The sequence below is a fragment of the Novosphingobium sp. BL-S-20 genome (genome assembly GCF_055521635.1).
In genome coordinates this window covers 1,093,937-1,151,607 of the sequence record NZ_CM145493.1, presented here as the reverse complement: position 1 = coordinate 1,151,607, position 57,671 = coordinate 1,093,937, and the positions used below count along the sequence as shown (strand labels likewise).

Here is a 57,671-nt window from a genome sequence, read left to right as displayed (position 1 = left end):
CAGGCCATGGCCTCCATGATGACGACCGGCAGCCCTTCCGCAAAACTCGGCACGACCAGCGCGCGGGCCTGCTGCAGGGCCGCGCGGATCGCTTCCGGCGTGGCCCAGCCTCGCAGCCTTATCACGTCGCCCAAATTCGCCTGCGCTATCTGCCGTTCGATCGCCAAGCGATCCTCTCCGTCGCCGATGACGTCGAGAGTAATCGCGCGGCGCGCCGCTACCTTGGCCACGGCTTCGATCAGGAGGGGAAGCCCTTTCTGCGCACTCAGCCGGGCAACGCAAAGTAAGCGCGGCGCATCGGGGACCTTCGCTGCACGCACATCCGCCTCCAGAAACACAGGCGAGGCGGCACAGGGCACGACCTCGATGCGGCTCCAGTCGGGCAGCGCCGCCCAGCGCATCAACTGGCCTCGCCCGAAACGCGAGATGCCGACCACGAAGGCCGCCTCGGCAATCTTGCCCGGCAAGTCGAGTCCCCGCGGATCATCGAACTCGTCCGGCCCATGCACGGTGAAGCTGTAGGTGACCGGCGCCAGCCTGCTCGCGAGCCGGGCTACGGTCGCGGGATTGGTGCCGAAATGAACATGGACATGCCGGATGCCGTCCCGCCGCAGCCGCCGCGCCAGCAAGGCCGCTTCGGCAAAGTAGGCGCCGGCCCTCATCATGCGCCTGCCGCTCAAACGCCAGGCCAGGCTCAGAGCACCCAGCGTCCGCCCCGGCCGGATAACGGCGGAGACCAGCACCGCCCCCGCCAGGCCGAAGCGATCCTCCAGCAAGGCTGCGGTTCGCCCGGCTTCCTTTCGATCGTCAGGGTCCTCGAAGCGCTCCCGCGCGCGGCGCACGGTGAAGCGGCTGACCGCATAGCCCCGGCGCTCCAGCGCGGCGATCTCGGTGCGGATGAAGCTATGGCTGATCTTGGGATAAACGTTGGTGAGATAGGCGACCTTTGGCGCCGTTCCTTCCCGATCCCTGTCCATCCTCGCATCATGCCTCAAGAGCGGCGCGCCAGGCATTGCGACTTTTCCCTATGGGATTTGACCTGTGATCCATGGGGTCCCGATCCCCCGGATGCGCTCCGGCGCGGCGGCGTGCGAACGTGATGCCAGTTTGCGGGAGACATGCCTTGCCGAGATCGCCACGCCTCCTGTCCCGGAGTACGGAAGGAAGGCGCTTCTCCGGACCCATGCGGCCATGAGCTTCGATCTCACCCGGTCGCGGGTAGCGATACCGGCCGGTTCGCCTCAGCGCCGTGCCTTTTCATGGCGGCCTGCCGCCACGATGACGGCTGGATTGCGGCAGCTTTCGATGCCGGATCTTGCCGCGGCCGCCACCGAGCAATGGCAGATCGCGCCGCCCGACATGCTGGAAGTCCGCCCCGCGAAAATCCTGCCCGGACAAGTCGAACGCATCGCCGGAGCCGAGTTCGCATCGATCGGCGAAGTGGTGCGGCATTTCAGGGGCGGCTTCGGTTCCCGGCAATCGGCGACCATCGGCTACCGCCTCAAGGACGTGCTCCTTCATGACGGCGTGCTCCATGCCGCCGGGGCCGCGCGGCATTTGCACCGGCGCTCGCGCTATCTGCCGTTCGCGCTCGCCCCGCGCGAGGAGGCGGACATGGCGCTCTACGAATCCTGGCTCGGTAATCGCTGGTTCGGCAACTGGCTGAGCGACGATTGCCTAGCTTATCGCCTCGCCGAAATCTCGGGCATTCCTTTCACCACGCGGCGACCCGATGGACATATACCGCAGTACGAACGCGCGCTCGACATGCTCCCGGCGCGGGGCACCTCAGCCCTGTTCCGCGAACTCGTGGTCTTCGACGATGGCAGCCACAACGCACACAAACGCCAGCGCGCGGAAGCGATGCGGCGCAGGCTCGTGCGTACGGCCTTGCCGCCCCATCCCGGCACTTTCCTGCTGCGCGGAAACAGCGGCGATGCCCGTGTACTGGCAGGCGAGCGCCGCATCGCCGAGCACCTCGCAGTCCGGCGCGGCTTCAAGATACTCGATCCCAGCCACGCCGACCTCGCCGAGATCGTCAGCACCTGCAGCAACGCCCGTGTCGTCGCCGGAGTCGAAGGCAGCCACCTCGTGCACGGACTGGTGGCGATGCCGCCCAGCGCCTGCGCCTTCGTCATTCAGCCGCCGCTCCGCGCGGTATCGGCACTCAAGCTGCTCACCGACCGACAGGGACAGGACTACGCGCTGGTCGTCGGAGAAGGAAACAACGATGCTTTCACAGCAGACATCGGCGAAATCGAGCGCACGCTCGATCTCCTCTGAAGCTACATCGATGGGGTTTCGCCCGAACGCATGGTCGACCCTCCGGGACGATTACCGTCGCCATGGCCGCACGGTGCTGAGCGGAGCCTTCCTCTCGCTCCGCCTCTATCGCTACGGGCGGTGGGGACGCGGCCTGCGCCATCCGCTGGCCCGTGCTCTGGTCTCGCGGAGCTACGGCTTCGCCAACGTCTTCCTGGCCAACCTGACCAAGATCTGGATTCCGCCCGCCGCCACGCTCGGCCGAGACTTCCACATCGTCAACAACGAAGGATCGCTCTCGATCCATCCCGATGCCGTGATCGGAGATCGGCTCGGGGTGATGCACAATGTCACCATCGGTTCCAACATGCGCGAAGGCGCTCCTGTGATCGGGGACGATGTCTTCATCGGCGTGAACTCGACCGTGCTCGGCGCGATCCGGGTGGGAGACCGGGTGCGGATCGCCGCCAATACCGCCGTCACCACCGATGTCCCCTCGGACTCGATCGTCGTCGGCTCCCCGGCCCGGATCTATCCGCGACTGGGACCGCTGCGATGAGCGCCAAAACCCTTCACGAGCTTTTTGCCGCCAACCTGCCCGAGCGTGCCGGAAAGGTCTTCCTCATCGATCCCACCCGCGAGGTGACTTATGCCGAGGTCAATGCGCGGGCGGACGCCGTCGCGGCCCATCTCGCCGCGCGCGGTATCCGTCCGGGCGACCGGGTGCTCGTGCAGCTGCGCAAGGGCATTGCCGAAGTGGAAGCCCTGCTCGGCGTCACGCGAGCCGGCGGGGTTCTGGTCGATATCAGCACGGCCTGGACCGCCGAACAGGTCCGCTTCGTCGCCGAGGATTGCGAGGCTTCGCTGCTGGTGGTCGAGCCAGCCATGGCCCGCACGCTTGCCACCACCGGCCTCGATCCCGCGCGCATCCTGAGCATACTCGCAGACTTTCCCGACCAGGCCTTCGAGGCACCTCCACGATATTCCGACGATCTTGCCGCGATCGTCTACACTTCCGGATCTACCGGCAAGCCCAAGGGCGTGATGCTCAGCCACGCCAATCTGCTGCAAGGCGCACGCTCGGTGGCGGAATACCTCCATCTGACCGAAGCCGACCGGCTTCTGAGCGTCCTGCCCTACAGCTTCGACTACGGCTTCAACCAGCTCACGACGATGATGCTGGTGGGCGGCAGCGTGGTGCACCAGCCCGTGCCGATGGCCAGCGAGATCGTCCGCTCGCTCGAACGCCACGCCGTGACCGGCCTTGCCGCCGTCCCGCCGCTGTGGATTCAGCTGGTGCGTTTGCTCGCCGCCGCGCCGACGCCGCTGCCGGCCTTGCGATACGTGACAAATTCAGGCGGAAAGATACCGCTCAACATACTCGAACGCATGCCAGATATATTATCTAACACACAGATTTTCCTTATGTATGGCCTCACGGAAGCGTTCCGCTCGACATATCTCGCACCGGAGCGTTTCGCAGCGAAAATGGGATCAATCGGCAGGGCCATTCCGGGTGCGGAAGTCTTCGTGGTCCGGCACGGAATGGGCATTGCCGGTCCCGGCGAACAGGGCGAACTCGTCCACCGCGGCCCCCTTGTCAGCCAGGGTTACTGGAATCGTCCGGAGGCGACGGCGGCGAAGATTCGCCCCTGCCCCGAACTCTCCGGCCTGATCGGTGACGAACCCGTCGTCTACAGCGGCGATATCGTGCGCATCGACGAGGACGGCGACATGTGGTTCGTCGGCCGCAACGATGCCCTCATCAAGACCAGCGGCTACCGCATCAGCCCGGACGAAGTGGAAGACCTCGTTCATCGCAGCGGCCTTGCCGCCGATGTCGTCGCCTTCGGGGTTCAGGACGAAATGCTGGGCCAGTCGGTGCACATCGCCGTGACCCTGCTCGGCGGGGCGACACGCGAGGCGCTCATCGCGCACTGCCGCGCGGTAATGCCTGCCTACATGGTCCCCCAGCGCATCCACGTCTGGCCGCAGGACATGCCCCGCACCGCCAGCGGCAAGCTCGCGCGGCCAGAAGTCATCCGCGCCTGCCAGCCTCCCGCGCCGCCCCTTCCCGCTCCTTGAGGACCCCTCGACCATGGCCCTGACCGAAGAGACCCTGATCCGCAGCATCACCGAGTTCGCCGCACTCGACGGCGGATTGGATGCGGAAACGCCGCTGTTTTCAAGCGGTGCGCTGGACTCCGTGGCGATGCTCAATCTCATCATGTTCGTCGAACGCGAGACCGGCAGCGAAATCCGCGCCGAGGACGTGACGCTGGAACACTTCGACACCGCCACGAGAATACTCGATTTCGCGCGGAAGCTTGCAGCATGACGCCAGCGGAGGAAGACGATCTACTGGAAAAGGCTGCCGAGCGGTTCGGCACGCCCTGCTTCGTCTACTTCACCCAGCGGATCGAGGAACGCCTCGCTCTGCTGCGGGAAAACTTCGGCGAGAGGCTGGAACTGAGCTATGCCGTCAAGGCCAACCCCAATCCGACTGTCCTCGCATCGCTTTCCGGCGCGATAGAGCAACTCGACATTTCCTCGGTCGGGGAACTACGTCTGGCGCAGGAGGCTGGATGGAACCCCGCTTTCCTGAGCTTCACCGGCCCCGCCAAGCGCGAGACCGAAATCCGCGAGGCAATCCGGGTCGGCGTCGGCCATCTCGTGGTGGAGTCGCTGCGCGAGGCCCGTCTTGCCGACCGGATCGCCCGGCAGGCGGCACGGGTTCAGCCGGTTCTGCTACGGATTTCCCCAGACAGCCTGCCCAAGGGCTTCGGAGACCAGATGGCCGGACGGCCAACTCCCTTCGGCATAGATATCGAAGATGCTGACGAAGCCATTGCCGAAATCCAGTCGCTACCCGGCCTTCATCTTGCCGGTTTCCATATCTATGCCGGCACCCAGTGCCTGAAAGCAGAGGCGATCGCGGAGACCTACCGCCATCTTCTCGCGATCTTCGGGAAACTCTGTTCGGTCCATGGCGTGGTGCCGGACATGCTGGTCATGGGTTCGGGCCTCGGCGTGCCCTATCACGATGGCGACACCGCGCTCGACCTGCCCACCATTGCCACTTCCTTGCGCCGGGAGCTGGCGGTTCTGCGGAAAAATCCCCGCTTCGCCCGCACCCGGATAGTGCTGGAACTTGGGCGCTATCTCGTCTCCGAGGCAGGCTATCTCGTCACACGGGTGATTTCGACCAAGGCCTCGCGCGGCAGGCGCATTGCGATCTGCGATAGCGGAATGAACAATCACCTTCCCGCCTCGGGCCATTTCGGCATGGTCGTCCGGCGCAACTATCGCATGCACCGGATCGGCGGGGCACAGAACGGCACTTTGGAACCTATCGACGTCGTCGGTCCGCTCTGCACCTCGATCGATCGGCTGGCGAGCGGGATCGAACTGCCCCGGATCGATGAGGGAGATCTGCTCGCCGTGCACAACAGCGGCGCCTACGGCCTCACCGCAAGCCCGGTTCATTTCATCAGCCATCCCCTGCCCGAGGAAATCGTCGTCATCGCCGGTACCCTGCTGCGCGCCAGTCGCGCGCTGGGACGCACATTGTCTCCGGATGACCCGGCCCGCGTGATCGACGCCGCGCATCCCGCCGCAGCAAACCAAAACGTATGAGCACGCTGCCGCTTCGATGATACGCTACGGCGCCCTGTTGCTCCTCTCGGCTTTCACTCTGGCGCCTGCCGAGCGGGTTCCCGGCGATGGCGTGCCTGCACAAGGGAGCCGCTCGGCGCGACCTGCGGCCGATCTGCCAGAACCTTCCGGTCCGGTCGCCGAACGCGCGCAAAGCCATGGCGCCTCGACAGCCCTCGCTACCGCCGCGCTGGTGCCCGCCCGTCCCTTCATTCTCGCAGCCTCGGCCGAGAACCGCTTGCGAGCGATCGATTGCCTCGCGGCTGCGGCATATTACGAGGCCGGCCGCGACGCGCGCGATCAGCAAGCAGTCGCACAGGTCGTGCTCAACCGGGTACGTCATGCCGCTTTCCCGGCGACGGTCTGCGGCGTCGTCTTTGCCGGGGCTGAACGCAGGACCGGCTGCCAGTTTACATTTACCTGCGACGGTTCGCTGGAACGTCGCCATCCTTCGTCACGCGATTGGCAGGATGCGCGCGAAACCGCTGTAAAAATGCTACTTGGCCGTGTCGAACCCGCCGTAGGCCAGGCAACGCACTACCATACCGATTGGGTCAGCCCGCCATGGGACCGGACGATGAACAAGCTGGCGGTCGTCGGCCCTCACCTCTTCTTCCATTGGCGTGGGATTGCCGGTTCGCAAGCCGCTTTCGTGCAGCGCCATGCCGGAGCGGAGCCGCAGATCATACAGCTTGCCGGTCTCTCCGCAGCCCATGGGATCGACGCGCGCAGCTTGCAGGCCCCATCGACAAAGCCGGCCCGACCGGGAGAAAAGCCTCCTGCCCCACCACAGGCCGGCGTGTTTCTTGTGGTGATCCCCGCCGATGCTCCCGCAACCTTCCAGCGGCTTGCCGAGGAACGCTGTGCCGGTCTGGCGGAATGCCGCTTCATCGGCTGGACCGATCCCGGCAGACGCGGGCGAGCGATGCCCATATCCGGAACGGCGGTGGATGCAATTTCCTTCACTTTCGTGCGCCGCCCCGGCGCACCGGACCATGCCCTCTGGAACTGTGCGGAATTTGCGCGTAATATCCGTGAGGAATGCCTCTTGCGCGGAATCTGAAATCCGCCCTTCGCGCATTTCTGAATGTTTTCCAAAATGTTTCCAAATACTTCTGTCTGGAAACATTTCGTAACAATTCCGCACAAACCAAGACATGCTGCATGGCCAAGTTCCCGTCCAGGAAAAAGGCACGCCGAAGGCATGACATCCCGCTTCCTGCCAGAGCCAACGGCACCGTCCTCTTGGGCCGCTCTTAGCGTGTGACCTTGGGCAGCCGCCGGGAAATCTCAGGTCGGGTTTGCCAAGCTGCGCCAAGAAAACTACATTTGTGCAAGAAGAGACGATGAGCAACACGACAGCCCCTATCTATCGCCATCTGGACGACGGCCCGATGCCCACCCCGACGATCCTGCTGGTGGAGGACGACGGTCCACTGCGCACGCTGACCGCCCGCGCCTTGCGCCAGACCGGCTTCAACGTGCTCACCGCTGCAACCGGCGCGGAAATGTGGGTGACCTTGCGCGAAGGTCCGGTCAGCCTTGTCGTGCTGGACATCATGCTTCCGGGCACCAGCGGCTTCGACCTGTTCCGCCGCCTGCGCCGCGAATGCGACATTCCGGTGATCTTCATCAGCGCCCGTGGCAGCGAGGAAGACCGCGTTCTCGGCCTGGAACTGGGTGCGGACGACTATCTCGCCAAGCCCTTCAGCACCCGCGAACTGGCCGCCCGCGTCAGCGCAGTGCTGCGCCGCGGCGGCAACAATCCGACCTCGACCGATTTCACCGGCAGCGACGCGGTTGCCGATGGCCGCACCCCTGAATCGATCCATTTCGAAGGCTGGAACCTGTCGATGGCACGGCGCGAACTGCGCTCGCCGACCGGCGCCATGGTCGACCTGACCGGCGCCGAGTTCGACCTGCTCGCCACGTTCCTTGCCTATCCGCAGCGCGTACTTGGCCGCGAACGCCTGATCGAGCTTTCGCGCTCGCGCCTGGGTGACAGTTCCGATCGCAGCGTCGACGTTCTCGTCAGCCGCCTGCGCCGCAAGCTCCAGGCCGAAGGCGCGGAATCGCCGATCGTGACCGTCCGCGGCGTCGGCTACATGTTCAAGGCCGAGGTCTCGCGCGCCTGATGTCCTTGCGCCGGTTCCGCCTGTTCCGGCGCTTCGGCTTGCCCGAGCGGTTGATTGCGATCCTCCTGCTGGTCTTCGTCATCGACGTGGTCTGCAATACGGTGATGTTCGAACGCGCCAATACGTTCGAGCTGCGCCGCGACGATGCCCAGCGCATTGCCGAGAACCTCGTGCTTGCCCGGCGCGCCATCGAGCATTCCGCGACAGGCGAACGGCAGGCGGTCACATCCGCGCTCAGCACCGCCAAGTTCTCGCTGAAGCTGACGGATCAGAGCAAGCGTTATCGCGGTTCACTCAGCCTGGCCAACTTGCGGGCGCAAGTGATCGAGATGGAACCGGAACTCGCGCACAGCGATCTGGAACTCCACCTCGAGTCGATCCCGCGTGAGGGCAATATCGGCGGGTCGCTGCGTCTCGCGGACGGCGGCGTGCTCGATTTCCGGACCCATGCGCGCTCGGCCTGGAAGCTCAGCATCGGCCGCTTCGCCAGCCTCGTACTGCCGACGGTACTGCTGATATCACTGGCCTGGCTGCTCCTGCGCGCCGCGCTCAACCCGCTGCGCTCACTGGTGCGCGCCACCCGCCATTTCGATGCAGGACCGCCGCGCCCGGTTCCCGAACACGGGCCGGACGAAATGCGCGAACTGATCCGCGCGATGAACGAGATGCAGGAGCGCATCCATCAGTCTATGGTCGACCGCACCCATACGATGCTGGCCATCGGCCACGACCTGAAGACCCCGCTTTCGCGCATTCGCCTGCGGCTCGACGACGGCGAAGTCGATCCCGTCGTGCGCGACGGCATCAATCACGACATCGACGAGATGCGGATGCTGCTCGATTCGATCCAGGCCTATGTCGATACCGGCGGCACCCAGATCCCGGCCGAGCGTATCGATCTTGCCATCATGGCCGAGACGCTCGTCGATACCGCCGCCGATCGCGGCGCGGACGCATCCTATTCGGGCCTTCCCAGCCTTGAAATCATGGCCCGCCCGGTCTCGATTCGCCGTGCTCTCTCTAATCTGATCGAAAACGCGCTTCATTATGGCGGCAACGTCCGCGTCGGCCTGCGCAAGGACGGCGGCGCCGCCGAGATCACCGTGGACGACGACGGCCCCGGCATCCCCGAAGAACGCATCACCGATGCACTGCAACCGTTCGTCCGCCTCGATACCGCACGTGCGCGCGATACTGCCGGGATGGGCCTGGGCCTGCCGATCGTGCGCAAGGCCGTGCGCCTGGAAGGCGGCACGCTGGACCTGAGAAATCGGCCAGAAGGCGGATTACGCGCGACAATTCGCCTGCCGATTGCAGTGCAATAATTTTCCTGCTGCACGGCAGCAAGGATGACACTTTCGCTTAAGCACCTGTTATGGTTCCGCAATAGCCGGAAACAAAATCATCTACCTATGAAAATCCCCGCAGGACCTCGCATTTCGATGAATTTCCATTCATCCACGCTGCGTCGCAGCAACATTTCCTGACAAAGGCGCACGACAAACGAAAATCGCGACCCGTACCTTCCATGACAAGCTCCGCGCCTCGCTTTCCACCCCCTTCGGAGCGCGCGGGGCACCTGAAACAAGGAAAGGTTACGAGAGTGAACGAACTGATCGGCCGCGTCTTCCACTTCGAGAAGACCATCTTCCCCGCCAGCAGCGAACTGTTCGGCAAGCTGGCCAACGAGGGCCAGGAACCCAAGGCGCTGATGATCTCCTGCGCCGACTCGCGCATCGTGCCCGAGCAGATCATGCAGGCCCAGCCCGGCGACCTCTTCGTTTGCCGCAACGCCGGCAACATGGTGCCGCCTTACGCCACCCAGAACGGCGGCGTGACCTCCACGGTCGAATACGCCGTGGCCGCCCTCGGCGTGCGCGACATCATCATCAGCGGTCACTCAGGCTGCGGTGCGATGAAGGCGCTTAGCGACCCGACCGGCCTCGAAGCGATGCCGAACGTGGCGGCCTGGCTCAAGCACGGCGCCGCTGCCGAGCACATCGTCAGCACCTGCCACGGCGAACTCGAAGGCAATGACCGCGTTCGCGCGATCACCCTCGAAAACATCATCGCCCAGATCAGCCATCTGCGCACGCACCCGGCCGTCGCGGCCGCCATCGCCCGCGGCGAAATGACGCTGCACGGCTGGTTCGTCGACATTCACGCCGGCCAGGTCCTCGGTCTCGACGGCGACACCGGCCAGTTCGTGCCGCTGCGCGAAGACGCCCCGCTGCCGGTCGCGCTTGCCGCCAAGGCCCGCGTCGCCACCGAATTCGCAGAAGCGGCAGAATGACGACCGCCGCCTCCCCCGCATCAGCTTCTCCGGCTTCGGCCGGGGAAGTTGGCCGGAGCGGGCCATTCGCCCACTTCGGAAGGGATTTCACGGCTTCGATCGTGGTATTCCTCGTGGCGATGCCGCTCTGCATGGGCATTGCCATCGCCTCGGGCGTGCCCCCTGAAAAGGGTCTCGTCACCGGCATCATCGGCGGCCTCGTGGTCGGCCTTCTGGCAGGCTCACCCCTTCAGGTGAGCGGCCCGGCGGCCGGCCTTGCCGTTATCGTCTTCGAATTCGTCCGCGAGCATGGTCTCGAAGCCCTCGGCCCGGTCCTGCTGCTCGCGGGCGTATTCCAGCTTGTCGCCGGTGCACTTCGCCTCGGTGGCCTGTTCCGTGCAATCAGCCCCGCAGTCGTCCATGGCATGCTCGCCGGTATCGGCGCGTTGATCGTGATCGGCCAGTTCCACATCCTCTTCGACCAGAAGCCGATGTCGAACGGACTCGCAAACATGGCGATGATGCCCGCGCGCGTCCTCGGCCTCGATCCCACCAATATCGCTTCCACCGAAATGGCGCTGATGCTCGGCGTTCTGACGATGGCGGTGATGCTCGGCTGGGAAAAGGTTCGCCCCAAGAGCATGGGCCTCGTTCCCGGCGCGCTTCTCGGCGTCGTTGCCGCGACTGCCGTTGCCTGGACCATGGGTCTCAACGTCGCGCGCATCGCCGTGCCGGAATCGATCGGTGCCGCATTCGCGCTGCCAACCAGCACCGCATGGTTCGCTCCGCTCGCCAATCCGGCGCTGATCGTCGCTGCACTCGCCATCGCCTTCATCGCCAGCGCCGAAACGCTGCTCTCGGCCGCCGCAGTGGACCGTATGCATGACGGCGTACGCACCAAGTACGACAAGGAACTGCGCGCCCAGGGCATCGGCAATCTGCTCTGCGGGGTGTTCGGCGCCCTGCCGATGACCGGGGTAATCGTGCGCAGCTCGGCCAACGTCCAGGCTGGTGCCAGGACCCGGCTCTCGACGATCCTGCACGGCGTCTGGATTCTCGGCTTCATCGCGCTACTGCCCTGGCTGCTGCGCGAAGTGCCGATGGCAGCACTGGGCGGCGTTCTGGTCGTCACCGGATGGCGCCTCGTGAGCCTCAGCCATGTGCGCCACCTGTTCCACAACTACGGCGCCTTCCCGGCAGTGATCTGGGCGGTGACTTTCGCCCTCGTCGTCACCACCGACCTGCTGACCGGCGTGCTGGTCGGCCTGGCGCTGACGGTGTTGGAACTGGCTCCGCACTTCCGGAACCTGAAGCTCCAGGTCGAGGAACACGAGGCCGGCGAAGCGACCCGCCTCGCCCTTGGCGGCGGTGCCACCTTCCTGGGTCTCACCCGTCTCAACAAGGTGCTGGAAAAGCTGCCGCACGGCCGTCCGGTCCATCTCGACCTCGGCCAGCTCAAGGTCATGGACCACACCACGGCCGAGACGATCAGCGAATGGCTCAACCGCCGCCGTCAGAGCGGCCATTCGGACCGCGTGACCGGCCCCGCGCCGATCCTGCGTCCGCTGCCGGTCGCCGCCTGAAGCCGCGGCCAACAGAACCTCACTTCTCGTATCGTGCGGATGCGTTGTCGTCCGCACTCTCCTTTATCGGGCGGCTCCCAGGAGCCGCCCTTTTTTTTTGGCTCGTTTCCTTTTCGGACAATCAGCGCCGATCCGGCGGCATTTTATTATAAATTCCACTGGCTGAAGAGCATAAATTGCGGTAAACCCTACATGCCTGTCTGAAACGGAGCCGCCACGCATGTAGGTTCCGGCAAACAGGCCGCAGGATGGAACGTGACAACAGTCAACATGAGGGCGTTCCATATGAAAATCCGTCTTGCTGCAGGCCTGCTCGGCCTTGCTGCTTCCGGCCTGGCATTCTCCGCTCCGGCGATGGCCCAGGAAGAGGCTCCGAGCGAGATCACCGTGTCCGGCTCCGTCGGGCTCGTGTCCGATTACCGCTTCCGCGGTGTCTCCCAGACCGACAAGGAAATGGCCGTACAGGGCGGCATCACCGTCTCGCATGAGAGCGGCCTTTATGTCGCCACCTGGGGTTCGAACCTCGCCGGATGGGGTACCTTCGGCGGCTCCAACATGGAACTCGACCTCGTGGGAGGCTACGCCACCGAGATCACCAGCGGCGTCAAGCTCGATGTCGGCCTGACCTGGTACATGTATCCGGGCGGCGCTTCCGACACCGACTTCGCCGAACCTTACGTCAAGCTCTCCGGCGCGGTCGGCCCGGCCAACCTGCTCGCCGGTGTGGCCTATGCCCCCAAGCAGCAGGCACTCGGCAAAGTCTACGCAAGCGGCGCGGATTATGCCGACGGCATCGGCAACTTCGGCGCCAAGACCGACAACATCTATCTCTGGCTTGACGGCAACACCGCCATCCCCAACACGCCGCTGACCCTCAAGGGCCACTTCGGCTACTCGAACGGCAACTCGGGCCTTGGTCCGAACGGCACCAGCGTCGCCCCGACCGGCGAGTATCTCGACTGGATGCTTGGCGCCGATCTCGCGCTCGGCCCGGTGACGCTGGGCGTCGCTTATGTCGATACCGACATCTCGAAGTCGCAGAGCGCCTATCTGCAGCCGAACTTCTCCTCGACCAAGAACGGTTCGCAGATCGCGGGTTCAACCGTGCTCTTCTCGGTCGGCGCCAGCTTCTAAAGCCGCGCCGAACCAATGGATTGCTGGCGCCCGACCTTCCGGTCGGGCGCCAGCAATTGTCATAGGCCATTCCGCAAACCGGAGATCAGCAGGCCCAGTTCGTCCATACTGGCATGAATTTCTGCCTCCGGCCTTCCGATCAGGGCGCGTCGCTGCCCCGTGACCAGGCTGGAATAGAGCGCCGCGTCCAGCGGCGAGATCGGAGCGTCCCCGCCCAGCTCTCCGGTCAGTTGGAATACGCTGCTCCGGCCTCGCAGATAACGCAGTTGCGGCGCGAAATCGCGCAAGTTCGGGTCCTGCGCCACCGCCAGCATCAATTCCTCCGCCGCGACAAAAGACTTCGGTTGCGATCCGAAATCCCGCCATGCCGCGATGCATTCGGCGCGATCGATCGGTGCCGCCGGTTTGTCCTGCAAAGGTTGGGTCAGTCGCCGATAGATGGCGTTGAAAGCCGCACTCGCGAGGTCGGCGCTCGTTCGAAAATTGTAGGACACCACCCCCAACGTAACCTGCGCCCTCGCCGCCACGGCGCGGTGGGTAAGGCCCGCACTGCCGCTTTCCTCGACGATATCGGCAGCCGCGTTCGAGATCGCTGCCGCCACCCCGTTCTGGGCCGCGACTTCCGGCGTTGATGCCAGAGCGCATTCGCGGGCGTGTTGCCGCCAGGGACCTTCCTCGGCCAATTCTCCTGCCAGCCAGCGGCCCCACCCCATGCAGAACTCATCGAGAGCGGCGCGATCGATGACGCGATTCCAGCGGATCAGATGGAACTGCACCGTTGCCTCGAAAACGTGAGCGGTCAGTGCAGCAAATCCGCCCAGACCGGCCCGCCCGCACACTTCCCTCCAGAATGCGCCCCAGTGCGCGCGCCAGGAATCGATCGCAGCAATATAGCCCCCATCCCGTTGGACCAGCAGATGGCATTGGCTCCATGCGAACGCAGCGTCACGGCAATCCATCGTCCAATCGTCGATGAGAACGGCCATCGCCCGCCCGAGCGAATCGGTGCCCCCGGTTTGCGGCCAGCCGCTCATTTCCTCCAGCTTGCGGTCGCACCAGACCCGGGCGGCATCGTGCGCATAGGCCTGAGCGGAATAGAACAACTGTTCCATCGATCCAAAATGATGATAGATACTCGATGTCGGCAAGCCGGTTATGCGCGACAATGCGCGTGCAGACATGGCGGAATGGCCCTGATTCGCCCATACCTCCAATACCGCTCGAACGAGCTTCTCCTGAGATGAAAATTCAGCGTTATCAGGATTTTTCACGTCTTACCGAAAGTCCTTGTTAACCCAAACAGCCAAGGCATCGGGCAAGTTCCGTCACTTTGCCACAGGCTGAAATGCCGCGACAAGCGATCCGTTCCAGCGTCTGCGCCTCGACACTACAAACGTAACACAGATGACATACATACGTTCTAGCCGACGCCTCGCAATCACAACGAGGGTCGTTCCATGTCTGCCCACAAGTCCCTGTCGTTTCGTTCCATCGCCTTGGCCGGAAGCGCACTCGGCGCGCTTCTCACGGTCGCCACGGCCCATGCTGCGGAGCTGTTCCCCGAAACCGCAAACGCAGCCGCCGACAGCACCGCAGCGGATGCTGGAGCGGAGACGGGGCCCGGCCTGACCGACATCGTCGTGAGCGCGCAGAAGCGTGAAACCAGTCTCCAGACGACACCGATCTCGATCGCCGTGGTCAGCAGTCAGGACCTGCGGAACCGCCATGTCGTTTCGCTGGAATCGCTGGCGGACGGCTCCATCCCGTCTTTGCGCATTGCTCCCATGTTTTCCCGCAGTTCAGCCCTGACCGTCGGCATGCGCGGCATCGGCACGCTGGGAGATGCCAACCAGCCCGCCCGCGACCAGGGCGTGGGCGTCTATATCGACGGCGTGTTCATGGGCCGCGCACAAGGCCTCGGCTCAGCGCTCTACGATGTCGAGCGGATCGAAGTGCTCAAAGGCCCGCAAGGCACCCTGTTCGGCCGCAATACCGAGGGCGGCGCGATCAGCATCGTCACCAAACGGCCCAGCGGCGAACTGGCCGCCCGCGCCACGGTCGGCGCCGGCAATTACGATTCCCGCGAAGCCGGACTTCACCTCGACCTGCCAAGCTTTGCCAACATCTCGATCAAGCTGGACGGCCTCGTCACCACCCGCGGCGGCACGGTGAACAACCCGCTGGCCGGAGAGCACGACTTCAACGCCTACAACAAGAAGGGCGCACATGCTGCCGTGCTCTGGGAGCCGGGCAGCAATTTCAACGCGCTCTATTCGTTCGACATCTCGCGCGACGAAACCACACCCTACTATCTCCAGCTCCTGACCAGGACCACCGGCCCGCTGCTCCAGATGCAGCCCGGCCGCGCCGAAACGGCCAATATCGGCGTGCCCCAGCCCTGGGCGCTCGGCAAGACCCACGGCCACCTGCTGACGCTCGACTGGACGGTCTCGCCCGAACTGGAGATCAAGTCGATCAGTTCCTATCGCCAGCTGACCCAGACCCAGAACGACAACGGTTCCAGCAATCTCGGAGTCTTCATCAAGGGCTACAGCGACAACACCAATTTCAGCCGCTTCAGCCTCGCTGATGTGTGGCAGAAGCAGTACAGCCAGGAAGTACAGCTGATTGGCACGCTGAAGGACGTCAACTTCGTGGCGGGCGGCTTCTATTATCACGAGAAGGTGCGCGACAACGCCTGGACGCCCTACACCAACAAGTGGAACGCCGATGGCACCGACTATACCGTTCTCGACACCCCGACATCCTCGATCCCCTTCCCGGATCGCGCCAGTCACGCGGTAACCGAAAGCATTGGCGTCTTCGGTCAGGCGACCTGGAGCCCCGCCATGCTCAAGGACATCGTCCATCTTACAGCCGGGGGTCGTTTCACGCATGACGGGAAGACCGGCAAGCTCGACAAAGTGAACGGCGTCGACACCGATTACGTGCTGGATGCTTCGTGGAACCGTTTCGATCCGATGGTGAACCTTGCCGTAGATGTGACGCAGGACATCCACGTCTACGGAAAGTGGAGCACCGGCTACAAGGCGGGCGGCGCCAACAGCCGGTCGAAGGAATACCACAGCTTCGATCCGGAATCGGTCTCTACCTTCGAAATCGGCGCGAAGACCGAGTTCTTCGACCGCCATGCCCGTTTCAACATCGCCGCCTATACTTCCGCCTACAAGGACATGCAGATCGACTTCAACGCGCCGGTGCTGAACTCCACACGCACGACGACCGAAACCCGCAACGCCGAAGGTCAGGGTCGCATCAGGGGCATCGAGGCCGACCTCACCGTCACGCCGTTCCAGGGCCTGACGCTTTCGGGTTCCTACGCCTATACCCAGGTCCACCTGCCGCCCGCCGCGAACCCGTTCGACGGGAATAAACTGGTGCAGGTCTATACCGTCTACACGCCCGAACATGCCGCCAGCGCCGCGATCGACTACGAAATGCCGGTCTCCGACGCCGTGCTGCGCTTCCATATCGACGGCAACTACGCCGGCAGCCAATATTCGATGGCCAGCGATCCGACGAAGACCGGCTCCTCCTTCATCGTCAACGGACGTATCGCCCTGACCGACATCCGCATGGCGCGCGGGCCGGATCTGGAACTGTCGGTCTGGGGACGCAACTTGTTCAACGAGGCCTATACTTTCGTGAAGGCCAATGGCGGATCGTCGCTCGGCTATTACGGCATCTTCAACGATCCGCGCACCTTCGGCATCTCCGCGACCGTCAACTACTGAACTCCCGACAAGGAAGACAAGACATCATGAACTGGCGTATCCCCGCCGGCGCCCTGCTTGCGCTCGGCCTGCTCGCACAGCCTGCGATTTCTTCGCTGGCGCAAGTGTCCGCCCCTTCCGGTCAGGCCGCCCATCAGCGGCTGCTGGCACTTGAGGGCGGGCGCAATTTCCGCGACCTCGGCGGCTATCGCACTGCCGACGGACACAGGGTGAAATGGGGCCTCCTGTTCCGCTCGGGATCGATGGTGGACCTGACAGCGCGGGATCTCGGCACCCTGAACAAGCTGGGCATCCGGACGATCTGCGACTACCGCGACAGCAACGAGCGCAAGGCCGAGCCGATGCCCTGGGCGGCAGGCACCGGGCCTACGATCTTCGCAGAGGATTACGACAACGTCGCGATCGGCCTCGTTCCCGGGGACATGGGCAAGATCACGCCGGAAGCAGCCTCCGCCATGATGGCTAAAAGCTATCCGTCGATGCTCCGGACATTCGCCCCCCAGTTCAAGCGCATGTTCGGCCAGCTACTGGAAGGTCATGCCCCGCTGGCGTTCAACTGCTCGGCAGGCAAGGACCGGACCGGCGTGTCGTCTGCGCTCCTGCTCACGGCGCTGGGCGTGCCGCGCGAGACGGTAATCCAGGACTATCTGCTGACGAACCAGTACCTTCCTGCAGCGCTTGCCAAAGCCAGAACCGGCCCGAGCGATGCTACCGGAAAGGCCTTCCAGTCGCTGCCGCCGGCGGTGCAGGCCGCCTTCATGAAAGCCGACCGGACCTATATCGAGGCAGCCTTCAAGGCGCTCGACGCCCATCGCGGCGGCGCCATGGGCTATCTCAAGGACGAGATGGGCCTTGGCAAGCCGGAGATCGCAAAACTGCGGATGCTCTACCTCGATTGAACATGACGGTCGGTGCGTTCACGCGATCGCGCCGACCCTTGCTCCGGCCGCCGAAGCCGCGCGGTGCCGGGTCTCCACCGCTTCGCCGATCAGCAGCAGGGTTGGATCGTCGTCGCTGATCGTGGCGACGAGGAAGGACAGCGCCGAGAGCTTGCCCCGGATCAATCGCTCATCGGGCAGCGATACGTTGACGGCGATCAGTACCGGCGTGTCCGGATCACGCCCGGCGGCAATCAGAGAGCGCGCAATCTCGCCCGCCGCGGCGCGGCCCATGTAAACGCCCAGGGTTCCGCCTGGCCGAGCCAGCACGTCCCACTCCAGCCTGAGCGGCTCGCCTGCCTTGAGGTGCGCGGTCACGAACGTCACGCCGCGCGCGACCCCGCGCAATGTGAGCGAGGCCAGTCCGCTCGCCGCCGCCGCGCTGGCAGTGGTGACGCCGGGACAGATCCGCACCGGGACGCCTGCCGCCGCAAGATGGTCCATCTCTTCCGCCGACCGTCCGAAGATCGAAGGGTCGCCGCCTTTCAGGCGCACCACCCGCTTGCCCGACTGCGCCGCCTCCAGCAACAGGTCGTTGATCGATCCCTGCGCCTTGCTGTGGCGGCCCGAGCGCTTGCCGACGCAGACCCTTTCGGTTGCAGGCGGGATCAGGTCGAGTACGCCGGGGCCGACAAGGGCGTCGTAAAACACCACGTCCGCCGCCGCGATCAGCCGCTCGGCCTTGCGGGTGAGCAGGTCCGGATCTCCCGGCCCTGCCCCGACCAGCCAGACTTCACCTGCCTGGATGAGATCGGGCGCGCTCAAGCGGCCACCTGGAAGCTCTGAGGGTGAGCGATCAGGATGCGCTCGCCCTCCTGCTTCACCGCGATGGTCGGGGTGCAGCCCTTGTCCTCGCCCTGCGCTTCTCCGCTGGCGAGCGCGATGTTCCAGTTGTGCAGCGGACAGGCCACCGAATGGCCATGGACGATGCCCTGGCTCAGCGGCCCCTTCTTGTGCGGGCATTCGTTGACGAGCGCGAACACCTTGTCGTCGCCGGTACGGAAGACGGCGATTTCCTTCTCCCCCTCCAACTGCACGGTGCGCGCACCGCGCAGGGGAATGTCGGAGAGGGCGCCGATGTCGATCCAGTCGTTCATGTCATTCACTCCGCTGCAAGTGCAAGGGGTTCGAGGTGCTGGTGCAGTTCGGCCTGGTGCCCTGCCGCGCGCTCGGCCCAGGGGTCTTCCTGACTGAAGCTCTGCGAATGGAGGAAGCGACTGCGCAAGGCCTCGCGGCCGGTCTCGTCCTCGACGATACGCTGCTTCACGTATTCGACGCCGACACGCTCGATCCACGGCGCGGTGCGTTCGAGATAGCGTGCTTCCTCCCGGTAGAGCTGGGTGAAGGCCGCGCAGTAATCGAGCGCCTCCTGCTCGGTCGCCACCTTGCAGAGGAAGTCGGTAGCGCGGACGTGAATGCCGCCGTTGCCACCGACATGGAGTTCGTAACCGGAGTCCACGCACACGATCCCGAAGTCCTTGATCGTCGCCTCGGCGCAATTGCGCGGGCAGCCGGAGACCGCGATCTTGAACTTGTGCGGCATCCACGAGCCCCAGGTCATCCGCTCGGTCTTGACGCCGAGGCCGGTGGAGTCCTGCGTGCCAAAGCGGCACCATTCGCTGCCCACGCACGTCTTCACCGTGCGCAGCGACTTGCCGTAGGCATGGCCCGAGACCATCCCGGCGGCATTGAGATCAGCCCAGACGGCGGGCAGGTTTTCCTTCTTGATCCCGAAGATGTCGAGCCGCTGCCCGCCCGTCACTTTGACCATCGGCGCGTCGTACTTCTCGACGACATCGGCGATCGCCCGCAGTTCGCGCGGGTTGGTAAGGCCGCCCCACATGCGCGGAACCACGGAATAGGTGCCGTCCTTCTGGATATTGGCGTGCATGCGCTCGTTGACGAAGCGGCTCTGCTGGTCGTCCTCGTACTCACCGGGGAGCGCGCAAAGCAGATAGTAGTTGAGCGCCGGCCGGCACGAAGAGCAGCCGTCAGGCGTGGACCAGTGCAGCTTCTGCATGACTTCGGGGATCGACTTCATACCCTGCGCCACGATCTCGCGGCGCACATCGTCATGGGTAAAGCTGGTGCACTTGCATAGGGTCTTGGGGCCGGACTTGACCTCCTCGCCGAGGGTCAGCGCCAATAGGCTTTCGACGAGGCCGGTGCAGGAACCGCAGCTTGCCGAAGCCTTGCAGGTCGCGCGCACCGCGTCGAGGCTGCATGCGCCGTCCGAGATCGAAGCGACCACCTGCCCCTTGGAAACGCCATTACAGCCGCAGACTTCGGCATCGTCAGGCAGCGCTGCAACAGTCGCCAGCGGATCGCTGGTGCCGCCCGAGGCGAAAGCCTGTCCGAGGATCAGAAAGTCTCGAATTTCCGAGACATCCTCGCCCTTCTTCAGCAAGTCGAAGTACCAGTTGCCGTCCGCCGTATCGCCGTAGAGCACCGCGCCGACGACCTTGTTCTCCTTCACCACGACGCGCTTGTAGACGCCGCGCGATGCATCGCGCAGGACGATATCCTCGCAGCCCTCCCCGCCCGAGAAGTCGCCCGCCGAGAACACGTCGAGACCGGCGACCTTGAGCTTGGTGGACGTGACCGAGCCGCGATAGCCGCTGTGCCGGTCGGTCAACCCGTCGGCGAGACTGCGGCACATGTCCCAGAGCGGCGCGACGAGGCCGTAGACGTTGCCGTCATGCTCCACGCATTCGCCCACCGCGAGTACGGCGAGGTCGCTCGTCACCATGTGATCGTCGACCTTGATGCCGCGGCCCACGTCCAGCCCGGCCTCGCGCGCCAGTGCAGTGGACGGGCGGATGCCCACCGCCATGACGACGAGGCTGGCCACGATCTCGCGCCCATCCTTCAGGCGCACGCCCTCGACCTTGCCGTCGCCGTAGATTTCAGCGGTGTCCGCGCCGGTCAGGATCGTCTGGCCGCGTCCTTCGAGGGCGGTCTTGAGCAGCCAGCCCGCCGCTTCGTCGAGTTGCCGCTCCATCAGTGTCGGCATCAGGTGGATCACCGTGACCTTCATGCCCCGCAAACTGAGACCATGCGCCGCTTCAAGACCGAGCAGCCCCCCGCCGATCACCACCGCATCGCCGCCCTTCCCGGCCGCTTCCAGCATCAGGTCCACATCTTTCATGTCGCGGAACGAGATGACGCCGGGCAGGTCCTTGCCGGGGACGGGGATGATGAACGGATCGGAGCCGGTGGCGATCAGCAGGCGGTCGTACGAGACCTTGCGGCCCGACTGCGAGGTCACGGTCCTGTTCGTCCGGTCTATGGCGATCACGGGATCGGAAGTAACCAGTTCGATCCCGTTTTCGTCATACCATTCGCGGGGATTGATGACGATCTGTTCGAACGTCTTCTCGCCCGCGAGCACCGGCGAGAGCATGATCCGGTTGTAGTTCACATGCGGCTCGGCACCGAAGATGGTGACGCGGTAGCGCCCGGCATCGCGGGCCAGCAGTTCCTCCACCGCGCGACATCCCGCCATGCCATTGCCGACGACCACCAGATGCTCGCGCGGGTCCTGCGAAGGCACGATCAGCGTGTCCTCATAATCCGCAGAGGGTTCGATCCCGTCCTGAAATTCCATCCCCGTGACTCCAGAAAAACGAAGGGAGAAAAAGAAAAAGGCCGCCATCCGGACCCTCGGTTCGAAAACCGAAAGTCTGGATGGCGGCCTTGCCATCATTTGCGCTTCTACGGCCCGTCAGTGGATCGCATCGGCTATGGTTTGGAAGGACAGCGTCGTCCTTTGCACTGCACCATAAGCGGAATCGCCCGAGGGCTCAAGCGATTCCGTGATGGTCCTGCTCAATAGGTCCAGTCGAACTGAATCCAGTACTTATCCGTATCCGTTGCGAAGCTGCGGGCATCGTAATGGGCATAGCGCAGCGAAACGAGCGTCTTGCGCAGCTTCGCAGATGCGAGAAGATCGACTTCGTTGCCATAGTGCTGGTCGAGCCGGTCGCTGCCGAGACGGTGCCAGACCGCCTGAAGCGAAACGCCCGAGAGCGGCCCCACCTGCTTCAGCCCGTAACCACCACCAAAATAGAGATCCCGGATGCCGTTCGCAGGGGTGGTCAGGAACTTGTCGGTCCAGCCCTGGAACTTGAAGTTGCTGCCCAGCGGCGTCTGGAAGCTGGTAAACGGCGTGCCGTCGCCTGCACCCAGCACTTCATAGCCGGCGTTGAGCTTCCAGCCCCTGACATCCAGCGTGGCGTCAGCCAGCCAATAGTCGGCATGGTAATCGTTCGGATTGCGGTGATGATCCCACTGCCGCGCGTAGCTCGCCACATAGTCGAGCTTCACCGATGGCGTAAAGGCGCGGCTGCCGCTCAGCCGCGCGCCATACGTGCGGCTCGACAGCCGGTAGCCCTGCACGGCGGCCTCGTCCTGATCGACCAGATAGCCGAACCCGGTCAACGTCCCGATCGGCGTCGCGTAGGAAAGGTTGGCGAAGACATTATTTCCACCGATCGCCTGCTGGCGAGCGCCGCGGCCGTCGATGCCCCAGATCGTGCGGACGCTCCAGGCATAGGAGACATCCAGCTTGAGACCGCGGATTGGCGAAAGCTGCGCGCGCAGGGCATCGTAAGTCTGCGCATTGTCGCGGATCGGCGCATTGCCGACAAAGCGCTCGTCATCCAGCGTGATCTTCTGGCGTCCCGCCGTCAGCACCGCGCCTTTCGCCCGGTACTGAAGCTGGGCCACGTAGAGACCGATGTTCTGCGGATCGGAAATCTGCGGACGATCGGCGGGACCGTGAAGGCCGTCGTCGTAATGATCGACCAATGCCAGCGTGCCCTGCCCCTGGACCGTGGCGCTCCACCGGCCGGAAGCGATCTCCACGCCCGTTCGCACGCGCGCGGTCACGGCATCGGCTTCGCGCGGCAGACCGTCCTGATCGACATGCTCGTTACGCAGGCGCACTTCCGCCAACGGCCTGATGTCGAAATCCTGGGCGCAGGCGGGTCCCGCGACGGCCAACGCGGCCGCCGTACCAAGCAAGTATCGCATTTTTCGTGAAATCTCCTGGGGGGCACATCGATAGCGGCGGCCGATCCGATGGGATCGACCGCCGCCGTACTCTCCCATTATATGCGAGCCGCGGTCTTCCAGGTCGCCCGCCAGCGAGTCTTGACCATCGCCAGCGAGGCGAGCGCCATCACCGCAAGGCCCGCGAAGATCAGGAAACCGGGTGCGAAGCTGCCGGTGAACTGCTTGGCCAGCCCCAGCGAACTGGCGAGATAGAACCCGCCGATGCCGCCCGCCATGCCGACCAGCCCGGTCATCACCCCGATCTCGGCCTGGAAGCGCTGCGGCACGAGTTGGAACACCGCGCCGTTGCCTGTGCCCAGCGCCAGCATCGCCAGCACGAACAGGCCGAGCGCTCCGGGCAGGCTTGCGGCATTGGCTACACCGGCCAGCGCCACCGCCGCGACAAGATAGACGACCATCAGTGCCTTCACGCCGCCGATCCGGTCTGCCAGCGCGCCGCCCATCGGTCGCACCAGCGATCCGGCGAAGACGCAGCCCGCCGTGCAATAGCCTGCCACGATCGGGGTCAGGCCGAACTGGTCGGTGAAATAGATCGGCAGCGAGGCGGCAAGGCCCACGAAACCGCCGAACGTCACGGCATAGAAAGCCATCAGCCACCAGGCGTCGGCCTGCCTGAGCGGCTCGAAATAGTCGACCAGCTTGCGCGGCGCGGGCTGGTTCGGTGCGTCCTTCGCCATCAGCATGTAGACCACGAAGACCAGCGAAAGCGGAATGCAGGCCAGCCCGAGCACGGTGTTCCAGCCGAACATCTTGGCCAGCAGCGGCGCGAAGAGCGAGGCGAGCACGGTGCCGGAATTGCCCATGCCGGCCAGTCCCATGGCCTTGCCCTGATGCTCGGGCGGATACCAGCGGCTGGCGAGCGGCAAGGCGATCGCGAAACTCGCGCCTGCAAAGCCGAGCACCAAGCCCAGCGCCAAAGTGCCCGCAAAGCTGTTCACGCCCATGAACCAGGCAAGGAACAGCCCGGCGATAACGACGACCTGGCTGATCGCGCCCGATCGCTTGGGTCCGATACGGTCTACCAGCAGGCCGTTGACGACCCGCAGCAAGGCGCCTGCAAGCGTGGGCGTCGCCACCATCAGGCCTTTCTCGGCCGAAGTCAGCCCCAGCGTCTTCGCAATTTCCGGCGCCAGCGGGCCGAGCAGGACCCACACCATGAAGGCGAGGTCGAAATAGAGAAAGGCGGCGATCAGGGTCGGCGCATGGCCGGCCTTCCAGAAGCTGGTCGTTTCCGTTGGAGCGGTGGCCGTTTCAGCCTCTCCGTCACGTTCCCAGTAAGCGGTTGCCATCGTAGGTCCCTCATATAACGGACACGAAAAAAGCCGCAGGCCGGACGTCACCCTCTGGTGAGCCCGGTCAGCGGCTTTGCTGCGAATGTCGGTGAGGATGGCGCCCCGCCCTTGGAGCAGCGCATCCGAATATGGTCACGCACCTTCGCGTGAGGCCCCTATCATCAATCGATTCGCGTCATGTTGCAAGGCACAAATTTCGTGCTGACATCTACATGGCCTCAACGCGCCTGCACAAACTCCGCCAAATAGTCCTCGATCCTTTCGGGATCGAAGACCCGGCCATCGAAGAAGCGGTCCGGGCCGAGCGTCAGGTCGCCCTTGCGCGATCCCACCGCAAGCGGCGAGGCAAGCGCACCTTCCAGCTTCATGCTGGCCCCCGGCATCGGCATGTCGCTGCCTGCCAGAGCACGCCGGAACACGTCGGGCCGGAATACTCCGCCCGCCTTGGCTGCATTCTCCGGCAAATGCTCGGCCATCCCCCAGCGCACGAGCTGCGAGTAGATCCACAGCGCCTGACTGCGCCAGGGGAACGGCGTCGCCTCGCGCGAGAACAGCATGAAGTCGGGATGGGAAATCGGCGCCTCACCCGCGCGGGCGACGATCTGCCCGCTCAACCCGCGCCGGATGAGATCGCTCGGCTGATCGAGGTAGCGCGGATCGGCGAGCAGCTGCGCCAATGCCTCGTGGTTCTCCGGATCGTCGCACCAGACTGCCGCCCGCGCCAGAGCGCGCAGCAGCCGGTCGACCGTCTCGGGATTTTCCTCAAGCCAGTTCTCGCGGAAAGCCAGGACTTTTTCGACGCCGCGCTGCCAGATGCGCTCGCCCACGGCGACAGTTTCGGCAAGGCCCGCCTCAACGGCGGCGCTACCCCAAGGCTCTCCGGCGATGAACCCGTCGATCTCGCCCGCATGGAGCGCCTCCACCGTCAGCGACGGCGGCAGCACGCGCAGCACCACGTCGCGGTCGGGATCGATACCAGCGCTGGCCAGCCAATAGCGCAGCATCAACGCATGGCTGGAGAAGCGGTGCACCACGCCGATCACAGGCTTGCGGCGCCAAAGTCCGATGGCAGCGGCAAAGTCGTGCGCGGCGGCCAGCGGATCGACGATGCGGCTCACCGGATCGGGATCGAGCGCGGCGGCAAAGTCCTTCGCCATGACCAGCATGTTGCCGTTGACGCCCAGCTTGTAGGGCGCAGCCAGAGCGGCGGGCTGCTGGCTGAGGCCCAGCGTCACCGCAACCGCCAGCGGGGCCAGCATATGCGCGGCCTGCACTTGCCCGTAGACGAGCCGGTCGCGCAGGGTCGCCCAGCTCGTGGTGCGCAGCAGGTCGAGCGACAGCCCTTCCTCTTCCGCAAATCCGCGCTCGCGGGCGGCGGCGAGCACCGCCACGTCGTTGAGCGGCAGGAAGGCGATGCGCAAGTTCGTCGTCATAATCCGCCTCCCAGAAGGTCGCTGGCGGTGATGAGCGCCTGCGCCACGTCCACGATCTTCTTGCCCTGGTTCATCGCGCTCGACCGCAGCAGGGCATAAGCCTCCTGCTCCGAGAGACTGCGCTGCGCCATCAGGATAGACTTGGCGCGGTCGATCACCTTGCGGTCGGACAGGGCACTACGCGCCTCTTCCAGCTCCGCCTGTATCCGCGCGAAAGCATTGAAACGCCGCACCGCCAGTTCGAGCACCGGCTTCACCCGCTCCTTGCGCAGTCCATCCACGACATAGGCCGAAACCCCGGCATCGATGGCCGCGCCAATCATCGCCTCGTCGGACTGGTCCACGAACATCGCGATGGGACGCGCCAGCGCGCGGCTGACGGTGAGCATTTCCTCCAGCGTGTCGCGGCTCGGACTGCCAAGGTCCATCAGCACGACATCGGGCGCCATGCGCTCAAGCCGCGCGACGAAAGCCCCTCGCGGCGGCACGATATGAATGTCGTCATAGCCGGCCTCGCGCAGCCCCTCTTCGAGAACCGTCGCGCGTAGTCCGCTGTCGTCGATGATGACGATTCTCATGGATGATCCGATTCCGCTGAATCCGTGCCCGTATTTTCGCCGCACATCGCCGACCCGCCGGTTCGCGTCAACGACGGCCTTGGAAGAAAGCTGCGTTTCAATATGTAAAAACATTTGTCTTTTTACCGGAAGCCGTGTTTCTTCACAGCATAAGGGCCTGAGAGGCAATGGAGGGACGGGGATGACGAAACAGATGAGGATTTCTGCGCGCACAGCTCTGGGGACGGTTCTGGCAGCATCCCTGCTAGCCCCCACTTCAGGGATCGCGCAAGTTTCCGGACCATTCGATCTCCGGGTCATTCCTGCCGCGCCGACATGGTCGAGCGACATTGTCCTTCCTGCCGGAACCTGGACGCTGTCGTTCTGGGCAGCGCTCGCGCAAGGCAGCGACGGGCCTGTCGTGACCCTTGCGGACGGTGCGCAAGTGCCGGTGCTTTCGCTGATCGTCGCACAGGGCAAGCCGGGCATTGCGGCGAACGAGCGGCAAGCCGTCGGCCCTGCCCTGTCCCGCCCGAACGACTGGCACCATTACGCCGTCGTCACCGAGACAAGCGGCCAGCGGCTCTATGTTGACGGACGTCCTGTCGCCAGCCTGTCGCAGCCCCTCGCCGAAGTGCCGAGCAAGGTGCTGATCGCGCCGTCCAAACGTCCTTCCGGCGAAATGTCGGCAAGCCTGATCGGCCTGCGCATCGATAGCGTTGCAAAATCACCGGCGGAACTGCGCAAGATCGCCGCCAATGCGCCCGATCCCAAACTCATCCAATTCACCGAGACAAGCGCCCGCTGGCCGCTTCAGGTGCGGCAGATGCAGGGCCAACTGACGCCGCAGCCACCCGCCACCCTGCCCCGCACCGCCGCCGCGCCGGACAAGCCGGTCGCCAAGCCGGTCCCACAGGTAGCGCCGCTCGCCGCACAGGGTGATGCCCGCTGGACCTTGCAGAAATGGACCCTGGCCGAAGCGCCCGAAGTGTCCGGTGACGGCAGCGCGATTTCCCGCGCCGGTTTCACGGGCGGCAAGTGGTACGCCGCGACCGTCCCCGGCACCGTGCTCACCACGCTGGTCGATCGCGGCGTCTACCCCGACCCGGCGCATGGCCTGAACAATCTCGTCATCCCCGAGAAGCTGGCGCGGCAGGATTACTGGTATCGCACCGAGTTCGATCTTCCCGCAGGAGTGTCCGGCAAGAGACTGGAATTACTGCTTAATGGCGTGAACTTCAGCTCGCAGGTCTGGGTCAATGGCACTCAGGTCGGCACTACCAAGGGCGCCTTCGTGCGTGGCCGTTTCGACGTTTCACCCTACCTGAAACCCGGCAGCAATGCCGTCGCCATCCGCGTCTCGCCGCCGCCGCATCCCGGCCTCGCCCATGAGGAATCGCTGACTGCCGGGGTCGGCGAGAACGGCGGCGCGATGATGCTTGATGGCCCCACTTTCGGTGCCTCGGAAGGCTGGGACTGGATTCCCACGATCCGCGACCGCCAAACCGGCCTCTGGCAGGACGTGCAGCTCCTCGCCTCGGGCGACGTGCAGATCGGGGACCCGCAAGTCGTCACCACCCTGCCCAATCCCGACAATTCCGTCGCCCATATCGAGATCACGGTTCCGGTCAGCAATCTATCGAACCAGCCCCGCACCGCGACCGTCCGCACCGCCTTCGATGACGTGACGGTCGAGCGTTCGATCACCGTTCCCGCAGGCCAATCGGCCACCGTGCGCTTCTCGCCCGAGAGTGATGCCGCGCTGGCGGTGCGCAATCCGAAGCTCTGGTGGCCCAACGGCTACGGCGATCCGGCGCTGCACACGCTGCACCTCACCGCCTCGGTCGACGGCGCGAAGTCCGACGAGAAGGACTTGCGCTTCGGCATGCGACAGGTGACGTACGAAATGTCGCTGGTGGACGAGGACGGCAGCCTCGACCGCGTCACCATCGACTTCGAGAAGGCCCGCGCGCTCGGCCAGCAGATCGTCGACGAGCGGCATCAGGCGATCCGCCAGGTTCGCGGCGGCTGGGCCTATTCCTTCGCGCCGGGCGCCGCGAAATCCCCCGCCGTCACCCCGATCGCCGGGGACGAGGGGCTGTCACCCTTCCTCGTCCTGCGCGTCAACGGCGTGCGGATCGCTGCGCGCGGCGGCTCGATCGGCATGGACGACTTCATGAAACGCGTCGACCGCGCGCGGCTGGAGCCGTTCTTCAAGCTCCACAAGGACGCCCACGTCAACGTCATCCGCAACTGGGTGGGCCAGAACACGCAGGCCAGCTTCTTCGACCTCGCGGACGAATACGGCCTGATGGTCATGAGCGATTTCTGGGAATCGACGCAGGACTACAATATCGAGGCGGAGGACGCGCAGCTGTTCCTCGGCAATGCGAAAGACGTGGTCCAGCGCTTCCGCAACCATCCCTCGATCATCCTGTGGTTCGGCCGCAACGAAGGTGTGCCACAGCCGATCCTCAACGAGGGACTGGATGAAATGCTGCGCAAGGAGGACGGCACCCGGCTCTACATGGCCTCGTCCAACCGCATCAACCTCCACGATTCCGGCCCCTACAACTGGCGCGCGCCGGAGAAATACTTCACCGAATATTCGAAGGGCTTTGCTGTCGAAGTCGGCACCCCCTCCTTCCCGACGCTGGAATCCTGGGAACGCGCAATCCCGGCAAGCGAGCGCTGGCCGGTCAGCGACACCTGGGCCTATCACGACTGGCACCAGACCGGGAACGGCGCGGTCAAGAGCTTCACCGATGCCATGGACCGCGAATTCGGCAAGCCCACCAGCCTGCCCGACTTCGAACGCAAGGCGCAGATGCTCGAATACGAGAGCTATCGCGCGATCTTCGAAGGCATGAACGCCGGGCTATGGACCGAGAATTCGGGCCGCATGCTGTGGATGACCCAGCCCGCCTGGCCGAGTTCGGCGTGGCAGATACTCTCCTCCGACTACGACACCCACGGCGCCTTCTACGGCATGAAGAAGGCCTCCGAGCCGGTTCACGTCCAGATGAACCTGCCCGACCACAAGGTGATCCTCGTCAACAACCGGATGACCGCGCTTTCGGGCGTGACCGTGCGCGCGGTGGTGCAGGCGCTCGACGGCCGCCAGCTTGCGGTGCAGGAGCAGAAGCTCGATCTCACCGGCGGCAAGGTGGGCGAGGTTTTCACGCTCGATCTCGCGCCGCTGATGGCCTCCGGGCCGGTACTGGTTCGGCTTGAGGCGCTCGACACTTCGGGAACCCGGCTTTCCGACAACTTCTACTGGCAGGCCGCCGCCGACGAAGCGCTTCAGGCGCTCGCCGCGATGGCGCAAGTACCGCTCAACGCGCAGGCACGGGCCTCGCAGGACGGCGAGGAAACCCGGATCGACGTCACCCTGACCAACCCCGGCAAAACCGCCGCGATCCAGACCAAGCTCACCCTGTTCGATGCCAGGGGGAAGCAGGTCCTGCCCGCCTATTTCTCGGACAACTACGTCTCGCTTCTCCCTGGCGAGACGCGTAGCGTGACCATAACCGCGCCGAAGGATGCCGCCGGAAGTTCACCTTCCGTCAAGCTGCGCGGCTGGAACGTCGTACCCCGGACCATCGCCACAGGAAAATGACCTTGCACCTCAAACTTCTGCCCGTTCTCGCTCTCCCCGCCATCACTCTTTCTGGCCCGGCTTTCGCCCAGAACGCGCCCGTCCCGCCCACTGCGAATGCCCCCAACGCGGCGGAGCAGCGCCTGCGCACGGATTGGGCCTGGACCGCGCGGTACCGCGACGCCAACCTTGCGGATGTCGCCGCGACGGCGCGCCCGCGCATCGTGCTCATGGGCGATTCCATAACCCAGGGCTGGTACGATCTCGACCGCCCGTTCTTCACGCCGGGCCGGATCGGGCGCGGGATCGGCGGGCAGACGACTTCGCAGATGCTGCTGCGATTCCGTCAGGATGTGGTCGATCTGAGGCCGCAAGTCGTGCAGATCATGGCGGGCACAAATGACATCGCCGGCAATACCGGGCCGATGACCGACGAGCAGATCCAGGGCAACTTCCGCTCCATGGTGGAGATGGCACAGGCGAACGGCATCCGCGTGGTGATCGCCTCGATCCCGCCTGCCGACTTGTTCCCCTGGCGTCCCGGTCTCGAAACCGGACAGCGCATCCAGCGCCTCAATGCCTGGCTCAAGAGCTATGCCGCAAAGACCGGCTCGGTCTATGCGGACTACTGGACGGCGATGAAGGGTGCCGGCCTCGGCGCGCGCGAAGGGCTGACATCCGATCACGTACACCCGACTCCGGCCGGATACGAAGTGATGAACAAGGTCGCCGAAGCCGCGTTCAAGCAGGCACTCGCCCTGCCCGCGCCGAGGCTGCTCGCCGCTGCCCGCGTGCCATGATCGCGGCACTGGCGGCGCTCCTCCTGACGGCAGCAGGCGGAAGCGCCGCCAGGCCGGTTGTCCAGACGGAACGCGGCGCGGTCCGAGGGGAAACGACCGAAGACGGGCGCAGCCTGTTTCGCGGCATTCCGTTCGCCGCGCCGCCCATCGGCGATCTGCGCTGGCGGCCTCCTCAGCCGGTAACGCCTTGGCAGGGTGTGCGCGAGACCACGGTTTCCGGCCCAGCCTGTATGCAGGTCGACTATGGCTGGAACCACGATGCCGCGGCCAACCAGTCGGAGGACTGCCTCTATCTGGAAGTCGCCACCCCCGCGCTGAAGCCGGAAAAGCCGCTGCCGGTCATGGTCTGGATCCACGGCGGCGGCAATCGCGGCGGCAGCGGCGCAGGCACGATAACCTCGCCGATCGTCAGGCGCGGAGTAGTGCTGGTCAGCCTGCAATACCGCCTTTCCGCGCTCGGCTTCCTGTCGCATCCGGCACTCGCCCCCCACTCCGGCAATTACGGCCTGATGGACCAGCAGGCGGCACTGCGCTGGGTCCGCGCCAATATCGCGCGGTTCGGCGGCGATCCTGCCCGGGTGACGATCTTCGGGGAATCCGCCGGAGCGCAGGATGTCGGTCTGCAAATGCTTTCGCCCGGCAGCAAAGGACTGTTCGCCCAGGCCATTGCCGAAAGCGGGACGCCGGGCTTCGGCCTTCCCCCGCGATCGCTAGCGGAAAACGAAGCCCTGGGCGAGAGCATCGCCATTGCCGCCGGAGCGCCGCCCCATGCCTCGGCCAAGCGGCTCAGGGCCATCCCGGCCAAGGCGCTCATCGCGGCGAGCGAGGCCGCAGACGTGCCCGCGCTGGACGACGACAGCTTCATCTGGCTTCAGGCCGTGGTCGACGGCGAAGTACTGACGGAAACACCGCAAGCCTCACTCACACGCGGCGTGGGTAGCGACATTCCGCTGATACTGGGCAACAACCTGTACGAACTCGGTCTTTACGGCCCGCCGGAACGGGCGATCGCGCAAGGGTTCAGTGCGAATGCACCGGAAGCGCTGAAAGCCTATGGCCTCGTGCCCGGCAGCACACCGCCCGCCGATCTCGCCCTGCGCCTTGCAAACGACCTGACTTTCCGCTGCCCTGCCCTCCACGTCGCGGCGGAGCGGACACGCAGCGGTGGCCAGACCTGGCACTATCAGTTCAGTATCGAGGGACCGGGCGGTGCGCCGGTCACGCACGGGTCTGAAATCCGTTACGTTTTGGGCAAAGAAGGCAGCGAAACGGGGGCGCTTGCCCCGCTCGCCGCATACTGGGCGGCGTTTGCGACTACCGGAAAGCCGGAAAGCACCGGCCTCGCCCCTTGGCCACGCTTCGGGAAGGACGGCATCACGCTGGAGTTCACCGCAACCGGCTCCCGCTTGGTGGAAGGCCTGTCCCGCGAGACCTGCGCCTTGCGCTCCGCTCCCTGATCAGAGCGCCGGCACGACTTCCTCGAGGTCCCAGAGCAGAGCAGCTCCGCGAACGCCCGAACTGTCGCCCCAGCGCGCGCGCACGACTTCGCCGGTCCAGGCGCCGGAGAACGTCCGCGCCCGGATCGCCTCGGCCAACCCTTCGTAGATCGCCTCCACGTTCGACATGCCGCCGCCGAGCACGATGGCGTCGGGGTCGAGCAGATTGGCGACCACGGCCAACCCTCGCGCCAGCCTGTCGCGATAGCGCTCCAGTGCTTCGCACCCATGCGGGTCACCGGCCGCCGCCGCCGCGACGATGGCAGGGGCATCGAGATCGCGCCCGGTCGCCGCCTCGAACGAGCGGCGGAAGCCGGTCCCCGAAACCCAGGATTCGAAACATCCGCTGAGGCCGCACCAGCAGGCCGGAGCGGGCAGTTCATCGGGCTGCGGATCGGGCAGCGGCATATGCCCGAGTTCCCCTGCCAGACCGTGCGCGCCGCCGACGACATGCTGGTCGAGCACGATCCCGCCGCCGCAGCCGGTGCCGATGATAAGCCCGAATACGGCTGCCTTGCCCGCTGCCGCACCGTCAATCGCTTCCGACAGGGCGAAGCAGTTGGCATCGTTGGCCAACCGGATCGGCCGACCGAGCGCCGCTTCGAGGTCCCGCTGGAAAGGACGGCCATTGAGATAAGCCGAATTGGCATTGCGCATCAGGCCCGAACCGCGCGCGGCGGAACCCGGCGTGCCGATCCCGATCGTGCCCCGCAGGCCGAGTTCGCCTTCGACCCCGGCAACTAGCTCGCACAGCGTCGTCAATGCCGCGTCATAAGTGCCCGGCGTCGGGGTACGGCGGCGATGCAGCACCGTGCCGTCGGCAGCCAGCGCCGCCGCCTCGATCTTGGTGCCACCGAAATCGATTCCAATCCGCATGGTCATGCAGCCACTTGCCGCATCGGCGCGAAACCCGCCATTGCCCTCTCCGGTAAGACTGCGCCTTCATCGGGCATGTACGTGCCCGCGACGCCTCAAGATGTCGGCGCATTTTGGCAGGTCCTACGAATAAGACAATTTCTTTTTTTAATTTGGTTCGGAGCGACCCGCCTGCATGAGGATCGCATCGGAAGGCAGCAATTGGTCGAGGAACGGCAGGATTGCCGCGCCGATCGCCGGAGCCTCCGCCGCCATCTGCGCCGGATGGACAGGAACGCGGTTGGGCATCGAGACTTCCGCCAGCGCCGCATCGAGCCGGGCACAGAGGCGCTCGATCAGCGGCGCGGGCAATCGGCCGCCGACAACGATGGCATCGGGGTCGAGCAGACAGGATACCGCCACCAGCGGCCCCGTCAGTGCGCGGGTAGCATCGGCAATCCACTGATCCACCGCCGTCGCCATCACCGGATCGAGCGCGAGCAGATCCTCCAGCACGTCGAGCTTGCGCCCGACTTGCGCAAGCCTTTCCTCGATCGCCGAAAGCGAAACCGTGTCCTGCACCACGGCGCCGGGATCGACCGCGCCGACATCCGGCATCAGGCCGATTTCGCCGCTGCGCATCCGGGCGCCGCGATAGTAGCTGCCGTCGATCACCGGCCCTCCGCCGAGGCCCGCGCTGATCAGCAGGTAGAAGAAGCTCGGCCTTTCGTGACCGCCCACCCCCTGCGCCTCGCCCAGGGCAGCTGCCGCCGCATCATTGTCGACATGCACGGGCCAGGGCAGGATTTCCTTGAGAAGGCTGGCGAAATCGACGTTGGACCAGCTTTCGTAGCCTTCCGGCATATTGGGAAGCGCGATTCCGCCAAGATCGTCGGGACGAGCGAGGCCAATGCCCAAAATCCGCGCGCGATCCACCCCGCCAGCGGCCAGCAGCCCATCGACCTCCTCGGCCACGATCGCCACGACATCGGAAGGCAAGGCGAAGCGGACCTCGCGGGTTACGCGGCTGCGGACTTCGCCGGAGAGATCGAGCGCGACCAGCGTGATGTGATCGCGGTCGACGTTGAGACCGATCGCAAAGGCGCCGTCCGGGTTCACCGCCAGACGCAGCGCCGGTTGGCCTCTTCCGCCATGCTTGCGACCGAGGTGCGCGATCAGCCCCATCTCGTCGAGCCGCGAGGTGATGTTGGCGATCGTCGGCGCGGTCAGCCCGGTCTGCCGTGCCAGTTCGATGCGGGTGGTCTCGCCGCTGAGACGGATGGCCTGGAGCACGATACGCTGGTTGTAGTCGCTGGCGCGCGCCAGGTTTGTGCCGGAAAGCGAGATGGCCAGCCGCTTGCCGCGGACTTCCAAAGAATCCGGTACCGGCGAATCGGTGGCTACCACGTTGCGATCCTCTCTTTTCATGTCTCGAACGATTACATCCGCTTTGGGCGCCGAACTAACAAAAAAGAAAAAATTTAAGTTGACGCTCCTCGTCATAGGGCGGATGTGTAGCGCAACACGAGTCACAAAGAATACTCGGACCAGGAGAGGAAAAGCGGCAAGATGACCGCGGGTTGATCACCTCTCCGACAAAGTGAGGCACGCGTTTCGCGTGAAGAGAGGAGTTGAGGGAATGAGGCAGCATAATTGCGTGCGTCGTGGTGTTCTGATGGCCGCCACCTCGATAGTTGCACTGGGATCGTCGCATGGTGTCTGGGCACAGGAATCGGTGCCTTCGGCCGATCCGAGTGCTGAGGAAATCATCGTAACCGGCATTCGCGCCTCGCAGGAGCGCGCGGTCAACATCAAGCGCAATGCGACTTCGGTGGTCGATTCCATCTCGGCCGAGGACATCGGCAAGCTGCCCGACGTCACCATTTCGGACTCGCTCCAGCGCATTCCCGGCGTGCAGATCCTGCGCAGCGCCGGTGAAGGCTCGACGATCAACATTCGCGGCCTCCCGCAAGTGACGACCCTGCTCAACGGCGAAGCGTACCTCGGCGCGCAGTCGATCACGACGATCCAGCCGAACTTCAACGACATCCCCTCGCAGCTCTTCGCGGGCGCCGACGTCATCAAGTCCGCAACGGCGGATTCGCTCAACGCGGGCATCACCGGCACCGTCAACTTGCGCACCCGCCGCCCCTTCGACCTGAAGGAAGGCGTGACGGTCGCCGTCGCGGCGGAAGGCACGTACGGTGACAAGACCAAGAACAAGTTCGACCCGAACTTCAACGGCCTGCTATCCTGGCATAACGATCGCTTCGGGGTGATGGTCTCGGCGGCCTACTCCGACGTGCGCCTGTCGAACTCGCACAACGGCATCCAAGAAGGCTACGGCGCGGCGCTCCACAACGAAGGCACGCTCGACGCGACGTCGACGAACGGCTTCTCGCCCGCCAACCGTCCGCGCGGCACGCCGGTCGCCGGAGGGGTGGACGTCAACGGCAACGGCAATTCCAACGATGCCTTTATCGTGCCGCAGGGCTTCACCGGTTGGAACAAGATCAATCAGCGCCAGCGCCTCGGCATCAACGGCTCTGCCCAATGGATGATCAGCGACGCTCTGACCCTGACCGGCGATGCCTTCTTCACCCGCCAGAACGAGCACGCCCGTACCGCCGGCTTCCAGATGCAGGACGTAAACTGGCAGGCGGCGGAGTTCGTACCGGGCCAGTCGCGCGATAACGGCGCCACTTACGTCGGCAACGACGGGCGCACCTACAACATCAACTCCACGCAAATCTACAACTACGATCTCGGCAACTTCGATTCGTATTCGCAGACGGATCGCTACAAGTCGCAGTCCCAGAACTACAACCTCGAACTGAAGTTCGACAACGGTGGCCCGTTCAAGGGCAGCCTGCGCGGCATCTACGGCAAGGCGCACCAGTATTACGACCAGAGCTACCTCCAGTTCAGCATGTCCGACGGCCAACAGTGGCAGCCGGGCGGCATCGGCCACTATCCCGGCGGCGACCGCGTGTTCAATCCGAACGGCTACACGGTCAACACCATTGCCGGCCTGAACTCGCTGCCCGCCGTGGTCGACTATACCGGCAGCAAGCCGGTCTTCACCCTGCCCTCGCAGTTGTTCGAAAATCTAGGCGACATCAGCAATTACGCGCTCAAGACGATGTCCTCGGAAGGCAACTATCGCCGCAAGGGCGACCTCAAGGTCCTGCGCGCCGACGGTTCCTACGAGTTCTCGCCCGAGCTGACGGTGAGCTTCGGCGGCCGTTATTCCGAACGCTCGATCAACGATTACGAATTCGACCGCGCCGCCCCGCTTTATGCCGGTATGGCCAGCGATCCGAACGGCTGCCTCGTTAAGTGGAAGGCCTTCGACGTGCCCATGAGCGACAGCTCGTGCAGCGCCGGTGACGCCTCGGGCTTCTATACCGCAGGTCTTACCCGCCTTGCCAACGATCCCACCCTGGGCGGCCGGGTCAAGCTGTTCAACCCCGGCGTCGCGGGCGTGCCCAACATGTACGTGCTCGATCCCAAGGCCATGGACAACGCGCTGGCTTTCCAGAACGAGTTCTATCCCGGCAATGTCGAGGTCATGAACCCCGGCGCCTCGTTCAACGTCGGCGTCAAGCAGATCTCGGGCTATGTCCAGACCGACTTCCACGGCGACCTGTTCGGCGTGCCCTTCGCGGGCAACGCGGGCGTCAAGGTCATCAACACCAAGCTGGACATCACCCAGTACGTGACCGGCAGTCCGCAACCTTACGGCCTCGCCAACGAACTGGCCGGTTCGGTCAACACCCGGCGTGACTTCACCGACATCCTGCCCGCGTTCAACGTCGCCTTCGACCTCGCGCAGAATCTGAAGTTCCGCTTCGCGTTCTCGAAGACAATGACCCTGCTCGACCTCAACCAGTGGGGCGGCGGCCTGAACCCGACTTACGCTATCGACACCAGCATTCCCGGAACCCCGGTCTTCCGCGTCACCGGCGGCAGCCAGAACGGCAATCCGGATCTCGATCCCTGGCGCGCCACCAATGTCGAGGCTTCGCTCGAATATTACCTCGGGCGCGGCAGCCTGCTGAGCCTCGGCGCTTTCAACATCTCGGTGGACAGCTTCATCCAGAGCGGCAACGTGGTCCGCACCGACCTGCCCGACAACGACGGGGTTGTGCGTAACCGCACCGTCTCGATCAGCACGCCGGTCCAAGGCTCGGGTGGCTCGCTCAAGGGCATCGAGGCAGGCGCAAAGCTCTCGTTCACCGACCTCGGTTTCATGCCCGGCTTCCTGTCGAACTTCGGTATCGACACGAACTTCACCTTCTCGCCCTCCAATACCGGTGACAAGGATCTGGCTGGAAAGAAGATACCGTTCCAGGACAACTCGAAGATCCAGACCAACGCCGCGCTGTTCTATCAGGACTCGCATTTCCAGGCCCGCGTGGCGTGGAACTATCGCTCCGAGCGCGCCGTGCAGTCGAACTTCGGCGGCATCCAGGGGCTGGAACTCTATCAGGCGCCCACGAACTACGTGGACGCTTCCGTTAGCTACGATATCACGCCGAACGTCACGATCTATGGACAAGGCTCCAACCTGACCGGCGAATACGAGAAGTACTACCTCACCTGGAAGGACCAGAAGGCCTACAACAACATCTTCGAACGCCGCTTCACCATGGGCGCGCGCATCAAGTTCTGATCTCCCCGCCTTCTCCCCCGCCCACCTCCTCCGGGCGGGGGGGATCCCTTTTTCCATCCCGGCAGGGTAGACGGGTCTCTGGGGGCCTTAGAACAATGGCGAACGAGCAAATCCGTTCTATTCTCATAGTCGGCGGCGGCACCGCCGGGTGGATGGCGGCCAACCTTCTGGCGACGCGCCTGCGCCGCCTTCCCATCGAGATCACCCTGGTCGAAAGCCCCGACATCCGCACCGTCGGCGTGGGCGAGGCGACCGTTCCCGCGATCCGCGACTACTTCAAGGCCATCGGCGTGACCGAGGCCGAAGTCATGCAGGCATCGCAGGGCACCGTGAAGCTGGGCATCGAGTTCCGCGACTGGCGGGCGCCGGGTACCAGCTTTTTCCATCCTTTCGGCCGCTACGGCGTCGATGCTTTCTCCGTCCCGTTTCACCAGTACTGGCTGAAGCGGCGGATGGCGGGCGACCAGACGCCGCTGTCCGAATATTGCCTGCCCACGCAGGCAGCGATGCGCAATCTAATGCTGCTGCCGCCCGAGCAGCCGGTCAACGACCTTGGCGTGTTCGACTGGGCGATCCATTTCGACGCGGGCCTGTTCGCGCGCTTCCTTGCCCAGCGCGCGCGTGACCTGCTGGGCGTGCGCCATCTTGAAGGCACGATCTCCGGCGCCACCCGCGACGGCGAGAACGGCCGTATCGCCTCGGTCACGCTGACCGACGGGCGCACGCTGGAGGCGGACCTGTTCGTCGATTGCTCCGGCTTCCGCAGCCTGTTGCTGGGCCAGACGCTGGAAGTGCCTTACGAGGACTGGACGCACCTGCTGCCATGCGACCGTGCAGTGGCGATGCCCTGCGCGCATGGTGATGCCCTGACGCCCTATACCCGCAGCACCGCGCTATCCGCCGGCTGGCAGTGGCGCATTCCGCTGCAGCACCGCGTCGGCAACGGCTACGTCTATTCGAGCCGCCACATCTCCGACGACGAGGCGACCGCGACGCTGATCGCCAGCCTTGAGGGCGAGGCGCTGGCCGAGCCCAATATGCTGCGCTTCCGCACCGGCCATCGGACGAAAGTGTGGGAGAAGAACTGCGTCGCCCTCGGGCTGGCGGCAGGTTTCCTCGAACCGCTGGAATCGACCTCGATCGTCCTTATCCAGAGCGGCATCGAGCGCCTGCTGGCGCACTTCCCGGACCGCGATTTCGATCCCTCGCTGGCGGACGAGTTCAACCGCATTACCGCGCTGGAATATGCCCGCATCCGCGACTTCCTTTTGCTGCACTACTGGGGCGGTCAGCGAACCGAACAGATGTGGCAGGAATGCCGCGCGCTCGACCTGCCGGAAACGCTGGCCCAGCGCATCCGCGCCTACAAGGGCGCGGGCAAGCTGCCGCGTTTCGAGTGGGATTCGTTCCAGTCGCCCAGCTGGCTGTCGATGTTCGCCGGGTTCGAGATCTGGCCCTCGCGCTACGACCCGCTGGCCGACCAGTTCTCGGTCGAGGAACTGGGCGGCACCTTCGGGCAGATGCGCGCTGCCGTGGCCCGCGCTGTCTCGCTCGCGGGCACCCATGAGCAATTCATCGCCGAGACCTGTGCTGCACCTGCTGCGCAAAATGCTGCACCCCAATTCACGCTAAACTCCGCTTAGGAAACCGATGCGACTGACGCTTTCCCTTCTCGCCCTCTCTTGCGCTGCCGTACCGTTTGCTGCCGCATCGGCTGATGCGCCGCTGCCTGCCGCCGCCACCGCGCATCCCGAACTTTGGCCCAAGGCCAAGAGTCAGGGCCTCGTCGATCCGGAGACGGAGGCGAAGATCACCAGGATGATGGCGGAGATGTCGGTGCGCGAGAAAGTCGGGCAGATGATCCAGCCCAGCATCGCCGCGATGAAGCCGGAAGAACTGCGCGAATATCCGGTCGGCTCGATCCTCGGCGGCGGCAACGATCCGCCGCTTTCGGGCAACGATCGCGGTCCGGCCAGCGACTGGATCGCCACCGCCGAAGCCTTCCGCCAGGTCTCGATCGAGAAGCGCCCCGGCCATGTGCCGATCCCGGTGATCTTCGGCATGGACTCCGTTCACGGCAACTCGAACGTCTTCGGCGCCACGATCTTCCCGCACAACATCGGCCTTGGCGCGATGCGCGATCCGGCGCTGATGGAGAAGATCGGGCAAGTGACGGCTGCCGAAAGCGCCGCCTCCGGCTTCGACTGGGCCTTCGGTCCCACCGTCACTGTGCCGCAGGATGATCGCTGGGGCCGCGCCTACGAAGGCTATTCGGAACGCCCCGAGATCACCCGCGAATATTCCGCCGCGATGGTGCGCGGACTTCAGGGTGCGCCGGGCAAGAGCAGCATCCAGAACGGCAATGTCGCCGCCTCGATCAAGCACTTCCTGGCTGACGGCGGCACGCACGGCGGCATCGATCAGGGCGACGCACAAGTCCCCGAAAAGGACCTGATCGAACTGCACGTGCCCGGTTACGTCAGCGGCATCGATGCGGGCGCGATGACGGTCATGGCCAGCTTCTCCTCGTGGAACGGGGTGAAGAACCACGGCAATAAGTCGCTGCTGACCGATGTGCTGAAGGGCCGGCTCGGCTTCGAAGGCTTCACCGTGGGCGACTGGAACGCGCATGGCCAGATTCCCGGCTGCACCAATGGCAATTGCGCGGCGACCTTCAATGCCGGTCTCGACATGGCGATGGTGCCGAACGACTGGAAGGACCTGTTCAACAACACGCTGAAGCAGGTTCAGGACGGCACGATACCGATGGCGCGGGTAGATGATGCGGTGCGCCGCATCCTGCGCGTGAAGTTCAAGCTGGGCCTGTTCGATCCGGCGCGTCCCTATGAACAGCGCAGCGAACTCGGCAAGCCGGAACACCGCGCGGTGGCGCGTCAGGCGGCGGCGGAATCGCTGGTGCTGCTCAAGAACAACGGTGCGCTGCTGCCGATCAGGCCGGGCCAGAAGGTGCTCGTCACCGGCACCCATGCCGACGATATCGGCATGCAGACCGGCGGCTGGACGATGTCGTGGCAGGGCACCGGCAACACCAATGCCGACTTCCCCGGCGCCACCTCGATCTGGGGCGGCCTCAAGACTGCGATCGAGGCGGCGGGCGGTACCGCCACGCTGAGCGCCGATGGCAAGGTGACGGGGCCGAAGCCTGACGTTGCCGTCGTCGTCTTCGGTGAGACGCCCTATGCCGAAATGGTCGGCGATATCTCGACGCTGGAATTCCAGCCGGGCGACAAGCAGGCGCTGGCACAGTTGAAGGCGCTGAAGGCGCAGGGCATTCCGGTCGTCTCGGTGTTCATTTCGGGCCGTGCGCTCTGGGTGAACCCGGAGATCAACCAGTCCGACGCCTTCGTCGCCGCCTTCCTGCCGGGCTCGGAGGGTGAGGGCCTTGCCGACGTGCTGGTCGCCAAGAAGGACGGCACGCCGAACAAGGACTTCCGCGGCAAGCTCAGCTATTCCTGGCCGAAGAACGCGGGCCAGTTCCTCAACAATGTCGGTCAGCCGGGCTACGATCCGCAGTTCGCCTATGGCTACGGCCTGACCTACAAGGACAGGACTTCGGTTCCTCAGTTGAGCGAAGTGGCCGGGCTCGATGCCTCGCTGTCGAACGTTTCGGTCTACTACCTGCCGGGCAAGGTGCTGGTGCCGTGGAAGCTGGCCACGGGCGGTGCGGTTACGGTGAAGAACGTCGACGGCGGCGGCACGCAGGAAGGCGCTCGCCAGCTCACCTTCACTGGCCCCGGCGAAGTGCGCATCGAAGGGCCGACGGTCGATCTGGGTCGCCAGAGCAATGCCATGCTCAGCCTGCGCATCGACTACCGCATCGATGCCAAGGGGGCGACCGCGCCCAAGCTGGGCATGGGCGAGACCTTCCTCGACGGCGGGCAGGTCTTCACCGCCGCGCCGGGCCAGTGGGCCAGCGTCAAGGTCTCGCTCTCCTGCTTCGCCAAAGCCGGGGCCGACATGACCAAGATCGCCCGTCCCTTCGTGCTGCAAGGCAATGCGGGCCAGACGATCGCCATTTCCACCGTCAAGCTCGATGCCGATCCCACCGGCGCGATCTGCCCGAACTGAGCTTTAGAAAGAGAATGCCCACCATGTCGCGACTTGCGAAATTCGCCGCGCTCGCCCTGAGCCTTGCCCCTCTGGCTCTCACCAATCCGGCGCTGGCGGAGGAAGTGGACCAGAACCGCCTGCCGCCCTCGCAGGACCCGACCCGCGTGGCGAACGGCCTTGCCCAGACGCCGCCGATGGGCTGGAACAGCTGGAACAAGTTCGCCTGCAACATCTCGGAAAAGACCATCCGCGATACGGCGGACGCGCTGGTCGCCACCGGCATGAAGGATGCGGGGTACAACTACCTCGTCATCGACGATTGCTGGCATGGCGAGCGGGACGCCAAGGGCTTCATCACTGCCAATGCCAAGGCCTTCCCCTCGGGCATCAAGGCGCTGGCCGATTACGTCCATTCGAAGGGCCTGAAGTTCGGCATCTATTCGGACGCCGGCACCAAGACCTGCGGCGGACGTCCGGGCAGCCAGGGGCATGAGTATCAGGACGCGATCACCTATGCTTCGTGGGGCGTCGACTACCTGAAGTACGACTGGTGCAGCACCGGCAGCCGCAATGCCGAAGAAGCCTATGCGCTGATGTCGGACGCGCTGCGCTCCACGGGCCGCGATGTGCTGCTCTCGCTCTGCGAGTGGGGCACCAACAAGCCTTGGCTCTGGGCCTCGAAGATCGGCAACATGTGGCGCACCACCGCCGATATCACCGACAAGTGGTCGGGCAAGCATGGCTATGCGCTGGGCATGCTCGATATCGTCGATCTCAACGAGCCGCTCTGGCCCTACGCCGCGCCGGGGCACTGGAACGATCCGGACATGCTCGAAGTCGGCAACGGCGGCATGACGACCACCGAATACCGCAGCCACTTTTCGCTCTGGGCGATGATGGCCTCGCCGCTGATTGCCGGTAACGACGTGGCGAACATGAGCGCGGACACCAAGGCGATCCTGCTCAACAAGGACGTGATCGCGGTCGATCAGGACAAGCTGGGCCGTCAGGGGCACCGTATCTCCAAGGATGGGAACGGCGAAGTCTGGGTCCGCACGCTGGAGGACGGCAAACGCGCCGCGCTGCTATTCAACCGGGGCGAGACGCCGGTGAAGCTGACGGTGAACTGGGCGCAGCTGGACTATCCGGCCAGCCAGTCGCTCAAACTGCGTGACCTCTGGGCGCACCGCGATCTGGGCACGATGAAGGGCAGCTATTCGGCTGAAGTCGAACCCCACGGCGTCGTCATGGTGACGCTGACGCCCTGAGGATCAATTGCCCAGAGCGATCTGGTCGAGATCGTCGGCGGAAGGCTCGGCACTATCGAGCAGGCGGATCGCGACCTGATCGCGTCCGCCCCGCTTGGCTTCGTACAGCGCCTCGTCGGCAAGGCGATAGAGCGTGCGAAAATCGGCAGCCGCTGCGGTTTCCGCGATGCCGATGCTTACCGTGACCTTGCGGTGGCCAACGACATCGCCGTGCTCGCAGCCGCCGATTCTCCGGCGAAGTGTCTCCGCGAAACGCACGAGTTCGAAACCCGCCAGTCCGACAACGAGCATAGCGAACTCCTCCCCGCCGAGACGGGCGGCCGTGCAGGAAGGGCTTTCGTAAGGCGCAATGCAGCGCGCGATCTCTGCCAGAACGACATCGCCCGCTTCGTGGCCGTAGACATCGTTGATCGACTTGAACCAGTCCACGTCGATCAGCAGCAAGGCCACCACTTCGCCTTCGCCCTGCGAGCCGTCCAGCATGGTGCCAACCCGTTCGATGAAACCGCGCCGGTTAGGCAGCCCGGTCAAGGCATCGCGGCGTGCCAGTTCCTGAGCCTGCGCTTCGGCTTGCCGGGCCATATCGCGCTCCACCCGCAGCCGGGCATGCGAGCGCGACGCGGCGACCGAAAGCCAGAGCGTCTGCCATGCCGCTGCGAAAAGGACGAGGATCTGCGAGCCACCTCCCCAGAACATCGCATCCGCATCGAAGAAACTGGTCGAGGCGAGGACGAGCATAGGCACCGCCCAGGCTCCGGCGAAGCTGCGTGCCTCCCCGCTGCCACGCCGCCAGGCCTGCCCGATACAGAACGCCACCGCGACCAGATTCGAGAGAACCAGGATGCCCAGCACGCCGCCCAATTTGTCGATCGGACCGGAACGCATCAGCGAGAGCGGTATGCCGAGCGCAAATACGCCGCCCGTCAATCCGAGCGCGGTCCGTCTCAGCCAGCGACTGACGCAGTGCCGCTCAAGCGCCGTTACGGCACTGAGAGTAGCGAGCGAAATGGCAAGGCAGGAAAGCCCGGTACAGATCTGCGCGGAGATCGCCCCTGCCATGCCCGGAAAGAAGAACAGGTGAAGCTGCGACCAACATGCGCCCCAGGCGATCATGCACGTGGCCCAGGCCGCCTGCCAGGCCGAGAACTGCCTGCGCACGGCCACGGCAAGCGAGGCATTGTAGATCGCCCCCGCCAGCAGCAGTACGAGCGCCGCGCCGATCGAGGTCGCAAGTCCGGTCGTCTGCGTGCTTTCCTCGCCGCGCCCGACCAGTCGCATGCGCAGCAAACGCGCGCTTGCGACTTTGTCGAACCGCATGGTCACGCCGGTCAGCGACACATCGCGATGCGGTGCGCGGAACGCGAGCTGGCCGCCCGCCCGCCAATGCGTGCCGAAATCGCCGCTGCGTACGTCCTGCCGCTCCACCGCGCCGTCGGCATAGGAAAATGTGACAATCAGACGATCGAACCGTGAACTGTGGACGATCAGCGAGAGATCATCGCGTTCGTCCGCCCCTGAAGGCAGCATGGCGCGAAGCCAGAGCGTACCTTTCTGATAATCCTCCGGCTCGCCGGAGCAGGAGAATTTCCGGGGGACCCGGCCGTCTTCCGCCACCGTCCGATCGACCGCATGGCAAAGCGGACGACCGATCCGCAGCACTTCCGCTGCCGCAGGCACCGGCCAGCCGAAACCCGCCGCCGCCATGCACACGATTGTGCAGAAGACAGTCAGGGCCGTTCGAAAGCGGCACATAAATGGCGATTCGCAGACCATTGCGCCGCGACCTATGGCACAAGATTGCCTTCAACAAGGTTACCCGATTAACCAAAATCAACTGGGCAGGCTAACAGGCGCGGCGATCCATGACGCTCGCGAGGTCCGGCATCAGTTCAAACGCCGATGCCGGACCTTCACAGGATCAAGCCGCGAAAGGACGGTCGATCGAGACTTGCGGGTTGGTGAACCACTGTGCGCCGATCTCGGTCACGAACATGTGGTCTTCCAGACGCACGCCGAACTGCTGGGGCACGACGATCATCGGTTCGTTCGAGAAGCACATGCCCGGCTCCAGCGGGGTCTTGTCGCCGCGCACGAGATAGGCCGGTTCGTGGATCGACAGGCCGATGCCGTGGCCGGTACGATGCGGCAGGCCCGGCAGGTTGTAGTCCGGCCCCAGCCCGGCCTTGTCGAGCACCACACGGGCGGCGTAATCGACCGCCTCGCAAGGCTCGCCAGGACGGCAGGCGTCGAAGGCGGCCTGCTGCGCCTCCTTCTCGATATCCCAGATGCGGCGGATGTCCTGCGATACTTCGCCAAAGGCATAAGTGCGTGTAATGTCCGAGTGATAGCCCTGGATCGTGCAGCCGGTGTCGACGAGCACGAGCTGGCCTTCCTTCAGTTCACGGTCGCCGGGAAGGCCGTGGGGATAGGCGGTCGCCTCGCCGAACTGGACGATGCAGAAGCTCGACCCACTTGCGCCGAGCTTACGGTGCGCGGCATCGATGAAGTGGACCACCTCGCTCTGGCGAATGCCGGGGCGCAGGATGCGCGCGGCGGCCTGATGGACCAGCAGCGTCATGTTCTTGGCCTGCTGCATCAGCGCCAGTTCGGCCGCCGACTTGACCATGCGGCACTGCTTGATCACCGGCATCGCATCGACCAGCGCAGCCGAGCCGCCCTGCCGCACGCGCTCGGCGAAGTGGAAGGGCAGTTCGGGATCGATCGCCAGCGTCTTCACGCCCGTTTCGGCCAGAACCTGCAGGACCAGCGCAACCGGGTCCTGGTCTTCCTGCCACGAGCGAATGTCTACCGGGATCGCAAGGTCGGCCTCCAGCGTGCCGATCTCGAAATGCGGGCAGATCATGACCGGCTTGCGGCCGGGCACGAGCAGCATCGCGACGAGGCGCTCGGTCTGCCCCCAGGGCAGGCCCGAGAAGTAGCGCAGCGAAGCCCCGGCGTTCACCAGCAGGGCGTCGGCGCCGAGCCGGTCAGTCAGTTCCTGCGCGCGCGTCATTCGTGCCTCGCGCTCCGCCACCGCGATGGCCGGGGCGCGGTCGGCCCAGGGTTCGAGGCGCGCCAGTTCGATCTCTGCGGTCGATCCGCCAATCATGTCTTTGTATTCCTTCATGCGAAACGCTGGATATCGAAGGGCGAGAGCGGCAGTTCCGGCTGCCCGCCCGCGACCATCGCCGTGACCAGTCGCGCCGTGATCGGCGCGAGAGTAAGCCCGAGATGTTGATGCCCGAAGGCATAGTAGAGATTGGCCGCCTTCGTCGAGCGGCCTATTGCCGGAAGATAGTCCGGCAGGGTCGGGCGGCAGCCCATCCAGCGCTTGAACGGCCCGGTGATCGGCAGGCCCAGTTCCGCGACATGGCGCTCCAGTCGCTCCCACTTGCGCGGATCGGCGGGGGCATCGACCTTGCCGAGTTCCACGAAGCTCGCCGCCTGCACCGCATGGCGATAGCGGGTGACGATCATCGAGCGTTCCTCGAAGACGACCGGCGGCAGATCGGCGGGCCAATGGCTGGCATCGGCGCGGACGTGATAGCCGCGCTCGGCGATCATCGGCACCTTGTGGCCGAGATGCTCCATCAATTCGCGCGAGCGAACCCCGGCGCAGACAAGCACCTGTTCGGCATCGACACCGCCGATCTCGACGCGGTTTCCGGCCATCCGCAGCTCGCCGCGCTGCGCCACCAGAGCGCCCCCGCGCTGCCGGAACGCCTGGCGCAGCGCCTGCCGCAATTCTCCGAGATCGGCAATCTGGCCGCTGCCCGAAAACCGGATCGCCCCTGCCACCGGCCGGTCGCCGAGACCGGACAGGACTTCCCGCTCGGCATCGGTTACGTCATGAACTTGGGCGCTGCCGGTTTCGGAAGACAGCCATCCGGCGCGGCCCTCGCGCGCGGCCCGCTCACCATGCCAGAGTACGAAGTGGCCGTTCTGCCTGACCAGTTCCGGCGCTCCGATCCGCTCGGTGAGAGAGGTCCACGCGGGCATCGAACCCGCCAGCAACGGTGCCAGAGCCTCGCAGCCTTTGCGGAACCGGGCCGGGCGAGCCGCGGCCAGCAGGCGCAGCCCGAACGGCACCCATTCGGCCATCGCCGAAGGCGGGAAACCCAGCGGTCCGCCGCGCAGGAACAGACGCTGCGGCAGGCTGCGGACCATGCTCATCGAGGCGAGCGGCTCCACCTGCTCCACCGCGATATGGCCCGCATTGCCCCAGGACGCCGCCGCACCTTCGGCATCGTCATCGACGATCGCGACCTGATGCCCCGCTTCGAGCAATTCGATGCCAGCGCAGAGACCAACCACTCCGCCGCCGACAATTCCAATGGACCCCACAAAAACTCCGTTGCATTAGTCAGACTATATCGTATACCATATATCAATCACCGCCCGTTCGCACAAGGCTTTGCACCGCGCATGAACGTATCGATCCACCGCTTTGTCACTGCACGGGTTCGCCCCGGCGGCAAGCGATTGCGATCGGCAGAAGCACGGTCACTATACGAAAAGGTCGGATTGCAGCGCCCAGGGGGATCATCTACCGTATACGTTAGATCGGAAGCGTATCACGTTTTCGAGACTTGTATGGAGACCCACTGGTGACAATCGTCGTCCGCACTCTTGCTGAACGCATTTTCGACGTGATCCGCGAAAGGATCGTCGAAGGCAAGCTCCCCGTCATGGAGCCGGTCAGGCAGGATGCACTGGCAGCCGAACTCGGCGTCAGCAAGATCCCGCTGCGCGAGGCTCTCGCGCGGCTCGAACATGAAGGCCTGCTGACCAGCCAGGCCAATCGCGGCTGGTTCGTCCGGCCGATGTCGAGCGACCAGGCCGAGGAAATCTACCTCCTGCGCCTCGCCATCGAACCGGCTGCCGTCGCCTATGCCTGCACCGTGGCCAACGAGGACGACCACAAGGCTGCCGTCCAGGCTTTCGAAGTGCTGGACGCCGCGGCGAAGGACAATCTCAGCGATGTCGCCGTGCGCAACCGCGAATATCACGTCGCGCTGGTACGCCCCGGCAAGCGCCTGCTGACCACGCAGCTCGTCGAGCGCCTCGAAGTGCTCGCCGAACGCTACGTCATCGCCCACCTCGAACCGGCAGGCCGCGGCGACCGCGCCCATACCGAACACCGTGAACTGCTCGACACCTGGCTCGCCGGAGATGCGGCCAAAGTCCAGAGCCTGCTCACGCAGCACATCGCCAGCACGCTAGACGACTTGCGCGCTCATTTTACCGCCAGCCAGACAGGCTGAGACCATAATCAGGGGGACCCATGCTCGGACCGCGTAAATCCATAGAAAGACTCTCACAACGCGAATCCGGGCATTCCCTGGCCAAGACCCTGAGCTGGCCGCACCTGATTGCCCTCGGCGTCGGCGCCATCGTCGGCACCGGCATCTACACCCTCACCGGCGTCGGCGCCGAGCGCGCCGGCCCGGCCGTGATCCTCGCCTTCGCCATCGCCGGTGCGGTCTGCGCCTGCGCGGCGCTCGCCTATGCCGAAATGGCGACGATGATCCCCGCCGCCGGCAGCGCCTATACCTTCTCCTATGCCGCCATGGGCGAGACGATCGCATGGATCGTCGGCTGGAGCCTGATCCTCGAATATTCGCTGGCCTGCTCTACCGTGGCGGTCGGCTGGTCGGGATACCTTGTCGGCTGGATAGAGTCGGCGGGAATTCACCTTCCCCATATGTTGCTGGTCGGCCCCCACGGCGGCGGCATCGTCAACCTGCCTGCCGTGCTCGTGGCGCTGGCAGTCATGGGCATGCTGATCGCGGGCACCCGCGAAAGCGCGACGCTGAACATCGTGCTCGTGATCATCAAGCTCGTCGCCCTGTCGATCTTCGTCATCATGGCCCTGCCCGCCTTCCATGGCGGCAATCTCGAACCCTTCATGCCCTACGGCTTCGCCAGCACCGAGATCGAGGGCCAGAAGCGCGGGGTCATGGCCGCTGCCGCCATCGTCTTCTTCGCCTTCTACGGCTTCGACGCGGTCGCCACGTCGGCCGAGGAAGCCAAGAATCCGGGCCGCGACCTCACAATCGGCATCGTCGGATCGATGGTCGTCTGCACCGCGATCTACATGGCGGTGGCGATCACCGCGATCGGCGCCCTGCCCTTCCAGCAGCTTGCCAACTCGCCCGAACCGCTCGCCCTCGTGCTGCGCCAGCTCGGCCAGCCGGTCGCCGCGCACCTGATCGCCTTCGCCGCCGTGCTCGCCCTGCCTTCGGTCATCCTCGTCATGATGTACGGCCAGAGCCGCGTGTTCTTCGTCATGGCCCGCGACGGCCTGCTGCCGCGCAGCCTCGCCAAGATCAGCCCCCGCACCGGCGCGCCCACCCGCATCACCCTGATGACCGGCGTGTCTATCGCCGTCGTCGCCGGTATCTTCCGTCTCGACGAGATCGCGGAACTCGCCAATGCCGGTACCCTGATCGCCTTCATCTCGGTCGGCGCCTGCCTGATGATCCTGCGCCGCCGCGCGCCGGAGTTGCCGCGTCTGTTCAAGTGCCCTAAGCCCTTCCTTGTCGGCACCCTGACGATCCTGGGCTGCGCCTACCTGCTGTTCAGCCTGCCCGAGAGCACGCTGGTCCGCTTCGGCGCCTGGAACGTGATCGGCCTGCTGGTCTACTTCCTCTACGGCCGCACCCGCAGCGAAGCGGGACGCGAGGCCACCGCGGCAGCCTGACACCGCTCGGCCTTATCCGGCAAACCTAGAAACGTTCTCAACTATACGCCCCAAGGTCCAAGGAGACCGCGATGAAACGCGCCCTCGTTCTGGCTGCCGCCCTGCTCGGCACCGCCCTCTCGCCCGCCGCCCATGCCAAGACTGCTTACGACGGCGTTTGGCTGTTCGACGATACCCCGCCGACGCCCGGCGTGACGATGATGGAAGTCACCTCGAAGGGCGGCAAGATCGCCGGAACCGTCACCACCAAGTGGTACGGGCCGGTTGAGATGATGAATCCTCGCATCGAGAACGGCGAACTCAAGTTCGAGGCCCGCAACCTCAACGACAAGGAACACCTCACCCGCCCCTGGAGCGTCGCGCTCAAAGGTGGGCAAGCCCACCTCAAGGGTCGGATCTGGGAATCCGAGGTCGATAGCAAGGGCCGCAAGGGCAAGGCCGCCGACGCCAAGGCACGCGCCTTCCAGTTCTCGCCCCTCGCCCCGCTCGGCGCGCCGATCCCCAACAGGATCGCCGCCACGCCGCCGATGGGCTGGAGCAGCTGGAACAAGTTCGCTGAACACATCGACGACAAGACCATCCGCGCACAGGCCGACGCCATGGTTTCGACCGGGCTGCGCGATGCGGGCTATCTCTACATCAACATCGACGACGGATGGCAGGGCAAGCGCGACGCGAACGGCGTGCTCCAGCCCAACGAGAAGTTCCCGGACATGAAGGCGCTGACCGACTACGTCCACTCCAAGGGGCTCAAGATCGGCATCTATTCCTCGCAGGGGCCGCGCACTTGCGCCGGTTACGAGGGCAGCTACGGCCATGTCGCCCAGGATGCGAAGACCTATGCCGCATGGGGCTTCGACTATCTGAAGTACGACCTCTGCTCGGGCGAATGGTTCTATGCCGACGCCGATACCGTGAAGCGCAGCTACTACGAGATGGGCGCCGCGCTTCAGGCAACCGGGCGCGAGTTCATCTATTCCCTCTGCGAATACGGCCGCTTCGATGTGGGCAGCTGGGGCCGCGACGTCGGCGGCCAGCTCTGGCGCACGACCGGCGACATCACCGATGACTATCCGACGATGGCGAAGATCGGCTTCGACAAGAACGGCAATCCCGACTGGGCCGGTCCCCATGGCTGGAACGACCCGGACATGCTGGAAGTCGGCAACGGCGGCATGAGCGCGGACGAATACCGCACCCATATGACGCTCTGGGCCATGTCCGCCGCGCCGCTGATGATGGGCCACGACCTTCGCGAAACCGATGCCACGACGCTGGCGATGCTCACCAACAAGCGCGTCATCGCCGTCGATCAGGACGCGAAGGGCGTACAGGGCAAGGCCGTGCGGAAGATCGGCACGATGGAAGTCTGGACCAAGCCGCTGGCCGACGGCCGCGTCGCCTTGGCCCTGTTCAACCGCGGCGATGCGGCGGCTTCGCTGGCGCTGACTCCGAGCGACGCGGGCCTTGCCTCGGTCTCGCAAGTCGAAGACCTGTGGAGCGGCGCCCGTTCGGCCGGATTGCCCGCCAGCTACACCGTTCCTGCCCGCGGTGCTGTCATGCTCACGGTCGGCGGCTGACCCTGCATAGCGAAGTCCCAACTGCCGGCGCGCAAGACATTTCCATCTGACGCGCGCCGGTAGACCTGCCGCCGGGTTTCGGCCTGCCCGATCCCGGCGGCATTCGTCAGCCACACGATTGCTGATAAGCCTTATCCATATTTGTTATTGCGAGGCATTCGCACTTCCCGTAATGGCTGCCCCATTGGGGGCCGGGACTCGATTTCGCATCGATAGGCGTGCTTCCCGTTATTCAAGGGAAACGTGCAAGTTGAGCGGCAGTGGAGACAGTCTCGATGTGCTGGATGGCAGGGCGCATGCGCCTGCGACGGCGCGCATCGATCCACCCGTCCGCAAGGCGGCTCCGGCACCCTCCCGTAAGGCGCCTGCAAAGAAAAAGAACAAGAAGGCCCGTGCCTTCTGGCTGAAGCAACTCCACACTTGGCACTGGGTGAGCGCGGCAGTTTCGCTGGCGGGGATGTTCCTTTTCGCGATTACCGGCATTACGCTCAATCACGCCGCCTCGATCGGCGCCGAACCGAACGTCGTGCAGAGCCAGGGCAAGATCGCCCCCGGCCTGCTGCGCCAATTGCCGCCCACGGGGGACAGCACCGCGCCCCTTCCCGCCGATGTGGCCAAGGCCGTCGCGGCCACTGTGCCGCTCGATCCCTCCGGCTTCGCCGCCGACTGGTCTGCCGATGACGAAGTCTATGTCGCCATGCCCGGTCCGGGCCGCGACGCCTGGGTCAGCATCGACCGCTCGAACGGCGCGGTCTCCGCCGAAGTCACCAAGCGCGGCACGATTTCCTATCTCAACGACCTCCACAAGGGCCGCAACACCGGCTCCGTGTGGTTCTGGTTCATCGATCTCTTTGCGGCAGCCTGCGTCATCTTCACCGTGACCGGCCTGTTCCTGCTCCAGCTTCACGCCAAGCACCGGCCCTCGACCTGGCCGCTGGTGGGGCTGAGCCTGCTGATCCCGCTGGCGATCGCCCTGATATTCATCCACTGAGACAAGAAGGCACCGATGACGACATCGAAGGCACTGCCCGCGCTTCCGCTTCTGGCCCCACTCGTTGCGGCCGGAACCATCGCCGCTCCGGCGGCAGCGGCCACCGTGAGCGTGACGATCCCGCGCATCAACGTCGCGGAATACCATCGCCCCTACGTCGTCGGCTGGCTGGAACCCGCTGCGGGCGGTCCGGCCCGCACCGTCTTCGTATGGTACGACGTCAAGAAGGCTGGCCGCGAACCGGGCACCAAGTGGCTGGCGGACTTGCGCTCCTGGTGGCGCAAGGGCGGTCGCTCGATGAACCTGCCTGCCGACGGTCTCAGCGGCGCCACCCGCGCGCCGGGCACCTATCAGATCGCGCTGCCTGCCAATCTTCCGGCCGGACAGTATGTGTTCAAGGTGGAAGCCGCGCGCGAAACCGGCGGCCGCGAACTGGTCTCGGTTCCGATCACCGTTCCGGTCAAGAAGAGCGCTTCAGCCGCAGGCACTTCCGAACTGGGCGCCGTCACCATCCGCTGACCTCGCTCTCACGCATTTTCACGATTTTTGGGGACATCACATGCGTTACAGTTCCATCCTGATCGCCTCGGCCGCCGTGGCTGCCGCCCTTGCCTCGCCTGCCTCTGCGCACCGTGCGTGGCTGCTGCCTTCGACCACGACGCTCGCGGGAACCAGCGAATACGTGACTGTCGACGCGGCCATCTCGAACGACCTGTTCTATCCCGACCACTTCCCGATGAACCCCGAGCAGGTCACCGTCTGGACGCCCGACGGCAGCCCGGGCAAGCTCGAAAACCCCGCCACCGGCCGCTATCGCTCGACCTTCGACGTGAAGATCGACAAGCCCGGCACCTGGAAGATCGGCACCCAGCGCTCGGGGATCATGGGCAGCTTCAAGGTGGACGGCGAGACCTGGCGCCTCGGCGGTCGCGGTCGTCCGATGGGTGCTCCCGGTGCCGGAGGCCCCGGCGGGCCTGGAGGTCCGGGCGGCGCTCCGGCCCGGAGCGTCGCGACCGTGGCGGACATTCCGGCCAATGCTACCGACGTGAAGCTCGTGGAATCGATCTCCGGCAATTACATCTACGTGACCGCCGATGCGCCCACCAAGACCGTGTTCGCGCCGACCGGAAAGGGCCTCGAAATCGATCCGATCACCCACCCCGACGAACTCGTCTCGAATGAAGAGGGGCAGTTCCGCTTCCTGATCGACGGCAAGCCTGCCGCCGGAGTGAAAGTCACGGTCGTTCCCGGCAGCAAGAAGTACCGCGAGGCCGAAGAGGCGCAGGAACTGACCACCGGCACCGATGGCGTACTCCATATCAAGTGGCCGGTCGCCGGAATGTACTGGATCAACGCCAGCGCCAGCGACAACAAGCCCAGCGAAAAGCGCGCGACCGAGCGTCGCATGACCTATACCGCCACTGTCGAAGTGGTCGCGCCCTGACCGGCGGCCCGCGACTGGCAATCCCCCTCGAAATCGATCCGGGCGCCCTTGCCGACTGGCGGCAGGACGCTCCGGTCATCGATCTAGGGGGAGAAACGATGGGCACGACATGGCGCCTGCGCCTTGCCGTGCCCGAGCCTTTCGACCGGGTCGCAACGGTCGAGGCGATCGAGGCCCGGCTCGAAGACATTCTCGCGCAGATGAGCCACTGGCGCGCGGATTCCGTGCTTGGCCGGTTCAACGACGCACCGGCCGGTGAATGGACCTTTCTCCCGCCCGATTTCGCGGGCGTGATGAGTGCCGCCATGGCCATTGCAGAAATGACCGATGGCGCCTTCGATCCGGCGATCGGCGGGGTGGTCGACCTCTGGGGGTATGGTCCGAGAGCGGTGGAGGCCCCGCCGACGCCGGACGCGCTTGCCGAAGCCCACGCCAATTCAGGCTGGCAGCGGCTGACCTACGATCACGAAAACAGCCGCCTGCGCCAGCCAGGCGGCCTGCGCCTGGACCTTTCCGGCATCGCCAAAGGCCATGCCGTCGATGCCCTCGCTGCACTTCTGCACAAACGGGGCTGCCATCACTTCCTCGTCGAGATCGGCGGAGAACTCGTCGGTCACGGACTTAGGCCGGACGGCGATCCCTGGTGGGTCGATCTCGAAAATCCGACCGGCGACGTGCCGCCGCTGCGTATCGCGCTGCACCAACTCGCGGTCGCGACCTCGGGCGATTATGTGCGCGGCCGCCATACGATCGATCCGCGCAGCGCCGTGCCGGTGGAACATGCGATGGCCGTAAGCGTCATCCATCGCTCCGCCATGCTCGCGGATGCCTGGGCCACCGCGCTTTCTGTCCTGCCCCCCGCCACAATGCACGCTCTTGCAATCCGTAAGAACCTGGCCGTCCGCGCGCTCTCCCGAAGCGATGAAAGCATTGAGGAATGGATCAGTCCTGCCCTTCAGAAGCTGATCTTCGAACCATAAGTCGTGGCCCGCCAGCCACAGTCATTCCTGCCAAGCTGCTGCTTTCGAAGGACTTTGCAACAAAAGCGATACATTTGCAACAAAGCATATTGCGAATGCGAATGACTCTCATTATCGGAGCCGCAACAGGTTTCCAAAACATGAGGGTAAATATGTCGTTCAAGCCTTCGTCCGCGGCTGCACGCCGCACGTTTCTCGCGCTGTCGTGCATAGCCCCGGCCATCGCGCCGGTCGCCCATGCGCAGCAGGCCGACGGCCAGCGGGTGCTCGGCGGCGTCACCGTCAGCGATACCGCAATCGACGAGCAGCCGGGACGCAAGCTGGAATCGCCCAAGCGTACCCGTCCGGTTCTGGACACGCCGCAGACCATCACCGTCCTGTCCAATGAAGTGATCGAGCAGCAGAACCTGCTGACCCTGCGCGACGTGCTCTCGACCGTGCCGGGTATCACCTTCGGCGCAGGCGAAGGCGGCGGCGGCTATGGAGACAGCATCAATTTCCGCGGCTACAGCGCCAACAACGACATCACTGTCGACGGCGTTCGCGACAGCGCCCAGTACACCCGCAGCGACCCGTTCAATCTCGAACAGATCGAAGTCACGAACGGCGCCAATTCGGTGATTTCGGGCGCCGGTTCAGTCGGCGGCAACATCAATCTCGTCACCAAGCGCCCGAAGTCGGACGACGCCTACGTCGCCACCGCCGGGATCGGCACCGACAATTACTATCGCGGCACCGTCGACTTCAACAAGCGGGTGAACGATCTCGTCGCCTTCCGCCTGAACGCCATGTGGCACCGCAACGACGTGCCCGGCCGCGATGTCGAGGACAACCGGCGCTGGGGTGTCGCTCCGTCACTCACCATCGGCATCGACAGCCCGACACGCCTGACGCTCCAGTACCTCCACCAGGAGGACGACAACGTCCCGCAGTACGGCCTGCCCTATTTCCAGACCGCCACGAATTCCGGCCGCATCCCCGGCGTGCACCGCAGCGACTACTTCGGCTATCGCAACGTCGACAAGCAGAAGGTCAACGTCGACCAGTTCACCGCGACCTTCGAGCACGACTTCAGCGACACCGTGTCTATCCGCAACCTGGGACGCTGGCAGGACGTGACGCAGTTCTCGCTGGTCAACCCGCCGCAGGGCACCTGGTGCCTGGCAAACGGAGTGACGCCTGCGGGGGCGACCTGCCCGGCAACGGTTCCGGCAGGCTACTACCTCCCCTCCGGTCCGCGCGGAAACACCCGTGACAGCCGCAACCAGCTGCTGTTCGATCAGGTCGACCTGACGGCGAAGTTCAACACCGGCGCAATCGAGCACACGATCGACGTGGGCGCTGCCGCAACCTGGGAAAAGTACGATCTCTTCTCGGGCAGCTCGCTGCGCAACGCAGACGGCACGGCCTATTACACCGCCTATCCGCTGATGAACATCGACAACCCCAATGCGGTCATCACCGGTCCTGCGGGCTTCAACTACGGCAGCAACGTCTACACCGGCGCGCTGAACTTCATCCGCACCGCGCACCAGATGGGCGAGCAGACCAACGTTGCCGGCTACATCTTCGACACGATGAAGCTGGGCAAGTTCGAACTCAACGCCGGTCTGCGCCTCGAACGCAATACCGGCACCTATCGCAACGATGCGATCTCGGCGACGCCCGCAACGCTGGGCGACGTGACGCCGGGCACCAAGGTCGAGAACAAGGCCACGCTGTTCTCCTACCGTGTCGGCATCGTCTACAAGCCGGTCGAGGCGGTCAGCCTCTATGCCGCCTATGGCAATTCGCGCACCCCGTCGAAGGCTTCGGTCAACGGTTCCTGCACGATCGCGGGCGTCAACGGCGCCACCGCGACGACGTGCAGCGTCTCGCCCGAATCCGCCCGCAACTACGAGATCGGCGCCAAGGCTGAACTGTTCGACGGCGACCTGCTGCTGACGGCTTCGGCCTTCCGCAACGAGCGCAACAAGTATGCGGTCGCCTCGGCCGATCCCGCGATCCCCGACCAGCAGCTCGACGGCAAGTCGCGCGTGGACGGCATTGCGATCGGCGCATCGGGCAAGATCACGCCGGACTGGACGATCACGGCGAACTATACCTATCTCGACACCAAGCTGATCCGCTCGGTGGCGCAGAACGGCTCGGCGATCGACTATGCGGCGGGATCGGAACTGACGCAGACGCCCAAGCATTCGGGCAGCCTGTTCACCACCTATCGCCTGCCGTTCGGCCTCGTGATCGGTTACGGCGCAACCTACCAGAGCTCCTTCGCGCTCAACACCCCGACGGCAACCGCGGCAACCGTCTATCGCTCGGACGACTACCTGATCCACCAGGGCTTCCTGTCCTATGAGTTCACCCCGAACCTCTCGGCGCAGATCAACGTCAAGAACATCGGCAACAAGCTCTATTTCCAGCGCATCCGCAACAACGGCTGGGCGACGCCGGGCGATGCCCGATCGGCGGTCCTGACCATTACCGCGAAGATGTAAGAGCTCCCAACGGCCCGGCGGGTGCGTATCGCGCATCCGCCGGGTTCCATTTCGAAGAATTGCTTGATCGCGGTCATTGTCAGCACCCGATTAATGGGCAAGAGAAGCCGCATGGTCATCGAAATCCCCGAGCTTTTCTCCGCCGACGAAGTGCGCGAGTTCCGCCGGGCGCTGGAAGGCGCTGACTGGACGGACGGCCGCGCCACCGCCGGTCACCGCGCCGCGCAGGTCAAGGAGAACGAGCAGCTTCCGCTCGAACATCCGCTGGCGAAGCAACTGGCAGACCGCGTGCTGGCCCGGCTCATGCAGACCCCGCTGTTCATCGCCGCCGCCCTGCCGCAACGCGTGCTCCAGCCCCGCTTCAGCCGCTACGACGGGCGCGGGCACTACGGCAATCACGTCGACAATGCGATCTTCCCGATCCCCGGCACCGGCGAACACTTGCGCAGCGACATTTCGAGCACCCTGTTCCTCAGCGACCCCGACGAATACGACGGCGGCGAACTGATGATCGAGGACATGTTCGGCACGCACACGATCAAGCTCCCGGCGGGCCACCTGATCGTCTATCCCGGCAGCAGCCTGCACCGCGTCGCCCCGGTGACGCGCGGCACCCGCTTC

Annotated in this window: 43 protein-coding genes (2 of these 43 running past the window's edge); 29 read left to right on the top strand and 14 right to left on the bottom strand. The window is 64.9% G+C overall.

All coding sequences use genetic code 11. The features are described 5' to 3' along the window. Positions 1-977, bottom strand: partial view of a glycosyltransferase gene (locus tag ACZ1II_RS04930; RefSeq protein WP_465143302.1) — the 5' portion only. Its footprint begins 241 nt before the window's first position; the window shows 977 of its 1,218 coding nt (coding positions 1-977); it begins with the start codon at positions 975-977; its stop codon lies beyond the left edge, outside the window. Positions 978-1,191: 214 nt separating this feature from the next. Between ACZ1II_RS04930 and ACZ1II_RS04925 the strand changes: the two genes are divergently transcribed. The 11 genes from ACZ1II_RS04925 to ACZ1II_RS04875 all read left to right on the top strand — a co-directional run bounded on the left by ACZ1II_RS04925 (position 1,192) and on the right by ACZ1II_RS04875 (position 13,040). Beyond that, positions 1,192-2,283 (top strand): glycosyltransferase family 61 protein, encoded by a 1,092-nt coding sequence (locus ACZ1II_RS04925; protein WP_465143301.1) that lies wholly within the window; start codon positions 1,192-1,194, stop codon positions 2,281-2,283. 10 nt (positions 2,284-2,293) lie between these two features. Next, positions 2,294-2,821, top strand: coding sequence for a serine acetyltransferase (locus ACZ1II_RS04920; protein WP_465143300.1), 528 nt, complete (start codon positions 2,294-2,296; stop codon positions 2,819-2,821). Beyond that, positions 2,818-4,347 (top strand): AMP-binding protein, encoded by a 1,530-nt coding sequence (locus ACZ1II_RS04915; RefSeq protein ID WP_465143299.1) that lies wholly within the window; start codon positions 2,818-2,820, stop codon positions 4,345-4,347. Before ACZ1II_RS04920 ends, ACZ1II_RS04915 begins: the two co-directional genes overlap by 4 nt. Positions 4,348-4,360: 13 nt before the next feature. Then, positions 4,361-4,600: a phosphopantetheine-binding protein gene (locus ACZ1II_RS04910; protein ID WP_465143298.1), complete on the top strand. Its 240-nt coding sequence runs from the start codon at positions 4,361-4,363 to the stop codon at positions 4,598-4,600. Further along, complete coding sequence (locus ACZ1II_RS04905; RefSeq protein WP_465143297.1) at positions 4,597-5,898, top strand: type III PLP-dependent enzyme; 1,302 nt, start codon at positions 4,597-4,599, stop codon at positions 5,896-5,898. The genes ACZ1II_RS04910 and ACZ1II_RS04905 overlap by 4 nt, the downstream gene beginning before the upstream one ends. Positions 5,899-5,914: 16 nt before the next feature. After that, entirely contained in the window at positions 5,915-6,979 is a 1,065-nt protein-coding gene (locus ACZ1II_RS04900; protein WP_465143296.1) for a cell wall hydrolase, read from the top strand. Positions 6,980-7,310: 331 nt separating this feature from the next. After that, a complete protein-coding gene (locus ACZ1II_RS04895) occupies positions 7,311-8,051 on the top strand; it encodes a response regulator transcription factor (protein WP_465144532.1) in 741 nt (246 codons plus the stop codon). After that, the gene (locus tag ACZ1II_RS04890; RefSeq protein ID WP_465143295.1) at positions 8,051-9,376 is read left to right on the top strand and encodes an ATP-binding protein; all 1,326 of its coding nucleotides are present in this window, start codon (positions 8,051-8,053) and stop codon (positions 9,374-9,376) included. The genes ACZ1II_RS04895 and ACZ1II_RS04890 overlap by 1 nt, the downstream gene beginning before the upstream one ends. 278 nt (positions 9,377-9,654) lie before the next feature. Next, entirely contained in the window at positions 9,655-10,344 is a 690-nt protein-coding gene (locus ACZ1II_RS04885; protein WP_465143294.1) for a carbonic anhydrase, read from the top strand. After that, positions 10,341-11,906 (top strand): SulP family inorganic anion transporter, encoded by a 1,566-nt coding sequence (locus ACZ1II_RS04880; protein WP_465143293.1) that lies wholly within the window; start codon positions 10,341-10,343, stop codon positions 11,904-11,906. Before ACZ1II_RS04885 ends, ACZ1II_RS04880 begins: the two co-directional genes overlap by 4 nt. Positions 11,907-12,191: 285 nt before the next feature. Beyond that, positions 12,192-13,040: a TorF family putative porin gene (locus ACZ1II_RS04875; protein WP_465143292.1), complete on the top strand. Its 849-nt coding sequence runs from the start codon at positions 12,192-12,194 to the stop codon at positions 13,038-13,040. 59 nt (positions 13,041-13,099) lie between these two features. On the opposite strand, the gene ACZ1II_RS04870 is transcribed toward ACZ1II_RS04875, so the two are convergent. Beyond that, positions 13,100-14,311 carry a TetR/AcrR family transcriptional regulator gene (locus ACZ1II_RS04870; RefSeq protein WP_465143291.1) on the bottom strand — a complete coding sequence of 404 codons (1,212 nt, stop codon included), beginning with the start codon at positions 14,309-14,311 and terminating at the stop codon, positions 13,100-13,102. Between the two features lie 186 nt (positions 14,312-14,497). Between ACZ1II_RS04870 and ACZ1II_RS04865 the strand changes: the two genes are divergently transcribed. Next, positions 14,498-16,795, top strand: a complete 2,298-nt coding sequence (locus ACZ1II_RS04865) for a TonB-dependent receptor (protein WP_465143290.1) — start codon at positions 14,498-14,500, stop codon at positions 16,793-16,795. 26 nt (positions 16,796-16,821) lie between these two features. Next, positions 16,822-17,694, top strand: coding sequence for a tyrosine-protein phosphatase (locus tag ACZ1II_RS04860; protein WP_465143289.1), 873 nt, complete (start codon positions 16,822-16,824; stop codon positions 17,692-17,694). An 18-nt stretch (positions 17,695-17,712) separates the two neighbouring features. On the opposite strand, the gene cobA is transcribed toward ACZ1II_RS04860, so the two are convergent. The 7 genes from cobA to ACZ1II_RS04825 all read right to left on the bottom strand — a co-directional run bounded on the left by cobA (position 17,713) and on the right by ACZ1II_RS04825 (position 26,112). Then, positions 17,713-18,498: a uroporphyrinogen-III C-methyltransferase gene (cobA, locus tag ACZ1II_RS04855; protein ID WP_465143288.1), complete on the bottom strand. Its 786-nt coding sequence runs from the start codon at positions 18,496-18,498 to the stop codon at positions 17,713-17,715. Beyond that, positions 18,495-18,830 carry a nitrite reductase small subunit NirD gene (nirD, locus tag ACZ1II_RS04850; protein WP_465143287.1) on the bottom strand — a complete coding sequence of 112 codons (336 nt, stop codon included), beginning with the start codon at positions 18,828-18,830 and terminating at the stop codon, positions 18,495-18,497. Before nirD ends, cobA begins: the two co-directional genes overlap by 4 nt. Positions 18,831-18,835: 5 nt before the next feature. Next, on the bottom strand, positions 18,836-21,340 hold the full coding sequence (gene nirB / locus ACZ1II_RS04845; RefSeq protein ID WP_465143286.1) for a nitrite reductase large subunit NirB: 2,505 nt from the start codon (positions 21,338-21,340) through the stop codon (positions 18,836-18,838). 221 nt (positions 21,341-21,561) lie between these two features. After that, positions 21,562-22,767: a hypothetical protein gene (locus ACZ1II_RS04840; protein ID WP_465143285.1), complete on the bottom strand. Its 1,206-nt coding sequence runs from the start codon at positions 22,765-22,767 to the stop codon at positions 21,562-21,564. Positions 22,768-22,844: 77 nt separating this feature from the next. Further along, on the bottom strand, positions 22,845-24,098 hold the full coding sequence (locus ACZ1II_RS04835) for a nitrate/nitrite transporter (RefSeq protein WP_465143284.1): 1,254 nt from the start codon (positions 24,096-24,098) through the stop codon (positions 22,845-22,847). A gap of 221 nt (positions 24,099-24,319) precedes the next feature. After that, positions 24,320-25,534 carry an ABC transporter substrate-binding protein gene (locus tag ACZ1II_RS04830; protein WP_465143283.1) on the bottom strand — a complete coding sequence of 405 codons (1,215 nt, stop codon included), beginning with the start codon at positions 25,532-25,534 and terminating at the stop codon, positions 24,320-24,322. Then, positions 25,531-26,112 carry an ANTAR domain-containing response regulator gene (locus tag ACZ1II_RS04825; RefSeq protein ID WP_465143282.1) on the bottom strand — a complete coding sequence of 194 codons (582 nt, stop codon included), beginning with the start codon at positions 26,110-26,112 and terminating at the stop codon, positions 25,531-25,533. Before ACZ1II_RS04825 ends, ACZ1II_RS04830 begins: the two co-directional genes overlap by 4 nt. A 181-nt stretch (positions 26,113-26,293) precedes the next feature. Here ACZ1II_RS04825 and ACZ1II_RS04820 point away from each other — a divergent pair, with 181 nt between their 5' ends. From ACZ1II_RS04820 to ACZ1II_RS04810, 3 genes are read left to right on the top strand one after another with little or no spacing between them, the layout of a single operon-like run. Then, positions 26,294-29,710, top strand: a complete 3,417-nt coding sequence (locus ACZ1II_RS04820; protein WP_465143281.1) for a glycosyl hydrolase 2 galactose-binding domain-containing protein — start codon at positions 26,294-26,296, stop codon at positions 29,708-29,710. Continuing rightward, complete coding sequence (locus ACZ1II_RS04815; protein WP_465143280.1) at positions 29,707-30,489, top strand: GDSL-type esterase/lipase family protein; 783 nt, start codon at positions 29,707-29,709, stop codon at positions 30,487-30,489. Before ACZ1II_RS04820 ends, ACZ1II_RS04815 begins: the two co-directional genes overlap by 4 nt. Then, positions 30,486-31,946: a carboxylesterase/lipase family protein gene (locus ACZ1II_RS04810; RefSeq protein WP_465143279.1), complete on the top strand. Its 1,461-nt coding sequence runs from the start codon at positions 30,486-30,488 to the stop codon at positions 31,944-31,946. Before ACZ1II_RS04815 ends, ACZ1II_RS04810 begins: the two co-directional genes overlap by 4 nt. Here ACZ1II_RS04810 and ACZ1II_RS04805 read toward each other — a convergent pair whose 3' ends face one another. Both ACZ1II_RS04805 and ACZ1II_RS04800 read right to left on the bottom strand, forming a co-directional pair. After that, a complete protein-coding gene (locus ACZ1II_RS04805) occupies positions 31,947-32,867 on the bottom strand; it encodes an ROK family protein (RefSeq protein WP_465143278.1) in 921 nt (306 codons plus the stop codon). Positions 32,868-33,008: 141 nt separating this feature from the next. Continuing rightward, complete coding sequence (locus ACZ1II_RS04800; protein ID WP_465143277.1) at positions 33,009-34,247, bottom strand: ROK family transcriptional regulator; 1,239 nt, start codon at positions 34,245-34,247, stop codon at positions 33,009-33,011. 232 nt (positions 34,248-34,479) lie between these two features. On the opposite strand from ACZ1II_RS04800, the gene ACZ1II_RS04795 reads away from it, so the two are divergent. The 4 genes from ACZ1II_RS04795 to ACZ1II_RS04780 all read left to right on the top strand — a co-directional run bounded on the left by ACZ1II_RS04795 (position 34,480) and on the right by ACZ1II_RS04780 (position 42,854). Then, positions 34,480-37,515, top strand: a complete 3,036-nt coding sequence (locus ACZ1II_RS04795) for a TonB-dependent receptor (protein ID WP_465143276.1) — start codon at positions 34,480-34,482, stop codon at positions 37,513-37,515. 95 nt (positions 37,516-37,610) lie between these two features. After that, complete coding sequence (locus ACZ1II_RS04790) at positions 37,611-39,158, top strand: tryptophan halogenase family protein (RefSeq protein ID WP_465143275.1); 1,548 nt, start codon at positions 37,611-37,613, stop codon at positions 39,156-39,158. A gap of 7 nt (positions 39,159-39,165) precedes the next feature. Beyond that, a complete protein-coding gene (locus ACZ1II_RS04785; protein WP_465143274.1) occupies positions 39,166-41,604 on the top strand; it encodes a glycoside hydrolase family 3 protein in 2,439 nt (812 codons plus the stop codon). 23 nt (positions 41,605-41,627) lie between these two features. Continuing rightward, positions 41,628-42,854 (top strand): glycoside hydrolase family 27 protein, encoded by a 1,227-nt coding sequence (locus ACZ1II_RS04780; RefSeq protein ID WP_465143273.1) that lies wholly within the window; start codon positions 41,628-41,630, stop codon positions 42,852-42,854. A gap of 3 nt (positions 42,855-42,857) precedes the next feature. Here ACZ1II_RS04780 and ACZ1II_RS04775 read toward each other — a convergent pair whose 3' ends face one another. The 3 genes from ACZ1II_RS04775 to ACZ1II_RS04765 form a co-directional block, all read right to left on the bottom strand. Continuing rightward, complete coding sequence (locus tag ACZ1II_RS04775; RefSeq protein ID WP_465143272.1) at positions 42,858-44,558, bottom strand: GGDEF domain-containing protein; 1,701 nt, start codon at positions 44,556-44,558, stop codon at positions 42,858-42,860. 214 nt (positions 44,559-44,772) lie between these two features. Continuing rightward, on the bottom strand, positions 44,773-45,981 hold the full coding sequence (locus ACZ1II_RS04770; RefSeq protein ID WP_465143271.1) for a M24 family metallopeptidase: 1,209 nt from the start codon (positions 45,979-45,981) through the stop codon (positions 44,773-44,775). Continuing rightward, positions 45,978-47,198: an NAD(P)/FAD-dependent oxidoreductase gene (locus ACZ1II_RS04765; RefSeq protein WP_465143270.1), complete on the bottom strand. Its 1,221-nt coding sequence runs from the start codon at positions 47,196-47,198 to the stop codon at positions 45,978-45,980. The genes ACZ1II_RS04770 and ACZ1II_RS04765 overlap by 4 nt, the downstream gene beginning before the upstream one ends. A 263-nt stretch (positions 47,199-47,461) precedes the next feature. On the opposite strand from ACZ1II_RS04765, the gene ACZ1II_RS04760 reads away from it, so the two are divergent. The 9 genes from ACZ1II_RS04760 to ACZ1II_RS04720 all read left to right on the top strand — a co-directional run. Next, positions 47,462-48,118 carry a GntR family transcriptional regulator gene (locus tag ACZ1II_RS04760; RefSeq protein ID WP_465143269.1) on the top strand — a complete coding sequence of 219 codons (657 nt, stop codon included), beginning with the start codon at positions 47,462-47,464 and terminating at the stop codon, positions 48,116-48,118. A 20-nt stretch (positions 48,119-48,138) separates the two neighbouring features. Next, positions 48,139-49,557 (top strand): amino acid permease, encoded by a 1,419-nt coding sequence (locus ACZ1II_RS04755; RefSeq protein WP_465143268.1) that lies wholly within the window; start codon positions 48,139-48,141, stop codon positions 49,555-49,557. A 71-nt stretch (positions 49,558-49,628) separates the two neighbouring features. Further along, a complete protein-coding gene (locus tag ACZ1II_RS04750) occupies positions 49,629-51,137 on the top strand; it encodes a glycoside hydrolase family 27 protein (protein ID WP_465143267.1) in 1,509 nt (502 codons plus the stop codon). 316 nt (positions 51,138-51,453) lie between these two features. Next, a complete protein-coding gene (locus ACZ1II_RS04745) occupies positions 51,454-52,128 on the top strand; it encodes a PepSY-associated TM helix domain-containing protein (protein WP_465144531.1) in 675 nt (224 codons plus the stop codon). 15 nt (positions 52,129-52,143) lie between these two features. Beyond that, complete coding sequence (locus ACZ1II_RS04740) at positions 52,144-52,647, top strand: DUF2271 domain-containing protein (protein WP_465143266.1); 504 nt, start codon at positions 52,144-52,146, stop codon at positions 52,645-52,647. 40 nt (positions 52,648-52,687) lie between these two features. After that, on the top strand, positions 52,688-53,572 hold the full coding sequence (locus ACZ1II_RS04735) for a DUF4198 domain-containing protein (RefSeq protein ID WP_465143265.1): 885 nt from the start codon (positions 52,688-52,690) through the stop codon (positions 53,570-53,572). Positions 53,573-53,670: 98 nt separating this feature from the next. Then, positions 53,671-54,552, top strand: a complete 882-nt coding sequence (locus ACZ1II_RS04730; protein WP_465143264.1) for an FAD:protein FMN transferase — start codon at positions 53,671-53,673, stop codon at positions 54,550-54,552. A 152-nt stretch (positions 54,553-54,704) separates the two neighbouring features. After that, positions 54,705-57,050, top strand: coding sequence for a TonB-dependent receptor (locus ACZ1II_RS04725; protein ID WP_465143263.1), 2,346 nt, complete (start codon positions 54,705-54,707; stop codon positions 57,048-57,050). Between the two features lie 111 nt (positions 57,051-57,161). Then, positions 57,162-57,671 carry the 5' portion of a Fe2+-dependent dioxygenase gene (locus tag ACZ1II_RS04720; protein WP_465143262.1) on the top strand. Its footprint extends 171 nt past the window's final position, so 510 of the gene's 681 nt are visible here — the first part of the coding sequence; its start codon is at positions 57,162-57,164; its stop codon lies off the right edge, out of view.

Bases quoted from the DNA above. Each gene is read 5' to 3' on its own strand.
- ACZ1II_RS04925 (WP_465143301.1), top strand. From the start codon at position 1,192: ATGAGCTTCGATCTCACCCGGTCGCGGGTAGCGATACCGGCCGGTTCG.
- ACZ1II_RS04750 (WP_465143267.1), top strand. From the start codon at position 49,629: ATGAAACGCGCCCTCGTTCTGGCTGCCGCCCTGCTCGGCACCGCCCTC.
- nirB (WP_465143286.1), bottom strand. From the start codon at position 21,340: ATGGAATTTCAGGACGGGATCGAACCCTCTGCGGATTATGAGGACACG.
- ACZ1II_RS04810 (WP_465143279.1), top strand. From the start codon at position 30,486: ATGATCGCGGCACTGGCGGCGCTCCTCCTGACGGCAGCAGGCGGAAGC.
- ACZ1II_RS04920 (WP_465143300.1), top strand. From the start codon at position 2,294: ATGGGGTTTCGCCCGAACGCATGGTCGACCCTCCGGGACGATTACCGT.
- ACZ1II_RS04775 (WP_465143272.1), bottom strand. From the start codon at position 44,558: ATGGCGGCGGCGGGTTTCGGCTGGCCGGTGCCTGCGGCAGCGGAAGTG.
- ACZ1II_RS04785 (WP_465143274.1), top strand. From the start codon at position 39,166: ATGCGACTGACGCTTTCCCTTCTCGCCCTCTCTTGCGCTGCCGTACCG.
- ACZ1II_RS04830 (WP_465143283.1), bottom strand. From the start codon at position 25,534: ATGACGACGAACTTGCGCATCGCCTTCCTGCCGCTCAACGACGTGGCG.
- ACZ1II_RS04900 (WP_465143296.1), top strand. From the start codon at position 5,915: ATGATACGCTACGGCGCCCTGTTGCTCCTCTCGGCTTTCACTCTGGCG.
- ACZ1II_RS04890 (WP_465143295.1), top strand. From the start codon at position 8,051: ATGTCCTTGCGCCGGTTCCGCCTGTTCCGGCGCTTCGGCTTGCCCGAG.
- ACZ1II_RS04875 (WP_465143292.1), top strand. From the start codon at position 12,192: ATGAAAATCCGTCTTGCTGCAGGCCTGCTCGGCCTTGCTGCTTCCGGC.
- ACZ1II_RS04790 (WP_465143275.1), top strand. From the start codon at position 37,611: ATGGCGAACGAGCAAATCCGTTCTATTCTCATAGTCGGCGGCGGCACC.
- ACZ1II_RS04815 (WP_465143280.1), top strand. From the start codon at position 29,707: ATGACCTTGCACCTCAAACTTCTGCCCGTTCTCGCTCTCCCCGCCATC.
- ACZ1II_RS04730 (WP_465143264.1), top strand. From the start codon at position 53,671: ATGGGCACGACATGGCGCCTGCGCCTTGCCGTGCCCGAGCCTTTCGAC.
- ACZ1II_RS04770 (WP_465143271.1), bottom strand. From the start codon at position 45,981: ATGAAGGAATACAAAGACATGATTGGCGGATCGACCGCAGAGATCGAA.
- ACZ1II_RS04755 (WP_465143268.1), top strand. From the start codon at position 48,139: ATGCTCGGACCGCGTAAATCCATAGAAAGACTCTCACAACGCGAATCC.
- ACZ1II_RS04725 (WP_465143263.1), top strand. From the start codon at position 54,705: ATGTCGTTCAAGCCTTCGTCCGCGGCTGCACGCCGCACGTTTCTCGCG.
- ACZ1II_RS04840 (WP_465143285.1), bottom strand. From the start codon at position 22,767: ATGCGATACTTGCTTGGTACGGCGGCCGCGTTGGCCGTCGCGGGACCC.
- ACZ1II_RS04905 (WP_465143297.1), top strand. From the start codon at position 4,597: ATGACGCCAGCGGAGGAAGACGATCTACTGGAAAAGGCTGCCGAGCGG.
- ACZ1II_RS04910 (WP_465143298.1), top strand. From the start codon at position 4,361: ATGGCCCTGACCGAAGAGACCCTGATCCGCAGCATCACCGAGTTCGCC.
- ACZ1II_RS04780 (WP_465143273.1), top strand. From the start codon at position 41,628: ATGTCGCGACTTGCGAAATTCGCCGCGCTCGCCCTGAGCCTTGCCCCT.
- ACZ1II_RS04835 (WP_465143284.1), bottom strand. From the start codon at position 24,098: ATGGCAACCGCTTACTGGGAACGTGACGGAGAGGCTGAAACGGCCACC.
- ACZ1II_RS04860 (WP_465143289.1), top strand. From the start codon at position 16,822: ATGAACTGGCGTATCCCCGCCGGCGCCCTGCTTGCGCTCGGCCTGCTC.
- ACZ1II_RS04880 (WP_465143293.1), top strand. From the start codon at position 10,341: ATGACGACCGCCGCCTCCCCCGCATCAGCTTCTCCGGCTTCGGCCGGG.
- ACZ1II_RS04865 (WP_465143290.1), top strand. From the start codon at position 14,498: ATGTCTGCCCACAAGTCCCTGTCGTTTCGTTCCATCGCCTTGGCCGGA.
- nirD (WP_465143287.1), bottom strand. From the start codon at position 18,830: ATGAACGACTGGATCGACATCGGCGCCCTCTCCGACATTCCCCTGCGC.
- ACZ1II_RS04915 (WP_465143299.1), top strand. From the start codon at position 2,818: ATGAGCGCCAAAACCCTTCACGAGCTTTTTGCCGCCAACCTGCCCGAG.
- ACZ1II_RS04805 (WP_465143278.1), bottom strand. From the start codon at position 32,867: ATGACCATGCGGATTGGAATCGATTTCGGTGGCACCAAGATCGAGGCG.
- ACZ1II_RS04825 (WP_465143282.1), bottom strand. From the start codon at position 26,112: ATGAGAATCGTCATCATCGACGACAGCGGACTACGCGCGACGGTTCTC.
- ACZ1II_RS04820 (WP_465143281.1), top strand. From the start codon at position 26,294: ATGACGAAACAGATGAGGATTTCTGCGCGCACAGCTCTGGGGACGGTT.
- ACZ1II_RS04740 (WP_465143266.1), top strand. From the start codon at position 52,144: ATGACGACATCGAAGGCACTGCCCGCGCTTCCGCTTCTGGCCCCACTC.
- ACZ1II_RS04735 (WP_465143265.1), top strand. From the start codon at position 52,688: ATGCGTTACAGTTCCATCCTGATCGCCTCGGCCGCCGTGGCTGCCGCC.
- ACZ1II_RS04795 (WP_465143276.1), top strand. From the start codon at position 34,480: ATGAGGCAGCATAATTGCGTGCGTCGTGGTGTTCTGATGGCCGCCACC.
- ACZ1II_RS04895 (WP_465144532.1), top strand. From the start codon at position 7,311: ATGCCCACCCCGACGATCCTGCTGGTGGAGGACGACGGTCCACTGCGC.